The sequence below is a fragment of the Ancylomarina euxina genome (genome assembly GCF_003863355.1).
Classification (GTDB): Bacteria; Bacteroidota; Bacteroidia; order Bacteroidales; family Marinifilaceae; genus Ancylomarina; species Ancylomarina euxinus.
In genome coordinates, this window is sequence record NZ_QQWG01000022.1 from 1 (window position 1) to 57,671 (window position 57,671).

At 35.5% G+C, this 57,671-nt stretch carries 45 protein-coding genes; 32 read left to right on the top strand and 13 right to left on the bottom strand.

Going from position 1 to position 57,671, the window contains the following annotated elements:
- The first annotated feature begins 748 nt into the window (after window positions 1-748).
- The 5 genes from DWB61_RS15660 (at window position 749) to DWB61_RS15680 (ending at window position 6,482) form a co-directional block, all read left to right on the top strand.
- On the top strand, window positions 749-1,495 hold the full coding sequence (locus DWB61_RS15660) for a helix-turn-helix domain-containing protein (protein ID WP_125031862.1): 747 nt from the start codon (window positions 749-751) through the stop codon (window positions 1,493-1,495).
- Between the two features lie 77 nt (window positions 1,496-1,572).
- Entirely contained in the window at window positions 1,573-2,103 is a 531-nt protein-coding gene (locus DWB61_RS15665) for a dihydrofolate reductase family protein (protein ID WP_125031863.1), read from the top strand.
- Complete coding sequence (locus DWB61_RS15670; protein ID WP_125031864.1) at window positions 2,100-4,367, top strand: ATP-binding cassette domain-containing protein; 2,268 nt, start codon at window positions 2,100-2,102, stop codon at window positions 4,365-4,367. The genes DWB61_RS15665 and DWB61_RS15670 overlap by 4 nt, the downstream gene beginning before the upstream one ends.
- 196 nt (window positions 4,368-4,563) lie before the next feature.
- Complete coding sequence (locus DWB61_RS15675) at window positions 4,564-5,271, top strand: hypothetical protein (RefSeq protein WP_125031865.1); 708 nt, start codon at window positions 4,564-4,566, stop codon at window positions 5,269-5,271.
- Between the two features lie 284 nt (window positions 5,272-5,555).
- Complete coding sequence (locus DWB61_RS15680) at window positions 5,556-6,482, top strand: DMT family transporter (protein ID WP_125031866.1); 927 nt, start codon at window positions 5,556-5,558, stop codon at window positions 6,480-6,482.
- Between the two features lie 9 nt (window positions 6,483-6,491).
- Here DWB61_RS15680 and lon read toward each other — a convergent pair whose 3' ends face one another.
- On the bottom strand, window positions 6,492-8,861 hold the full coding sequence (gene lon / locus DWB61_RS15685) for an endopeptidase La (protein WP_125031867.1): 2,370 nt from the start codon (window positions 8,859-8,861) through the stop codon (window positions 6,492-6,494).
- 236 nt (window positions 8,862-9,097) lie between these two features.
- Here lon and DWB61_RS15690 point away from each other — a divergent pair, with 236 nt between their 5' ends.
- From DWB61_RS15690 to DWB61_RS15700, 3 genes are all read left to right on the top strand, one after another.
- The gene (locus DWB61_RS15690; protein ID WP_125031868.1) at window positions 9,098-9,808 is read left to right on the top strand and encodes a DUF6567 family protein; all 711 of its coding nucleotides are present in this window, start codon (window positions 9,098-9,100) and stop codon (window positions 9,806-9,808) included.
- Window positions 9,809-10,090: 282 nt separating this feature from the next.
- Window positions 10,091-10,870 (top strand): type I methionyl aminopeptidase, encoded by a 780-nt coding sequence (gene map / locus DWB61_RS15695; RefSeq protein ID WP_125031869.1) that lies wholly within the window; start codon window positions 10,091-10,093, stop codon window positions 10,868-10,870.
- 73 nt (window positions 10,871-10,943) lie between these two features.
- The gene (locus DWB61_RS15700; protein WP_125031870.1) at window positions 10,944-11,636 is read left to right on the top strand and encodes an IspD/TarI family cytidylyltransferase; all 693 of its coding nucleotides are present in this window, start codon (window positions 10,944-10,946) and stop codon (window positions 11,634-11,636) included.
- A 76-nt stretch (window positions 11,637-11,712) separates the two neighbouring features.
- Here the strand turns inward: DWB61_RS15700 and DWB61_RS15705 are convergent, their stop codons facing one another.
- Window positions 11,713-13,269 (bottom strand): DUF4301 family protein, encoded by a 1,557-nt coding sequence (locus DWB61_RS15705; protein WP_125031871.1) that lies wholly within the window; start codon window positions 13,267-13,269, stop codon window positions 11,713-11,715.
- A 271-nt stretch (window positions 13,270-13,540) separates the two neighbouring features.
- On the opposite strand from DWB61_RS15705, the gene DWB61_RS15710 reads away from it, so the two are divergent.
- Window positions 13,541-14,491, top strand: a complete 951-nt coding sequence (locus tag DWB61_RS15710; RefSeq protein WP_125031872.1) for a TIGR01212 family radical SAM protein — start codon at window positions 13,541-13,543, stop codon at window positions 14,489-14,491.
- Window positions 14,492-14,537: 46 nt separating this feature from the next.
- On the opposite strand, the gene DWB61_RS15715 is transcribed toward DWB61_RS15710, so the two are convergent.
- On the bottom strand, window positions 14,538-15,263 hold the full coding sequence (locus DWB61_RS15715) for a tetratricopeptide repeat protein (protein ID WP_125031873.1): 726 nt from the start codon (window positions 15,261-15,263) through the stop codon (window positions 14,538-14,540).
- A gap of 96 nt (window positions 15,264-15,359) precedes the next feature.
- Entirely contained in the window at window positions 15,360-17,198 is a 1,839-nt protein-coding gene (locus tag DWB61_RS15720) for a YgiQ family radical SAM protein (RefSeq protein ID WP_125031874.1), read from the bottom strand.
- Between the two features lie 228 nt (window positions 17,199-17,426).
- Between DWB61_RS15720 and DWB61_RS15725 the strand changes: the two genes are divergently transcribed.
- The 3 genes from DWB61_RS15725 to DWB61_RS15735 all read left to right on the top strand — a co-directional run bounded on the left by DWB61_RS15725 (window position 17,427) and on the right by DWB61_RS15735 (window position 21,050).
- Window positions 17,427-18,266: a histidinol-phosphatase gene (locus DWB61_RS15725; RefSeq protein WP_125031875.1), complete on the top strand. Its 840-nt coding sequence runs from the start codon at window positions 17,427-17,429 to the stop codon at window positions 18,264-18,266.
- 228 nt (window positions 18,267-18,494) lie between these two features.
- Window positions 18,495-20,294, top strand: coding sequence for a lysophospholipid acyltransferase family protein (locus DWB61_RS15730; RefSeq protein ID WP_125031876.1), 1,800 nt, complete (start codon window positions 18,495-18,497; stop codon window positions 20,292-20,294).
- A gap of 150 nt (window positions 20,295-20,444) precedes the next feature.
- Window positions 20,445-21,050, top strand: coding sequence for a LysE family translocator (locus DWB61_RS15735; RefSeq protein ID WP_125031877.1), 606 nt, complete (start codon window positions 20,445-20,447; stop codon window positions 21,048-21,050).
- 86 nt (window positions 21,051-21,136) lie between these two features.
- Here the strand turns inward: DWB61_RS15735 and DWB61_RS15740 are convergent, their stop codons facing one another.
- Window positions 21,137-22,159 carry a DUF2027 domain-containing protein gene (locus DWB61_RS15740; protein ID WP_125031878.1) on the bottom strand — a complete coding sequence of 341 codons (1,023 nt, stop codon included), beginning with the start codon at window positions 22,157-22,159 and terminating at the stop codon, window positions 21,137-21,139.
- Between the two features lie 169 nt (window positions 22,160-22,328).
- Between DWB61_RS15740 and DWB61_RS15745 the strand changes: the two genes are divergently transcribed.
- Together DWB61_RS15745 and DWB61_RS15750 are read left to right on the top strand one after the other, a co-directional pair.
- Window positions 22,329-23,564, top strand: coding sequence for an S-adenosylmethionine:tRNA ribosyltransferase-isomerase (locus DWB61_RS15745; protein ID WP_225423408.1), 1,236 nt, complete (start codon window positions 22,329-22,331; stop codon window positions 23,562-23,564).
- Window positions 23,565-23,675: 111 nt separating this feature from the next.
- The gene (locus DWB61_RS15750) at window positions 23,676-24,302 is read left to right on the top strand and encodes a hypothetical protein (RefSeq protein WP_125031879.1); all 627 of its coding nucleotides are present in this window, start codon (window positions 23,676-23,678) and stop codon (window positions 24,300-24,302) included.
- Window positions 24,303-24,383: 81 nt separating this feature from the next.
- On the opposite strand, the gene xerD is transcribed toward DWB61_RS15750, so the two are convergent.
- Complete coding sequence (xerD, locus tag DWB61_RS15755; RefSeq protein WP_125031880.1) at window positions 24,384-25,292, bottom strand: site-specific tyrosine recombinase XerD; 909 nt, start codon at window positions 25,290-25,292, stop codon at window positions 24,384-24,386.
- Window positions 25,293-25,481: 189 nt separating this feature from the next.
- Between xerD and aroQ the strand changes: the two genes are divergently transcribed.
- Both aroQ and pyk read left to right on the top strand, forming a co-directional pair.
- Window positions 25,482-25,913, top strand: a complete 432-nt coding sequence (gene aroQ / locus DWB61_RS15760) for a type II 3-dehydroquinate dehydratase (protein WP_125031881.1) — start codon at window positions 25,482-25,484, stop codon at window positions 25,911-25,913.
- Window positions 25,914-26,517: 604 nt separating this feature from the next.
- On the top strand, window positions 26,518-27,930 hold the full coding sequence (gene pyk / locus DWB61_RS15765; protein ID WP_125031882.1) for a pyruvate kinase: 1,413 nt from the start codon (window positions 26,518-26,520) through the stop codon (window positions 27,928-27,930).
- Between the two features lie 74 nt (window positions 27,931-28,004).
- Here pyk and DWB61_RS15770 read toward each other — a convergent pair whose 3' ends face one another.
- On the bottom strand, window positions 28,005-29,831 hold the full coding sequence (locus tag DWB61_RS15770) for a peptidase U32 family protein (protein WP_125031883.1): 1,827 nt from the start codon (window positions 29,829-29,831) through the stop codon (window positions 28,005-28,007).
- A gap of 355 nt (window positions 29,832-30,186) precedes the next feature.
- Between DWB61_RS15770 and DWB61_RS15775 the strand changes: the two genes are divergently transcribed.
- The 16 genes from DWB61_RS15775 to buk all read left to right on the top strand — a co-directional run bounded on the left by DWB61_RS15775 (window position 30,187) and on the right by buk (window position 50,686).
- Window positions 30,187-30,966: an enoyl-CoA hydratase/isomerase family protein gene (locus tag DWB61_RS15775; protein ID WP_125031884.1), complete on the top strand. Its 780-nt coding sequence runs from the start codon at window positions 30,187-30,189 to the stop codon at window positions 30,964-30,966.
- Window positions 30,967-31,029: 63 nt separating this feature from the next.
- Window positions 31,030-32,361, top strand: coding sequence for a 3-hydroxyacyl-CoA dehydrogenase family protein (locus tag DWB61_RS15780; protein WP_125031885.1), 1,332 nt, complete (start codon window positions 31,030-31,032; stop codon window positions 32,359-32,361).
- A 205-nt stretch (window positions 32,362-32,566) separates the two neighbouring features.
- Window positions 32,567-34,075, top strand: a complete 1,509-nt coding sequence (locus tag DWB61_RS15785; RefSeq protein ID WP_125031886.1) for an SLC13 family permease — start codon at window positions 32,567-32,569, stop codon at window positions 34,073-34,075.
- Window positions 34,076-34,430: 355 nt separating this feature from the next.
- The gene (locus DWB61_RS15790) at window positions 34,431-35,675 is read left to right on the top strand and encodes a thiolase C-terminal domain-containing protein (RefSeq protein ID WP_125031887.1); all 1,245 of its coding nucleotides are present in this window, start codon (window positions 34,431-34,433) and stop codon (window positions 35,673-35,675) included.
- 57 nt (window positions 35,676-35,732) lie between these two features.
- Window positions 35,733-36,872 carry an acyl-CoA dehydrogenase family protein gene (locus DWB61_RS15795; RefSeq protein WP_125031888.1) on the top strand — a complete coding sequence of 380 codons (1,140 nt, stop codon included), beginning with the start codon at window positions 35,733-35,735 and terminating at the stop codon, window positions 36,870-36,872.
- Window positions 36,873-36,965: 93 nt separating this feature from the next.
- On the top strand, window positions 36,966-37,715 hold the full coding sequence (locus tag DWB61_RS15800) for an electron transfer flavoprotein subunit beta/FixA family protein (RefSeq protein ID WP_125031889.1): 750 nt from the start codon (window positions 36,966-36,968) through the stop codon (window positions 37,713-37,715).
- Between the two features lie 72 nt (window positions 37,716-37,787).
- Window positions 37,788-38,753 (top strand): electron transfer flavoprotein subunit alpha/FixB family protein, encoded by a 966-nt coding sequence (locus DWB61_RS15805; RefSeq protein WP_125031890.1) that lies wholly within the window; start codon window positions 37,788-37,790, stop codon window positions 38,751-38,753.
- 66 nt (window positions 38,754-38,819) lie between these two features.
- Window positions 38,820-40,079, top strand: a complete 1,260-nt coding sequence (locus DWB61_RS15810) for a 4Fe-4S dicluster domain-containing protein (protein ID WP_125031891.1) — start codon at window positions 38,820-38,822, stop codon at window positions 40,077-40,079.
- Between the two features lie 36 nt (window positions 40,080-40,115).
- Window positions 40,116-40,913: a (Fe-S)-binding protein gene (locus tag DWB61_RS15815; protein ID WP_125031892.1), complete on the top strand. Its 798-nt coding sequence runs from the start codon at window positions 40,116-40,118 to the stop codon at window positions 40,911-40,913.
- Between the two features lie 60 nt (window positions 40,914-40,973).
- Entirely contained in the window at window positions 40,974-41,801 is an 828-nt protein-coding gene (locus DWB61_RS15820; RefSeq protein ID WP_125031893.1) for a mechanosensitive ion channel family protein, read from the top strand.
- Window positions 41,802-42,036: 235 nt separating this feature from the next.
- Window positions 42,037-43,644, top strand: a complete 1,608-nt coding sequence (locus DWB61_RS15825; RefSeq protein ID WP_125031894.1) for a carboxyl transferase domain-containing protein — start codon at window positions 42,037-42,039, stop codon at window positions 43,642-43,644.
- Between the two features lie 22 nt (window positions 43,645-43,666).
- Window positions 43,667-44,473, top strand: a complete 807-nt coding sequence (locus DWB61_RS15830; RefSeq protein WP_191984787.1) for an enoyl-CoA hydratase-related protein — start codon at window positions 43,667-43,669, stop codon at window positions 44,471-44,473.
- A gap of 9 nt (window positions 44,474-44,482) precedes the next feature.
- The gene (locus DWB61_RS15835) at window positions 44,483-46,459 is read left to right on the top strand and encodes an acetyl/propionyl/methylcrotonyl-CoA carboxylase subunit alpha (RefSeq protein ID WP_125031895.1); all 1,977 of its coding nucleotides are present in this window, start codon (window positions 44,483-44,485) and stop codon (window positions 46,457-46,459) included.
- Between the two features lie 64 nt (window positions 46,460-46,523).
- Complete coding sequence (locus tag DWB61_RS15840) at window positions 46,524-48,320, top strand: acyclic terpene utilization AtuA family protein (protein ID WP_125031896.1); 1,797 nt, start codon at window positions 46,524-46,526, stop codon at window positions 48,318-48,320.
- A gap of 85 nt (window positions 48,321-48,405) precedes the next feature.
- On the top strand, window positions 48,406-49,551 hold the full coding sequence (locus DWB61_RS15845; protein ID WP_125031897.1) for an acyl-CoA dehydrogenase family protein: 1,146 nt from the start codon (window positions 48,406-48,408) through the stop codon (window positions 49,549-49,551).
- A 61-nt stretch (window positions 49,552-49,612) separates the two neighbouring features.
- The gene (buk, locus tag DWB61_RS15850; protein WP_125031898.1) at window positions 49,613-50,686 is read left to right on the top strand and encodes a butyrate kinase; all 1,074 of its coding nucleotides are present in this window, start codon (window positions 49,613-49,615) and stop codon (window positions 50,684-50,686) included.
- Window positions 50,687-50,743: 57 nt separating this feature from the next.
- On the opposite strand, the gene DWB61_RS15855 is transcribed toward buk, so the two are convergent.
- The 6 genes from DWB61_RS15855 to DWB61_RS15880 all read right to left on the bottom strand — a co-directional run bounded on the left by DWB61_RS15855 (window position 50,744) and on the right by DWB61_RS15880 (window position 57,627).
- Window positions 50,744-51,499: a tetratricopeptide repeat protein gene (locus DWB61_RS15855; RefSeq protein ID WP_125031914.1), complete on the bottom strand. Its 756-nt coding sequence runs from the start codon at window positions 51,497-51,499 to the stop codon at window positions 50,744-50,746.
- A gap of 2 nt (window positions 51,500-51,501) precedes the next feature.
- The gene (locus DWB61_RS15860) at window positions 51,502-53,313 is read right to left on the bottom strand and encodes a BatD family protein (protein ID WP_125031899.1); all 1,812 of its coding nucleotides are present in this window, start codon (window positions 53,311-53,313) and stop codon (window positions 51,502-51,504) included.
- Between the two features lie 205 nt (window positions 53,314-53,518).
- Window positions 53,519-54,316: a tetratricopeptide repeat protein gene (locus DWB61_RS15865; protein WP_125031900.1), complete on the bottom strand. Its 798-nt coding sequence runs from the start codon at window positions 54,314-54,316 to the stop codon at window positions 53,519-53,521.
- A 36-nt stretch (window positions 54,317-54,352) separates the two neighbouring features.
- Complete coding sequence (locus tag DWB61_RS15870) at window positions 54,353-55,384, bottom strand: vWA domain-containing protein (RefSeq protein WP_125031901.1); 1,032 nt, start codon at window positions 55,382-55,384, stop codon at window positions 54,353-54,355.
- Between the two features lie 106 nt (window positions 55,385-55,490).
- A complete protein-coding gene (locus DWB61_RS15875) occupies window positions 55,491-56,483 on the bottom strand; it encodes a vWA domain-containing protein (RefSeq protein WP_125031902.1) in 993 nt (330 codons plus the stop codon).
- 115 nt (window positions 56,484-56,598) lie between these two features.
- Complete coding sequence (locus tag DWB61_RS15880) at window positions 56,599-57,627, bottom strand: hypothetical protein (RefSeq protein ID WP_125031903.1); 1,029 nt, start codon at window positions 57,625-57,627, stop codon at window positions 56,599-56,601.
- Window positions 57,628-57,671 lie beyond the last annotated feature (44 nt).

Sequence of the window (57,671 nt, forward strand, 5' to 3'; positions counted from 1 at the left end):
GGTACAATACATGTAGAAGGCATTCTTCTTTAAATTATCTTTCGCCTTTAGAATACGGAAGGCTATTAAATAATCAAAAGAGAGCGGCATGACTTAACTTATTGTCCACATTTTTGTTGCAAGTCCAGTTGGAGAGCCACAGCTTTTTTTTTTACCCTTTATTCATGAAGTAAAACCTAAACATTCTCCTCCTTAAAAAGGAGGAGTACCCAAACTTGTTTGGGGGAGGTGGTTTGTCTGTTTGGACTTGCAACAAAAACAGGGGCAATGATAAATTGACCCTATTCCGAAAGCTTCCGGAACCCCCAAGCGGCTTAAACTATAGCTTAGGCAAAGTTCTCCTTTAGAGCTCAAAGATATGTGTCGAAATTAGGTTTTTGAGCCTGAATAAGCATCATAATTATAAAGACCTATTCTATTTTATGTATGTTAGTTGCTTTACTATGGTTTAATTTACTGTTAGCTAGTTGCTTTTTTATAGATTTGGGAAGCACAAAAATTGAGAAACTGATTTTATTGATATGTTACGACTCTTTATATACCAACTGAGTTTAATCCGATGCCATTTAAACTTATAAAAACTTGTGCATATTAATATTTTTTGCAAGAATAAAAAGGCCATTAGATACAATGCTAAGGGTTAATGCTAAGAATAATAGCAACTTAAAATAAATAACAGATAGTGGGATAAAGTGCATGGCACCTTACCGACTTGTTAGCATTCATATAAAACCACTACAGACAGACAATGGTTATAGATAAAACATATCATCCCAGTTATCCACTTAATCAATATGTTGATTTAATTTGGGTTGGTAAAGGATCTGACCTTAAAATTAGTTCTAGCCATCATGCTGCCTTATTTACAGAGTTGATTTTCAATTATGGAGATACGTTCAATATTGAAGGTCAAAATGTTGAAAATCTTGCGTCTAATATCGACCATCAAATTCTTTCTGGATTAAAAACAGAACCATTTCAAACAAAAATATCAGGAGCTTATAGTAATGTTGGGCTGATTTTAAAACCATTTTGTTATGGAATGATTTATAATAAGTTTGGGACAAAAGCAATGGAACAAATTTCTGAAATGTTATTTGAACATCTTTTCATCCCGACAAACCCTGATTTTGAAAAAGTTGAACAGTATCTCTTAAAAATATTTAATGTAAATCCTGTTGACAATGATTTAGCAAAGTTTGAAAAGTATGTTTCTTCTAATCTACTTGAAAAAGGAAGTCTAAGAGATTTTAATATGTCAATTTCAATATCACAAAAAAGCTTCATTCAAAAATTTAAGAAACATTTTCTTCTTACACCAAGTGAATATATAAAACTTAAACAGGTGAATTATGCTATTCAATTACTACAGAGCAATAACTCTAAAAAACTTATAAATATTGGATTGGATTCAGGCTTTTATGATCAATCTCACTTCATTAAGGTTTTCAAGAAATTTTGTGGAGTAACGCCTAAGCAATTTTTAAAAGGCTAAGTTGACAAGGGTAAATTCTGTACTATTTTGAATCATACTCAATATTTAATTTTGTAAATTAATTTAAAAATAAGATTATGAGGAAAATAGTATTGTATATAAGTATGAGTGTTGATGGATACCTTGCTACAAAGAATGATGACATATCGTGGTTATCGGTTGTAGAAAAGGAAGGTGAAGATTATGGATATGGAGATTTTTATAAAGACGTAGACACCTACATTGTTGGAAAAACAACTTACGACACAATTCTTGAGTTAACAGGCGGTGTATTACCTCAAGCACAAAATCTAGATTGTTACGTAATCACGAGACAGGACATAGATAACAAGGAAGGTGTTAAGTTCTATAATGGCGACTTAGAAACATTGATACATAAATTGAAATCGGAAGACGGAAAAGATATTGTTTGCGATGGCGGTGGACAAATTGTAAAAATGTTGATGGAAAAGAATTTAATTGATGAATATATTATCTCTGTAATTCCAATTTTTCTTGGAGAAGGGAAGCGTTTATTTAAGGGAGGGGTAGATACAATAAACTTAAAAGCACTTCCAAGTAAATATTTTGAAACTGGTCTTGTTCAACTTCATTATATCAAGCAATGAGAAATATTATAATAAAAGGAGCAAGGCAAAACAATTTGAAAAATTTGGATGTAGAAATTCCAAGAAATCAAATTGTGTTGTTTACAGGAGTATCTGGTTCAGGAAAATCCTCGCTTGTTTTTGAAACCATAAACTCAGAGGCACAACGGCAACTTTATGACACCTTTAGCACATTTGCAAGAAGCAGAATGCCTAAGTATGAGCAAGCTGATTATGATTTGGTTGAAAATTTATCTCCTGCAATTCTAATCGAACAAAAAAGGTTTTCAGGAAATTCAAGGTCAACAGTTGGTACAGTAACTGAGATTTTTACTTACCTGCGATTGTTATATTCCCGTATTGGTTCTGAATTTATCGGAGGTTCAAATCATTATTCCTTTAATTCCCCAGAAGGAATGTGCGAAAATTGTAGTGGAACTGGTAAAGCAACAAAAATTGAAATTGATTCTCTGATAGATTGGGATAAATCAATAAATAATGGTGGGATTTTATTTAGTGATTTCAAAATTGATTCTATTTATTGGAAACAGATTGTAATGTCTAATTTGTTCGATTGTGACAAACCTTTTAAAGATTTCTCAGAATCTGAAATAAATGACTTCTTATATGCGAAAGCCATTCGTTACAATATGGGAAGTGAAGAAGGATTTCTTAAAGGTAATTACGAAGGTATATACAGAAAAATCAATCGGTTATATTTAAATAAAGACATCGCAAGCTTATCAAAAAAGAAGCAGGATGTTTTAAAGTATTACATTCATCAAGGGACTTGTGATAAATGCAGTGGGGCACGATTAAACGAAAAAGCTCTTTCGATAAAAATAAATGAAAAGAATATTTATGAATTGTGCCAGTTGCAATTGAATGAACTGCATGATTTTATTTCACAAATTGAAAATCCACTTGCTGAAACAGTTCTTCAACAAATAAAATTACGCTTGCAATATTTAATAAATATTGGTGTCGGTTATTTAAATCTATCAAGAGAAACAAGTACATTGTCGGGAGGAGAAGCACAACGTGTTAAGCTTGCGAAACAATTAGGAAGCAGTTTAACCGAAATGCTTTACATCCTAGACGAGCCAAGTGTTGGACTGCATCCAAGAGATGTGCATTTGGTCAATGAATTGTTTAAAGAGCTAAAAGAAGCAGGGAATACTGTTTTGGTAGTAGAACACGACCCTGATGTTATAAAAATAGCAGACCACATCATTGACATTGGACCAGATGCAGGAATAAAAGGCGGAAAGATTGTTTATCAAGGAGATTTTATAGGTTTGCAAAAGTCGGATACGTTAACAGGTAAATTTTTGAATGCGCCAATAAAACGACAAAAACCGTTACGAAAATCAAACGAACATTTTCAAATTTCCAATGCAACAGCTAATAATCTTAAGAATATTTCTGTAAGTATTCCTAAGAAAATATTTGTTTGTGTAACTGGCGTTGCTGGTTCAGGAAAAAGCTCATTGATACATAAAGAATTTGTAAAGAGAAATCCTGAATCAATTGTGATAGACCAGAGTCCAGTTGGTCAATCTGAACGTTCCAATTCCGCTACTTACACAGGAGTTTTCGATTTAATTCGAAAAGAATTTGCCAAAGCCAATAAGGTAAATAGCTCTTTGTTTAGTTTCAATTCAAAAGGTGCTTGTCCAAAATGTAACGGATTAGGTTACATTACAATTGATATGGCATTTCTTGATTCAGTAAAATCAAAATGCGAGGAATGTGATGGAAAAAGATATAGCAAAGAAGTTTTAAAGTACAAGTACAAAGGGATAAACATCTTTGAAGTATTAGAACTGACGATTAATCAAGCATATGAATTCTTTGAAAACAAAGAAATCCAATCAAAGCTTAAATTACTTATTGACGTAGGATTAGGATATTTAAAACTTGGGCAACCGCTTTCAACATTATCTGGTGGAGAATGTCAACGAGTAAAACTTGCAAGCGAATTACATAAGCAAGGGAATATTTACATTATGGACGAGCCGACAACTGGTTTGCATATGTCTGACATCAAGAAGATTATTGAACTAATGAATAAACTGGTAGAAAATGGTAATTCATTAATCGTGATAGAACACAATTTAGATGTAATAAATAATTCTGACTGGATAATTGACATCGGGCTTGAAGGTGGGATAGCTGGCGGAGAATTGATTTTTGAAGGAACTCCTGAAGAGATTATTAATTGCGAAAAAAGTTATACTGGAAAATATTTGAAAGAATACAGACAAAGGAAATACGAATGCTAACAATATATAAAAATAATAGCCGAAACAGTAGTAAATTCATTGGTTGTAGCCCGCTTCAACTTTCTTGTAACTTGACAGGAAAGTGCCACGCAGTCGGCTACTATTCTTATACTCACCGTAAACAATTTAATGAAGACGCATTTATTAAAAATGATAGAATTTAAATTTAACTAACTAATACAATTATTAGCAGAGTATGAATGATAAAACAAAAAAAGAGATTAAATTTTTAAAAGTATATTCTGGATTCTTAACGGTTGTTTTATTGTCAACCATCTTTTATGTAATGAATCAAACTAAAGACAGAAACTTTAAAGAAATTAATGTTGAGAGAATTAATATTGTTGAAAGTAATGGTGATTTAAAATTAGTTATTAGTAATAGTAAAAGACAGCATCAAGGAATTATAAATGGAAAACCATTACCGAAAAGAGAAAGACAAGCAGGATTGATTTTTTTCAACTCTGTTGGAGATGAATGTGGAGGATTGATATATGATGGAAATGATAAAGAAGCAGGATTAGTTCTTTCAGTAGATAAATACAGAGATGACCAAGTAATGCAACTTCGATATGTTGAGAATACGGAAAAGGATGCTAGAACATATGGCATGCAATTTTGGGATTATCCCAAAGAAGACGGATATCAGAAAAGAAATAAAGCTTTCGAAGATTTGCAAAAGATAGAAGACAATAAGGAAAAAAGAGCTGCCTATCTAAAAATGAAGCAAGATGGTTTGTTGCCAGAAGATAGAATGTTTGTTGGTAAGAAAATGAACAAAGATGTAGGATTATTTATTAACGATAATAAAGGAAGACCAAGAATAAAAATATATATAGACAATGATAATAATCCAAAAATAGAACTTCTGAATGAGGCAGGGAATGTTTTGGTAAAAGAATAAAAGGTTTACAACAGGCGTTCATATAACATAAACGTGTAGCGAATTCTCGAAGGTTTTGCGCTTTTAATGAGCAACGGGAAACTAGCCATTTCAGAATCGTTATAGTTAAATGTAATCCTAAAATAGCGACCTTGCCTTTTTATAAAAATGAAAACATAAATCAACTAGGGCGCCTACCTTATATAGCGCTATCCGTTGGCTGCAACTTGGTAAGGTCAAGGCATATAGTGTCAATTATGTGACTTGTACAACTGTAAACTATCTCCCTATACATACAAAATACGATGATCGGTACAAAAACAAAAGGTACATTTATGATTTTGCTTTCGGCAATATTCTTTGGTCTTATGCCTTTTTTCGCTCTAAAAATATATGCGGAGGGATTCGATGTTAATAACTTACTGTTGTATCGATTTGGTTTTGCCTTTTTATGGATCGTCTTATTTTGTTTGTATAAAAGGATTGATATTAGAATTAATAAAAAACAGTTCTTTCTACTTTTATTTGTCACCATTATAGGAACCATGATGACAACATACACCCTCTTTTTATCCTATCAATATATTTCTTCGGGACTTGCAAGTACCCTGCATTTTGTATACCCTATACTAACTATTGCCCTGGCAAGTCTGATTTACAAAGAGAAGTTTACTGTTCGAAAAATGACGGCCTTATTTTTATCGATAATTGGTATTGGTCTTTTATCCATAGGCAGTGAAAGCGATTTGAATATGATTGGCATTATTTGGGCTCTGGTATCAGGCCTACTCTATGCCATTTATATTATTGGAATGGCCCATAAGGAGCTTAAAAAAATATCCCCTTTTAGTGTTGCCTTTTGGATTTTTGGGATGACCACTCTGCTCTTTTTTTGCAAATGCATTTTAACCGATCAGATCAATACCAATTTCACACCAAGTTCTTTATTTTATATTTTGAATTTAAGCGTCTGGTCGACCTTTCTTGCAGTGGTTTTGTTTTATAAAGGCATGAAATATATTGGGCCAGGTAAGGCTTCTCTTTTATCAACTTTGGAACCTCTTACAGGTGTTATTGTAGGGATATTGGTTTTTAATGAAAAAATGGACTTGAAAAGCTCTCTGGCAATTGTATTGATCTTAACATCAGTGCTCTCTGTTGTGCAAACAAAAGAAAATAAATTCCACCTCTTGTTTCATAAAATAAGGCAGAATAAATTAAAGAAAGCTTAATTCCAGATATTATGAATAAGCGATTGTTAAAACATCAGTAAAATAATCTGCAAAGTGAACTTTGACTTCGTGTTTTAAGTATTGTGGTAAATCATCAAAATCCTTCTTATTTTCTTTTGGAAAAATAAGTTCATGAATACCCACACGAATTGCAGCGATTGTTTTTTCACGAATACCTCCAATGGGGAGAATTTTCCCTGTTAAGCTTAATTCCCCTGTCATTGCAATTCCTTTTTTAATAGGCTTGCTGTTCGCAAGGGAATGCAAGGCTAAAGCCATGGTAATACCTGCCGAAGGCCCATCTTTGGGAGTGGCACCTGCTGGAACATGCAGGTGAATCAGGTGCTTGTCAAAGAACGTATTAATGCTTTCATCCTTTTCTTCACTCAATAAGGAACGAATGTATGAATAAGCTATATGGGCTGATTCCTGCATAACATTGCCGAGCTGCCCCGTTTGTTTAAAGCCTTCCGATTCATGTTTTATGGCTGACGCTTCGATATAAAGTGTCGCACCGCCATAGGCAGTCCATGCCAATCCAAGGGTAACACCAGGGATGGATTTATTATATAATTCTTCGGTTACAAATACGGCTTGCCCTAGAAAATCGATGATGTTTTTATTACTGACCGTTAGTTTTGTCGGTTTTTCTTCGGCAAGGATAAGTGTCGCTTTTCTCATTATTTTCTTGATTTGATTTTCAAGACTTCTCACCCCTGCTTCTCTGGCATACCCTTCAATAATTTTGGATAAGGCACTATGGGTAATTGTGATTTCTTTTGAAGTTAATCCATGTTCTTTTCGTTGTTTGGGAATTAAATACCGTTTAGCAATTTCAACTTTCTCTTCCAGTATGTACCCGGAAAGCTTAATGATTTCCATTCTATCCAATAAAGGTCTTGGAATTGTATCCAGCTGATTGGCTGTTGTCACAAATAAAATATTAGACAAATCGAAGTGAACATCAAGATAATGATCCAGAAAATTGGTGTTTTGTTCCGGATCCAATACTTCGAGTAAAGCTGATGCCGGGTCGCCTTGATAACTGATGCCGATTTTATCAATTTCATCCAACATGATAACGGGATTGGACGTTTTTGTTCTTTTTAAGCTTTGCGTAATTTTGCCGGGCATAGCGCCTATATAGGTTCTTCTGTGCCCTTTTATTTCAGCTTCGTCGCGCATACCACCCAGAGAAAATCGATAGAATTTGCGATTCAAAGCATCGGCGATGGACTTGCCAATGGATGTTTTGCCCACACCAGGAGGACCAACCAGGCAAATAATGGATCCTGAAACTTTTCCCCTTTTAACGATGGTACTCACAAATTCTAAAATTCGTTGTTTAACATCATCCAATCCATAGTGTTGTTCATTCAGAATCTTGCGGGCTTTTTTTATATCATAGTTGTCTTTCGAGAAAATCCCCCAGGGCATATCGGTCAGCCAATTTAAATAGGAACGTGAAACATTAAACTCAGGAGAAGCTGAATCGAGTATTCTTAATTTATCCAACTCCTCTTGAACGACAATGGCAGCTTCCTTTGAGAATTTGAGAGCCTTAATCTTTTCTTCAATTTTTTCAATTTCTGAAGTCTTGTCATCCTTTTCCAGTCCTAATTCCTTTTTTATCACTTTTAATTGTTCACGCAAAAAGAATTCACGTTGATCGCTGGATATTTTTTCGCTTATCTGCGATTGAATATCTTCTTGTAAGCGAGTGATCTCAACTTCTTCTTTGAGAAGGATCAATAGTTTTTCACTGCGTTTGTGCAAATCAAATGTTTCGAGCAATTCCTGCAACTTAAAGGGATCACTTGAGATAAATGATGAGACAATATCCATTAGAAGCCCAGGAGCCTGCATACCCACTTCTGTAACAGATAGACGTATTTGCTCCTGAAACATCGGATTAAGTTTAATCAGCTCTTTTACAGAATTGATAACGGCTAAGGTATACGCTCTTAGCTCATCGTTAATTTTTCCTCTCTCTTCAATTTGATATCTAACAGTCCAGTGTTCTTTATCGTCGCGTTTTGTTTTTCGTACGTATTCGAAACGTGTAAGTGCTCGGGCAAGAAAGTGAATCTCATCTTCAGTTTTCTCAATAACCTTAATGATTTTAACAAAAGTGCCTGTTTTGAAAAGAACCGAATTTGAAAAATCTTCTTCGTCCACTTCTTTAATAAAGGATATGCCCATAAAGCCATTATTCTTCTCCAAAGAGTAAGTAATTAAATCAACCAATTCGATTCCTGTATAGAGCAAGGGCAGGGTAATGCCAGGAAAGAGTGGTTTGTCCTCAATTGGTAAGACAATAATATTGTCAGGGTAAATGTCAGAAACCAGCACGAGATCTTTTTTGCCTATTTTACTCATAATCCTAAAAATTAGATGAAATAAGGACTCTATTAAATTTAATCAAAAATACAGATAGGAAAAATTAAATTTATTAGAAGAGTCTGCAAGTTTTTATGTCGATGGATTCTTATGTCCAAGCTTCCTAAGCATAATCTATATATTTAACATTATTTATAATTTCTTCCCGTCGCTATTTATTGTTAATTATTAAATTTGATATGAACAAAATAATATTAATTTATATAACTATCAGAATGAGAAAACTAATATTGCCTTTGATCATAGTTTTATTTTTGACATCTTGTGCCACGCATCAAGGCATGATCAGTTCGTCAGCCTTAAATCGTCCAGTGAAATATGAAGATATTGCATATGGGGTTTCTCAAACCAATCAGGTATTAGGACTTGGTGGATTATCGAAAGATGCCTTAATTCTTGAGGCTAAAAGGGAATTGATTAACAATCGACCTTTAAAACAAAATGAAACTTACGCCAATTTTACGGTTGATTTTAAACGATCATTTTTCCCATTCTACAATCAGACAAAAGCTACGATGAGCGCAGATGTAGTAAGTTTTACTAATGATCCGCTAGCTGATCCTTACACCGAAAAATACAAGCAGAAGTTAACTCGTAAAAGTTTAGCAAATGAACTGTTTGAAATTGGAGACTCGGTATATATCAATTATCACGAAAATGGGGTGATTGTTTCAATTGAAAATATTGATAAGGTGAGGGTGCTAAGTAAAACGGCTAGTGGTAACTCCAAAACAAAGTTATATTCAACCAGTAAGATTTATACGAAAAGTAAAGATTATAAAGGATATAAGGTAGGGGATATGTATATCTATTCAAGAAACATAAAGGGAAGTTTTGTTAAAACAAGTGGACGAATAATTGCCTTGGGATTGGATGAAATAATAGTAAAAACAGGTTCACGTAAGTTGAATGTATTTAACTATTGAGATTCGTTTTTAAGAGTCGAATCATATTAAAAGGCATAAAAAAAAATAGAGGGATAGTTCGAAAGAGCTGTTTCTTTTTATATACTGATGTTACATCAAGGAATAGGTTTTATTCATGATAGATTAGCTTGATAAGGGCATTGAAAATTTAGAAAGCTTTTGTTTGCATAAGAAGGAATCATTGCAGAACTTTGGGTGTTCTTTTTTTAAGGACTGTATAGGGATTTATTTGAGAACGATTCCATCAGAAAATGCGGTTCTAATCTATAGGTTTACAACTAGATGAGCGAAATTATAATTAAAAATGCAGAGCAAATTGAGGGCATCAGAAAGAGTTCTCAATTAGCTGGAAATACACTTAAATTTATTAGCGATTATGTGAAAGAAGGCGTGAATACGCTTTACCTTGATACTTTAATCGAAAAATATATACGTGACAATGGGGCAATTCCTGCACCATTGAACTATCACGGCTTTCCAAAATCATGTTGCATCTCTCTAAATGATGTAATTTGTCATGGTATACCTAATGAGAAAACGATTTTGAAAAAAGGGGATATACTGAATGTGGATGTAACCACTATTTTGGATGGCTATTATGGAGATACCAGTACGATGTTTACCATTGGCGAAGTATCTAAACAGGCTGCTAAATTAGTTGAAGATACTGAGCATGCCTTATACTTAGGTATAGAGCAGGTAAAGCCAGGCAATTACTTTGGTAACATTGGATTTGCTATTGGTCGTTTTGCTAAGGCAAAAAAATATGGTGTGGTTTACGAGTTCTGCGGTCACGGTATTGGTATGGATTTTCACGAAGAACCACAGGTTGAGCATATTGCACAACGTAACTCGGGTGAGGTGATGCAGGAAGGTATGATTTTTACAATTGAACCGATGATTAATCTGGGTAAGGCTCGTGCCAAAATAGATGAGAAAGATGGTTGGACAGCCCGTACAATCGACAAGAAACTATCGGCACAATTTGAGCACACTATTTTAGTGACCAAAGACGGGTATGAGATTTTAACCGACGTGGGTGAATACGATATCTTCAAGTAAACATTAAAGGATAAAGTGAAATTTGACTCTTTAATCTTTCAGACTCTTTGACCTTTTTAAACCTTAATTTTTTATGAAAAATGTAGCTGTTATTCTTGCGGGGGGTACTGGTAAGCGTATGGGAGCTTATCTGCCTAAGCAATTTCTGAAAATTGCAGGTAAGTCTATCATTGAGCATAGCATTGCTATCTTCGAGAAGCATACGGGTATCTCGGAGATTTGTGTGGTTATTCATTCAAACTTTGTAGCCGATGTAGAGCGCATTGTCAAGGAGGCTGGTTTTTCTAAAGTCCGTAAAATTCTTTGTGGTGGAAAGGAGAGGAGCGATTCAAGTTTAGCTGCAATTTCAGCTTACGAGAAAGAGCTAAATGTGAATTTGATTTTTCATGATGCGGTTCGTCCTTTTGTCAACCAAGGCATTATCGATGATGTGGTTTCTTGTTTGGCTGAGGGGAAATCAGTCGCTGTCGCTATTCCAAGTACGGATACCATTTTCAGGCTGAACGATGTTAAATGTATAGAATCTGTTCCGCCACGCGATTATCTTTATAGAGCACAAACGCCACAGGCCTTTTCTTGCGAAACCATTAAGAAAGCCTATCATTTAGCATTAAAGGATCCAAACTTTAAAGCCAGCGATGATTGTGGTGTGGTTTTAAAATACCTGCCTAAGGAACCGATTCATATTGTAGAAGGTGACGAGAAGAATATCAAGATTACTTTTGAACAAGATTTAGCTAAAGGTGAGAATTTGATTGATTTATAGCTTGAATTTACAAATATAAAATGCCCCTCAGAATATAGATTCTTGAGGGGCATTTCTGTATGTTGTATTTTTCTATTTAGTTTCTATGTTCTACGCGAAGCAAATCGAAAATAGTTTTAACGGGATTAAAAGTGATCGTTGGAACCTCAACAAAAATGGTATTCCAATCAGCCATTGCACCGTTCCAAAGTCCAGGGAGTTCCATAGCTTTTAGTGGTGTACCATTGTGAGCTTTCTTAGAAATAAAACCTGTTTCATGATCAACAAATTGAGTCAAATCAAACTTTTTACCCTTATAATCCTTGATGCCACAAACCAAGTCTACAGGATTGAAATGAGTTGAAGCCGCCAGAATTTTAGCTTGCTTTTTATCCTCATGGTCAATCTGAGAACTTTCAATAATATGCAGAGATGAACAATTATCTGAGTTTTTAACCCAGAATGGACCACCACCAGGCTCGCCCTCGTTCATTACCATACCACAAACACGAATGGGTCTGTTAAGCTTTTTAAGTAGATAAGCTCTAAGTTTATCTGGATTATCGGTTTTTAATGTCTTTGGTGTTTTAATACAAAGTTGCTCGACCGAGAAACTTAGCATTTCATTCAATTTTTCAACACTAAGATCAAGCTTTGGATTATCCAACTCGGCTATATAATCGAACATTTGTGCTTGATATTTTAATAAAACACCAGCCAATGCTTCTTTGTACTTATAGGTCGCTTCTTTTATTCTGTCAGGAACGACATTGTCGATATTCTTAATGAAAACCAGATCAGCTTTTAACTCATTCAGGTTTTCGATAAGAGCACCATGCCCACCAGGTCTGAAAAGTATACTTTCATCGACATCTTTGAATGGCTTGTTTTCCATATCAACAGCAATGGTATCGGTAGAGGCTTTCTGATAAGAAAAGGTCACCTTCAGTTTTCCATCGTATTTATTTTCGAAGGCAGATTTTGATTTCTTAAGTTTTCGTGCAAAAAGCTTCTTGTGTTCTTCGGATATAGTCAGATGTAACTGAGCGGTTCCCTTATAATTCTTGGCATAATGCAAAGCTTCGGCCCAATGCTCTTCGAAAGCCGTTCGGGAATAGTCCTGGTATTTGTGAAATCTTAATAAGCCCTTAGGTTTGTTGCTATAGTTTAGTCCATTTGCATAAAGTAAGGTGTTAAGAATTTCCTTGAAATTATTTTTTTCTAATAATTTCTCTATATCCATACCCTTTTTTTGCAAGGCAGCTCTTAAATCAACAAAAAAGGCAAAATCTTCGATGTTTTCAAAAAACTTAAACATCCCTTCAGGAGATTTATCTTTCATATAGGCAAGATAATCTTCTTCAGTTTCTTGATAGTTCTTGATAAAATCGTAGAGCTTTTGAAACATTCGGGTTGCAGCTCCAGATGCTGGTACAAATTTGATGACAGAAAGTTTCTTGGGACGATTGATGTAGTTATCTCTGAAAACCTTGATTTCTTCATCTTCAATTCTCATAATCCCATCGTTTATGATAGCTGGATTTACAAGATTTACTTTGGGAAAACCTGTTTCGAAGTGTTTCAATTGTTCTTCGATTGTGGTTTTGTCCATACCTCGTTTTTTAATGAGGCTTAGGTCTTTTTTTGAGAACATGATTATGCTTTTTGTAAGTTGTCTAAGGAGCAATATAAAAATTTGTTTTCAATATGAATTCTTTTTTAGTCAATATTTTGATAAGTTATATTGGGTGTTATTCTTAAGTGTCATGAAGACAATGATTTAAGTTAGGGTTTGAAATAAAAGATTTATATCAGTAAAAAAGGATGCGGCTAAATCCTGATTAAGACGAGGGAAATATGACAAGTTTCATGGTGATTGAAATATGCCCATAAGTTTGTACTTTTGCGGCAAAGTAAAAACAAATATGCAAACAAATATATACCCTTGGGGGCATAGCAAACGCTATAACGATTTTCCTGGTTTTTTTAAGAAGAAGTTTTCTGAGCGTATTCAAAAGGTAACTATTGATGCAGGTTTCACTTGCCCTAATAGAGATGGGAGCAAGGGAACTGGAGGTTGTACCTATTGCAACAACAAGAGTTTTAATCCGGCTTATTGCACACCCAAAGAATCGGTGACTGAACAGATTGAAAAGGGAATTTTATTTTTTGCAAGTAAGTATAAAACCCAAAAATATCTGGCTTATTTTCAAGCTTTCTCAAATACTTATGGAGAACTTGATCTTCTAAAACGACTCTACGAAGAAGCCTTGTCTCACGAAAAGGTTATTGGTTTGGTTATTGGTACTCGTCCCGATTGTATCTCTGAACCTCTTCTAAATTATCTTGAGAGTTTATCCAAAGATTATTATATAGCTGTAGAATATGGTGTTGAGTCTGCAAATAATCAAGCTTTAGATGCAATTAATCGGGGCCATAGCTATGAAGAAGCTGAAGCGACGATTTTAGCGACGGCTAATAGAGGCATTCATATTGGTGCACATTTGGTCAATGGTTTACCTCATGATACACCTGAGATGATGTTGGAGCATGCCATTCGTTTATCTAATCTGCCTATAGAAACACTTAAGCTACACCAGTTGCAGATTTTGAATCATACAACAATGGCTAAGGAGTATGCGGAAGATCCTAACCGTTTTCATTTATTTGGCATGGAGGAATATATTGATTTTGTAATAGATGTGATGGAGCAAATGAATCCTGAAGTGATGATGGATCGTTTCGTGAATCAGGCGCCTCCAGGTTGGTTAATTGCACCTAAGTGGGGCATCAAAAATTACCAGTTTGTAGCAAAACTGGAAAAGCGATTGGCGGAAAGAGATACCTGGCAAGGTCGTTTATACAAAAAATCCTGATCGCCTAAATAAGAGATCAGGATTAATATATAGACTGTGGTTGAATTTATTTGATCGTTTTTAGCATATCGGCTGCCTTAGGGTGGCCTAATTTTTTTGCATATTCTAAGTTTGCCTTAGCCAGTTTTGTGTTTTTTATATTAAAATAGGCAATCCCTCTGGCATATATGGCTTGGTTAAATTTGGGGTTTATTTTAATCGCTTTACTATAATTATCAATGGCTTCTTTGTATTTATTCAGGCAGTCTAAAGCAACTCCCTTATTATAATAGAGCCCCGAGACGTCTAGACCATCTTTAATAGCCTTATCGTATTCATTTATGGCAGCATTAAAATCCCCAAGATAGTATAAGGAGATACCTTTATAGTGCAAGGCCTTTAAATGATGAGGATTGGCTTCGAGAATTTGATCGTAATCCTGAATAGCCTCATTGTACAGACCTATGTTTTCGTATATAATCGCTCTATTTAAAAAGACTTCTTCTGAATAGCCCTGGACTTTAATAATATGATTAAGGTCATTCAGTGCTTTATTATTCTCCGACAAAAATGAGTTTGATATAGCACGATTAAAATATGCAGGAAGAAAATCCTTGTCTAAGCTTAATAGCTCAGAGAAAACCTGATTGGCGGCTTTGAACTTTTTCTTCTCAAATAATTCCATGCCCTTTTTATTGAGTTTGTCAATTTTCATCTGAGTACATGATGAAAAACTCATGGCAAAAAGTATGATGAAGCTTATGAATTTTAATCTCTTAATAAGAATAGACATAAAAGGCAATTGTAAATTTTAATCTAATGTAATATATATCGGCAAAACATAAAAGTCTTTTGCCGATATATATTGTAAATTAAAGAACTTCTAGGTCTAAGCACCGAAAAGCTTCTTTATTAAATCTTTCTTTCCCATGTTGATTAATTCAGCCTTTATAGCGTTTCGATATTCATTCTTATACCAGAATAAAAATTTACGCTGCGAGAGTTTATCTTGCTTTGTTTTAGGGGTGTAAACCTCTTTCTGTGTATAAGGGTGGTAGCCTGAATAATAAATAACTGTTGCAACAGTCATTGGTGTTGGTGTAAAGTCCTGAACTTGCTCAAGTTTGAAATCGAGTTCCTTTGTTTTTACAGCCAAATCAGCCATGTCAACACCTTGCGATCCAGGGTGACTAGAAATAAAGTAAGGGATCAGTTGTTGATTAAGCCCTTCTTCCTTATTTATCTTATCAAAGAGATCTTTAAGCTCATAAAACAACTTAAATGAAGGCTTACGCATAATATCTAGAACTTCATCAGAAGTATGCTCTGGGGCAACTTTTAGTCGTCCGGATACATGATTTTTAATCAGTTCTACTGCATACTCACGATTAGCTTTATTTGCTTCTTCGTCCTTGGTCTTGTGAAGCATCAAATCGTATCGAACACCACTACCAATAAATGATTTCTTAACACCAGGGATATTATCAACCGCCTTGTAGATATCAAGCATTGGCTTGTGATTGGTATTCAGATTAGGACAAACATTAGGATGAATACAAGAAGGCCGTCTACAGGTTTGACAGATGCTTTCAAAAATCCCTTTCATCTGATACATATTGGCAGAAGGACCACCTAGATCGGATAAATAGCCTTTAAAGTCATGCATTTTTGTCACGTATTCAACCTCTTTTAGAATTGATTTCTGTGATCGGTTTGCAATGAATTTACCCTGATGAGCAGATATGGTACAGAATGAGCAACCACCGAAACACCCTCTATGCATGTTGATAGAGAATTTAATCATATCATATGCGGGAATTTTCTTGTCTTTATAACGAGGGTGAGGCATACGTGTGTATGGCAAATCGAAAATAGAGTCAAGTTCCTTTTCTTTCATCACAGGGTAGGGCGGATTTACTATAATCTCAGAATCCTTATAAGCTTGAATGAGCTTTTTTGCCATCATGGAATTAGATTCCATTTCGATATGGCGAAAGTTACCTGAAAATTTCTTCTTATCCTTTAAGCATTCTTCATGTGAGTATAGTTCTTGAACTTCCCACTTTTTCTTAGTTGCATACTCATCACCTTTTTTTACAATAAATGAAGTTTGAGGAATGGTTGTTAGCGTTTCAAAAGGAACATTTCTTTTTAGTAATCGAACGATTTCTTTGAGAGGTTTCTCCCCCATACCATAAACCAACAAATCGGCCGCACTGTCGCAAAGGATACTAGGTCTTAGCTCATCTAGCCAATAATCGTAATGTGTTAAACGACGCAGAGATGCTTCGATACCTCCTAATAAAATAGGGGTGTCAGGATATAGTTTTTTTAGAATTTTAGAATAAACAATACTTGGCATATCGGGTCTTTGTCCATGTCTCCCATCTGGCGTATAAGCATCATCGTGACGCAAACGGCGGTTGGCTGTATAATGATTCACCATGGAATCCATATTACCAGCTGTAATACCGAAGAACAAGCGTGGTACGCCTAACTTCTTGAAGTCGCGTAAATCGTCTTGCCAATTGGGTTGAGGAACAATAGCAACCTTTAAGCCTTCATTTTCTAGAATTCGCCCGATAACTGCCGCACCAAAAGAGGGATGATCGACATAGGCGTCACCACTAAATAAAATAACATCCAGTTCTTCCCATCCTCTTTCTGCGACTTCTTTTGCAGAAGTCGGTAACCATTGGTTGTATAATCCTGATATATCGTCTTTCATCTTTTTTTTCTTTGACTGACCGAAATGTAAAATATTGACAGATCGTTTACTGAATCTCTGTCACGATTGACATTGAGACAGACAAAACGTATTGTTTTTGCACTTTTGACGCAAAGTTACTACTTTATTTATAAAGATTTTAAAGAAGCTTATATTTATCCTTAAGAAGAGTTGATCTATTATCTTTGGTAGTTCTGTGTTTTTTTTACAAAAATTGAAGTTTATTTCATGACATATTTTTCATATCATACTCATACAAATTATTGCGATGGCAAAGCCGAGGCTGAAGCTTTTATAAAACGAGCCATCGAACTACAGATGAAAGCTGTGGGCTTTTCTTCGCATGCACCTTTCCCTGTTGAGGTTTCCTGGAATATGGATGAGAAACGATTGATGAACTATGTGAATGAGATTAGGGCCTTATCTACTAAATATCAGGATGAAATTGATGTTTATCTTTCCTTAGAGTTGGATTATATCCCTGGGATTACTAGACCATTTGCAGAAACGAGAAAGCTGTGTGGTTTAGATTATACCATAGGATCTGTACATTTGGTTAAATCACCAGTTGAAAATGAATTTCTATTTCTGGATGGACCAGATACCAATTATTCTGATGGTTTGGAATGTTTCTATAATGGAGATGTAAAGAAAATGGTTAAGGACTATTTTTCACAAATTAACGAGATGATTCTAATTCAAAAGCCTGATATTATTGGCCATATCGATAAAATAAAGATGAATAATAAAGGTCGATACTTTTCAGAAGAGGAGAAATGGTATCAAGATTTATTGAAAGAATCTATTGCTGTTTTAAAGGAAACTGATTGTATCGTCGAAATTAATACGCGTGGGCTTTATACAAAGAAATCACCTGCCTTTTATCCTGACTTTAGTTTTGCAAAAACATGTAAAAAGCATAATATTCCTATGACCATCAGCACCGATGCTCACCATCCAGACGAATTGTTGTTATATTTTAATGATGCAGCCAAAATGCTGAAAGAATCTGGTTATGATTGCATTCGAATTTATGATAAGGGAAGATGGAAAGATATGGGCATATAAAATGTCAATAATGTTGATTAATTATGAGAATAAATACTATTTTTACTCGATTGAAAAACGGCTGAGCATACGTTTTATCTAGTAATTAGAGTTGGTCTTTATTTCTCAGCTGTTTTTAATTAAAAAAGAGTTATAGGTGGATTCATATTCTTTGGAATCATGTTTTTGATTGAAACATATGAACTTAGGTGATGTTTCATAGTCCATTTTAATATAAAATATTTATCGATGAAATTGGTTGATCCCAAAGATTTATTAAAAGCGAGCGAAAGTTTAAATTGGTTTGGAGGGGAGAGTTTTGCCAAGCTATTAATGTATATTCTGCGATTGAATAAATTGAACGATTTGTATTCTGCAAATTGTGAGAAATCAGGGGTAGAATTTATTGATGGTTTGATAGACGATTTGGGAATCAAATTTGAATTTGATGAAGAAGAGTTGAAGCGTATTCCTTTGGATGGAAGCTTTATTAGTATTTCCAATCACCCATTTGGTGGGATTGATGGCATATTACTAATTAAACTTCTTAGTGATATTCGTCCTGATTTTAAGGTCATGGCTAATTTTATTCTTCAAAAGATAGAGCCATTAAAGGATTGTTTCTTGGGTGTAAACCCTTTCGAAGACAGAAAAGCTGCAGCTTCTAGTATGGGAGGAATAAAAGAGGCCTTGCGTCACATGAGCAAGGGGGCTCCACTAGGAATTTTTCCAGCAGGAGAAGTTTCAGCTTACCAATCAGAATCTAAGAATATTACCGATAAGCAATGGCAGCCTTCTATTCTTAAATTTATTAAGAAAGCAGAAGTCCCTGTAGTGCCAATTCATTTTCAGGGAAGTAATAGTTTGATTTTTTACTTGATGGGAATGATTCATCCTGTTTTGAGAACAGTAAAACTACCATCAGAATTATTAAATAAAAAGAATAAAACCATTCGTCTACGCATTGGGAATCCTATTTCGGTTAAGGATCAAAAGGGTTTTACCGATATTAACCAGTACGGACGTTTCTTAAGAGCGAAAACTTATATGCTAGGAAGTGCTGTTGAGGTGAAAAAATTCTATGAAAATAAGTCTGCGGTAAAAAAGAAGAAGGTAGCTGATGTTATTCCTCCAGTAGATCCTAAGTTGATAGGTAAGGAAATTGCGAAGTTATCAGAGCATCTACTTTTTAAGTCGAAGAAGTTATCTGTTTATTGTGCACCTTCGGATCAGATGCCTAATATTCTTAATGAAATTGGTCGTTTAAGAGAAATTACTTTTCGTGAAGTTGGTGAAGGAACCAACCAGAGTATTGATGTTGATGAGTATGATTTATATTACCATCAACTCTTTATTTGGGATGAAGAGAACCATAAAATTGTTGGAGCATATCGTGTAGGTAAGGGGAAGGAAATTTTGAATAAGTATGGATTGAAAGGATTCTATCTGCAATCTTTATTTAAAATGAAGAAGGCTTTCGAACCGGTATTGAGTGAGTCAATCGAACTAGGTCGATCTTTCATCGTTAAAGAATATCAAAGAAAACCGATGCCCCTTTTCTTATTATGGAAAGGGATTATGTACTTCTTGCTTAAGAATCCAGATTGCCGTTATTTAATAGGTCCTGTTAGTATTAGTAATGAGTATTCTAATACATCAAAAGACCTGATAATTAAATTTATTATGCGTAACTATTTCGATTATGAGATGGGGCAGTTTATTAAATCGCGCAATAAATTTAAGGTCAAAGTGAAAGGTCTTGATATGGATATTTTACTCGAAGCTGCGAAGAGTGATATCAATAAACTTGATAAATTAATTGGTGATTTTGAAGTATCTAATGATAAGCTTCCGGTCTTACTCAAGAAGTATATCTCATTAAATGCCAAAATTGTTGGTTTTAATATCGATCCAAATTTTAACGACTGCTTGGATGGTTTAATCGTAGTTGACTTATTTGATGTTCCTGTAAATATGATTGAATCATTGACAAAGGAGATCAATAGCGAAGAGGTTTCGAGTCGTTTTATTACTCGTGAAAAGAATTAAGTAAATTATTTTATTCTTTGTTAACACAATATTTTAAAGAAGCAGAGGTGTAATTGTATATAATTACGATCTTTGCTGCTGAATTTTTTATTTGCAAAAGCCCATCACTTGGATATTCAATATATAATCAAAGGAATTTTTATCGGTCTCATGGCTTCAATACCATTGGGCCCAATTGGTGTCTTAATCATTCAGAAGACTTTGCAGAAAGGTCGACTTGCTGGTTTTATTTCTGGTTCAGGAGCTGCAGTTGCAGATACCCTATTTGCTTCAATCGCGGTATTAGGTTTGGGTTTTGTCATCAATTTTATTCAAGCTCAAGAATTTTATTTTAGATTAATTGGATCTATCTTCTTGGTGTTTGTTGGTTTAAGAATCTTCTTTACAAATACCATCAAGCAATTTAGAAAATCACAGGCACCCGGTAAAAGAGGTATGCTGGGTGATTTTCTGGCCATCTTTTTTCTAACACTTTCAAATCCAATTGCAGTCTTATTTTTTGGAGCCATGTTTGCGGGTGCATCTGTTTTTGGAGATGCGAACTCAACAAGGGTATCTATGTTCTTATTGCTAGGTGTGTTTCTAGGTGGATCACTTTGGTGGTATGGACTTTCAACCTTGGTTAATGTTTTTAGAAAAAAATTCAGATTAAAGCAAATGTTTTGGATCAATAAGATTTCAGGAATCATTATTGCTGTTTTGGGTTTTCTGGTATTTCTTACCTGTTTCGAACCCGTGAAATCATTTTTAGAATAATAGAGAATTAGATTTACCGAATATAGAAAAAGGAGATAGTAATTGATTTACTATCTCCTTTTTTGTTAGGTCTTGTTCCAGTCAGATTATTTTATTGTCACCATGGTTGCACCATAGCCATATTCTTTGAACGAGGCATCCTGTGAATTATGCTTCTTATACTTTCTTTTCAGTTCACTAAGCACTTTTTGTTTTAGTGTACCATTTCCAATCCCATGAATAAAAACGATTTTTTTTCCCTTATTATTTTCATTCTCTCGTAACACCTCATGAAATTTATCCATTTGGAAGTTCAGAATGTCAGCATTTGAGAAACCTGTAACAGAATCGATCAGTTTATTGATGTGTAAATCAACTTCTAAAATATCAGTCTTTGGATTTAGTTTTGGAACTTGAATTTTAGTTTCCGTACTTTCTTTTTCTCGAATCAACTTATTAAAGTCTTTTTGGCTCAACTCATCAAGTTTATGCTCTATGCTATCGGCTGTGAGTTGATGAAGAATGACTTGTTCATGAAAATAATCGGTTAGATGATAGGAATTCGATTTGTAAAATTTCACAGCCTGAATTTTTACGGTTTTATTAATCGGTGTTTTGGGGGTAAAGTCACCTGATTGATAATACAAAACTTGAAAATGAAATGCACTTAGTTTACCAAGATCGTTTTGATCAAACTCAGTTAGCAATATTTTTGAATTCGGATCTATATTGCCTGTTGTAATGCCTTCGAATTTCCCAGCATTCTGATTGAAAAAACTGTAAAGAAGGATTGAATTGGTATCATTTATAAGGTAGAGTTCCAGTGGACTAGAAGTAATTTCATAACCAGCTCGTGGAACAAAGGCAAAATAAACATCTTCCTTTTGAACTTTTAGCGGTTCACTTTTTGCGCTTGTTGTCACTTTTTTATTAGATGATAGACTATGGGAAGCTGAAGAATTTCCCTCAGACTGTGATTCAATGACAACCAGATCTTTTTTAAGAGTTGGAATTTCGAAATCATCTTCATCATTAAGAACCATTACGGTTTTTGCATCGATAATGCGGGTAACTCTACCGCCTCCGGTCTCGCTTAGAAATTTGACTTTATCTCCAATATTTATTTGCATGTGATATCTAGTTTATTGCCAACAGATATGAGACTTTGAAAAAAAATGATTCTATTGAGTGGAATCTGAGGCATAGTTTTATAATACGAACAAAGTTAACTATTTTTGCGCACCAATTCTATTCTCTAACAAAGGAGAGTGGTATTGTTGAGAAATATTTAGAGGAGAGATGGAAATAAGAACCGAAGAAACAGTAATGAATCAAAAGCATATTCAAATATCAGATTTTACCTACGATCTACCTGATGAAAAAATCGCCAAATATCCTTTAGGCAATCGTGAAGAGTCGAAATTATTGGTGTTTAAAAATAATGAAATTAGAGAACGAGGATTTCAAAATTTGCCCGAAGAAATAGCAGAAGGCACAACTATGGTTTTCAATAACACTAAAGTGATTCAGGCTAGGTTGATTTTTTATAAAGAAACTGGAGCTCGTATTGAAATCTTTTGTTTGGAACCCTTAAATCCTGCTGATTATAACTTAGCTTTTCAGGCAAAAGGTGTTTGTACATGGAAGTGTATAATTGGGAATTTGCGTAAATGGAAATCTGGGATTCTTAAAATGAGTTTCATGTTTGAGGGTAAGGAAGAGTTTCTTTGTGCAGAGCATATTGAGAACTTGGAGGGTGCTCATGAAATTAAATTCACGTGGGAGAATCACTCTTTAAGTTTCAGCGAAGTTCTTGAACTGACAGGTAAAATTCCAATTCCTCCTTATTTGAATCGGGATACTGAAAATTCAGACTTAGTTCGTTACCAAACCGTTTATTCTAAGCATGAAGGTTCTGTGGCTGCTCCAACAGCTGGCCTGCATTTTACCGATTCTGTATTTAGCCGATTAGATACCAATGGTGTGAAAAGGGCTGAATTAACACTTCATGTTGGCGCAGGAACTTTTAAACCAGTTAAAGTAGAACAGATTGGTGATCATGAAATGCACACCGAGCATATTCAAGTGAACATAAGTAGTTTGCAGCAGATTATTGATTCTGAAAATGATATCCTAGCAGTAGGTACCACATCTGTCCGAACCCTTGAAAGTTTGTATTGGTTAGGAGTTAAAATTCTGTCAGGAAAAGAGAACCCATATTTACTTGAACAGTGGGACGCCTATATGCTTAATGGAACTTATACTCGTGTTGAATCTTATCAAGCGATTATAGATTTTATGAGAAAGCAGAATTTATCTCTGTTTAATGCCGCAACACAAATTATAATTGCACCAGGTTATGATTTTAAAGTGATTTCAGGATTGGTGACAAATTTTCACCAACCCCAAAGCACTTTACTTTTATTAATTTCAGCTTTGGTAGGAGATCGATGGCGTGAAATTTATGATTATGCTTTGAATAATGAGTTCCGATTTTTGAGTTATGGAGATAGTTCTTTATTGATGAAGTCTTAATCGAAGATATATTAATAGATTTTATTATATTTATTACCGATAAGAGCTTTTGCTCTTATCGGTAGAGTTTATAGCTCAAGATATATCATCTAAAAAAGGAATACGTCATTTATGAGAAATCTCTTCTATATAGTAGCTTGCTTACTTATATCGATTATTGTCGGCTTACTTTCTCCTCTGATTTCACCTGAATTATTTAATTTAGTTAAACTTGATGATGATAAGGAGGTCGAATATACCGAAGTTGTTGAGATTGAACCTGAAGCGGTCATTGAGAAATCTTTAGATCCTAAGATAAATAAGGATAAGAAACTTCAGGTTGAGAAAGAGGTTAAGACTATTCCTAATGATAGTATTGACGACGATAATTATGTAGAGGAGCTACCTCCTGAAACTTTGTTTCGAATTAATAGGTATGGTAAATGGGAATTCTGGAATTATTATCGTGATGTGAGCAGGATGAAGTTCTCAAAGAAAATGAGGAATTTATATGAAGAAACTTATGGGATTAAGAATAAGAAAGATCCTAAGTTTAAATATTCAATACACGTTTTTGCAAGTGAAAAAACAATGCGTATTAGTCAGTTGAAATTAAATGGCTTGTATGAAAACTACGATAACGATGAGAATCTTTATCGATATTTTTACCGCAGTTACGATAATTATTGGGTATGTCGTAGAGAGTTAAGAGATGTTCGATCTAAAGGTTTCCCAGACGCATATATCGTTAAATTATAAATGGGTTTAAGTTCAGGATCTTAAAAAAAATAAGAGACAAAAAAAAGAGTAGCGGTTAGCTACTCTTTTTTTATTTTGTGATTATTGATCTTTAGATCTTGGATGACAATTCTTGATTGTCTCTTTTAAATAATCTCTATCTAGATGAGTGTAGATTTCAGTTGTTAAAATTGACTCATGTCCTAACATCTCCTGAACAGCTCTTAAGTCTGCTCCACCTTCTACAAGGTGAGAAGCAAATGAGTGACGGAAAGTATGAGGAGAAACATTCTTGGTCAAACCAACTTTCTTAGAAAGGTTTTTGATGATAGTGAAAATCATAACACGAGAAAGTTTGCGACCTCTACGGTTTAAGAATAAAATATCTTCGCTATCCTTATCGATGTTTAATTTACCTCTATAGCTCTTAAGGTATAACTTAATTTCCTTTTTAGCTCGTTTCCCAATTGGAATTAAACGCTCTTTGTTTCCTTTACCATGAATTTTAATAAAACCCATTCTGAAATGTAGATTCGAAACTCTAAGGTCAATTAATTCAGAAACACGTAGTCCACAAGAATAAAGAGTTTCTAGAATCGCTCTGTTTCTTTGTCCTTCAGCTTTGTTTGTATCAACAGCCTTAACTAAAACGTCAATTTCGTCAACGGTTAAAGTGTGAGGAAGTTTACGTCCAATTTTTGGAGCTTCCAATAAAGCAGTTGGATTTCTGTCAATTATTTCTTCAAGTAATAAATATTTGAAGTAAGCTTTGATACCAGAAATAACACGAGCTTGAGTTCTAGGACTTGTACCTGCATCGTTAATCCAAGTAACAAAATCCTTAAGGTCCTGTAAAACAACCTCAACAGGGGCTACAGTTCTTCCTTGCTCCTTGAAAAAAGTTGTTAATTTAGTGATGTCATTGATGTAAGCATCAATAGAATTCTTTGATAAAGACTTTTCCAACGTGAGATAAGTCTTGAAATTCTCAATTGTTGTTGTCCAATTCATTTCAATTAATTTTTAAGTATGTAGTTTAGTTGTAATTGTTAATCAAATCTATTTTACTAGTTTTGCTTTAACGATAGCAAGATACGTATTTTTATGATAATATTACAAAACATTGTATGAATTTATTACGTAAGCTTTGTCAAAATCGGATAAGAACTCTATGTTAAACTAAAGTGAAATTTTGACGAAATGAAAATTTTAATCCTAAATGGACCTAATTTGAACTTATTAGGGACAAGAGAAAAAACGATCTATGGATCGGAAAGTTTCGATCAATATTTCGAAGAATTAGTGCGTGTATTTCCTGATTTTACCTTAGAATATTTTCAATCAAATATTGAAGGTGAGATTATTAATAAAATTCATGAAGTTAGATTTACATTTGATGGGATTGTATTGAATGCTGCGGCTTATACGCATACTTCAGTTGCTATTAGAGATGCAATATCGGCTGTGGATATTCCAATTATAGAAGTCCATATTTCAAATGTACATCAAAGAGAAGCCTTTAGACATACGAGTATGATTAGTGCAAGTTGTGTGGGTGTAATTGCTGGATTCGGCTTGGATTCTTATCGATTAGGGGTAGAGGCCCTTTCAAAAATTAATCAAGATAAATAAGTTTTTTTTTGACGAATGGTAAAATTTCTTTTGATAAGAGATTTATTAGTTGCCTTTTTTTTGTATTTATCAAAATTGACGAATTAATGTTTTGAATAGATTAAAATCTAATTCAAGAAAAAAATCATTAAACAGATCTGAGTTATTTAGACTTATTCCATTTATGCGTTTCGCAAACGTTTTACAATGGCCTTCATCCTTAATATTCTGTTATACCATAGGTTTATACCTGCAAAAATTCATACTTTAGATTTTGAAGAGGAAATGAGATGCATAAAGCTATGAATTTGCTTTTAGTTTTGTGTTAATTTGGAGCATAAATCTGGGTGAATTCGATTGTATTATAAGCACGTTTTTGTGAGAATATTGACTTAGGGTTTGTCTCGTTTTTGTTAAGAATTAATGGAATTTTAGAAATTTCTTATGTGTTTATGCTAGCTTATTATAGAGTTCAAAATTTGAGCTTTGTTAATAGATTTACTTATCTTTTAAATATTGATTTAAAAATAGAAGTCAATACTTTATAAAACACTATTCTCCTTTTCATAAATTTGCTATTCATACTGTTATCAGTATACGTTCAGTTTAAAAAAAAACTTTAATTATGAAGAAAGGTACTAAAATCATTGCTACAATCTCTGATAAGAAATGTGATGTTGAATTCTTAACTGAACTCTTTGAGGAGGGTATGAATGTTGTTCGATTAAACACGGCTCATCAGTCTCATGCAGATGCACAAAAGGTGATAGATAATGTACGATTGGTTTCAGATAAAATTGCCTTATTAATTGACACTAAGGGACCTGAGATTAGGACAACTGGGATTCAAGAAGACTTCTTTCTTTCAAAGGGTGCTCATGTAAAAATTATTGGTTCTAATTCCAGTTTAGTGGAAGAAAATACTTTCGCTGTTAGCTATGAATTTTTTGTTCAGGATATTCAAGTGGGGAATAGGATCCTTATTGATGACGGTGACTTGGAACTTTTAGTTATCGATAAAACAAAAGATTACTTGCTTGTAGAGGCGCAAAATGAAGGTTACCTGAAAAATCGTAAAAGTGTTAATATTCCAGGTGTTTCAATTAATTTACCATCATTGAGTGATAAGGATAGAGAATTTATCCAGTTTGCTATCGATCAGGATATTGATTTTATTGCTCACTCTTTTGTTCGTAAAAAAGAGGATGTTATAGAGATTCAGAAGATTCTTGATGCAAGAGAATCTAAGATTAAGATTATTGCTAAGATTGAGAATCAAGAAGGTGTTGATAATATCGATGAAATTCTGGAGTATGTATATGGTGTCATGGTTGCAAGAGGTGATTTAGCGATCGAAATTCCAGCCGCGAAAATACCTGTGATCCAACGACGTATTGTTCGTAAATGTATTGATGCTAAAAAATCGGTGATTATTGCAACTCAAATGTTGCACTCAATGATAGAAAATCCTCGACCGACTCGTGCCGAGGTGAGTGATATTGCCAATGCAATTTACAACAGAACGGATGCTATTATGCTTAGTGGTGAAACGGCTTATGGTGATTATCCTGTTGAGGCTGTAAAAGTAATGACGGAAGTCGCGAAAGAAGTGGAGAAGGAATTGTTGCCAGACAAATTGAAACGAGAGCCCAGACATAAGGAGGTTACTTCAGTTTTGGCACGTTCAGCTGTAAACGCTTCACAATTTCTTCCAATAAAAGCAATTGTGACTGATACACTAACTGGGAGGACTGGACGTTACTTATCTGCCTATAGAGGAAATGTTCCTGTTTATGCTCTTTGTTACTCGAAACGTGTGATGAGAGAGTTAGCTTTATCTTATGGTGTGGAAGCAGATTACAAAGAATTGTTAGCTAGTCGTGATGAATTTGTGAAGGAAGCGATCTTAACCTTGATGGGTAAAGGATACTTTACAAGTGAAGATTCTGTGATTATTTTAGGTGGTAGTTTTGGACCTTCCAAAGGTGTTAGTTTTATGGAAGTTTCCAATGTTTATCAACTAACCCATAAAGTTTAGTCGATTTTCGAATTAGTATAAAAAACAAATGCTCATATCTGATTGGATATGAGCATTTGTTTTTTTTCATTCATCTATTTAGGCATCAAGATGACTTTCATTTCGCAGCGTTGACAGTTGAATTCTAGGCTATATTTTCTGTTATTATCTACCAAATACAGCGGTCCTGGTTTTTCGTCTATCGATTTCACTAGCTTCGGACATTTCCCAAATTCATAGCGCAGGCAATGCTTGGTTACCATAAGTGTTTTACCATCGAAATTTTTCTGAAGTTCGAAGGCTTTTTCAATATCATTAACGCCACATTTTTTGTAGAAATCTTCCGCTTTGCAGTTACTCACATTTCCCATATAAGTAATTTTGTCGGCATAGTACTTTGGATGAGAAATTAAAGGACGAGTTACCTCTTTTTCTGCTAAATCAATTCGAGCCTGACTTAATTCTTCTAGAGTTTTTCTTCGTAGCTCATTCAATAATTTAGCTTGTATGAATGGCGTTTCTTGCAGATTGAGTTGAATAGAGCCCAGTTCATAAATGGAATCGCCCAATTTAGAAAGCTGCTTTTCAATATTACTTTTTGCCATATCTTCATTCTTGGCTAGTTCGAATGACTCATTTATACTATTCGAAGCAGATATGCCATTTTCATCAGTAATGTGCAAGAATAATTGTTTTCCCAATTGTTCAAATAGAATATCTATTGAGATTTTACGAATGCTTTTGTCTTGCTTTAACTCCTTGGCAAACTCGTGATCATTATTACGATATAAAGTCGCACCATCGCAAATCATGCTCATATCATTTGGGTAAATCTTATCACCTTTAACACCATTCACTTGTATGCCTTTCAACAGTTTGCTTTTATTGAAAAAACACAAACCGTCACCGTTGTGAAGGGGTAAATTGCTTTTAACAAGGAAGTGATCTTTTCGAACAGCAATGACCTTACCGATTTCCTTACCTAACGCTTTGGGTGAGAAGAAATTTGCGATTTCAGGCACTCTTCCTTTGAAGAAATAAGAGGTGAAACCACGATTGAAAGTTCTTTCGGGGTCAGCTTTGAAGTTGACATGAATACGACCTGAAGAAGCTCTTTCGAGCGCTTTGTTCTGCTTGATAGTTTGATCTAATTTTTGACTGTAATGACTGGTTATATTTTTGATATATGAAATATCTTTTAATCGACCTTCAATCTTAAGAGAACAAATGCCCGCATTTACAATATCTGAAATCTCATTTGAAAGGTTGAGATCTTTTAACGAAAGGAGGTGTTTGTCTTTTGCCAATATATTGCCCTCTGCATCTTCCAAATTGTACTTCATACGACAAGCTTGACTACATTCTCCACGGTTGGCCGATCGACCTGTAATGGCATGCGAGAAGTAACATTGTCCACTCAGACAAACGCAAAGTGCACCGTTTACAAAGTATTCTAAATCGACATTGGTATTGGCCCGAATTTCTTTAATTTGTTCAAGAGAGAGTTCTCTGGCTAAAATAATACGCTTAAAACCAGCTTTTTCAAGAAACTGAATCCGTTCTAAATCGAAATTATGAGTTTGTGTGCTGGCATGCAATTCAATTGGAGGTAAATCCATTTCCAGAATACCCATATCCTGCACAATAAGAGCATCTGCTCCTAATTTATAAAGGTCATGTATTAAAGCTTCCGCTTCTTTTAGTTCATTGTCATATAAAATGGTATTCATTGTAATGAATACTTTGGCCCAGTATTGATGAGCAAATTTAATCAGTTCTCCAATATCTTCTAAAGTATTGCCCACAGCGGCACGTGCTCCGAATTTTGGAGCTCCTATATAAACAGCGTCTGCGCCATAGTTGATGGCTGCTATGCCTGTTTCCAGATTCTTAGCCGGAGCCAAAAGTTCGATTTTACGCATTTGATTCAATTTGATTGCGAAGATAAGCTTTTCAAGCTGATATCCTGTTTAGGAGATGGGCTACTTAAAGAAAAGATGCTCAGGATTTATCTTACTCAATTAAATTCTGTTTGCAAGCAGTTGTCTGACTCAAATATTTTGTGTCAAACATGGTTTTAATCAAAGGGTTATCGCGTTGTTATATTCTCTCACAAGATTTAATTTAAGAAGTCACTTTTTTTTATAAATTTATGATCTCTAACGCAAAGGTTTTCGATAATTTGAAAATATCATTTTATTCAACTTGAATAATCATTGCATTTGCATATAAATAAACGAATTAAATCATACCTATTACTTATACAACACACATCTTATGAATTTTTCTTATCTGATTTATGAAGAAAGGGATGAGCTTGGTATTCTGACTTTGAACCGTCCGAATGCCTTAAACGCTCTCAATAATGAAGTCTTTGATGAATTACAGTCTTTTCTTGATTCGTTTAAACAGTCAAATAATGTTAGAGTTCTTATTATAACTGGTGCAGGAAAAGCTTTTGTTGCTGGTGCTGATATTAAAGCATTCCAGGATATGACTGTTCATGAAGGCTATGATTTTTCAGAGAAAGGTAAATCTGTCTTTCGAAATATAGCTCAACTACCTATTCCTGTTATTGCTGCTATCAATGGTTTTGCTCTTGGTGGTGGTCTTGAGTTAGCTTTAGCATGTGATATCCGTGTGGCCAATAAGGATACTCGACTAGGATTGCCAGAAGCCTCTTTAGGTTTAATTCCTGGATTTAATGGAACCGTTGAAGCCTTGAAACAAGTTGGTCTGGGACATGCCATGTATCTAATGATGACTGCCGGGGGTATTAAGGCGACTGAAGCTTATGACTTGGGATTGGTTCAGCAATTGACTGAGGCTGACCAAGTTCTTGATCAAGCTATTGATATGGCCAAGAAAATAGCTAAAAATAGCCCAAATGCACTTCGTTTATTAAAGACTGTTTTGCGTGAGGGTAAAGAGATGACACGAACTGATGCTGAAGCAATGGAGTCTAGGGAGTTCGGGAATTTATTTCAAGCAGACCAAGCTGAACGAATTGAAGGCGTTAACGCTTTTATTGAGAAACGTAAACCAAATTGGAAATAATCACTGGCTTTTAGATTTGCATTTGTAAATTCAATATCTGAAAATCAAAATCAAAATAACAAAATGAACTACATTAATAAATACACAAACATAAGTTTATTAGGTGCTGCTGGTAAAATGGGTAGCGGTATTATGGCTCTTTTAGCTTTCGAAGTTGGAAAACTTAAGATCGGTGCTAAGCGCGAAGAGAATTTCGTGATTAATGCGATCGACGTTTCTCCTGAAGCTTTAGAAGGACTTTTGAAATATTTGAAATCTCAACTTTTAAAGTCAGGTGAGAAAAATATCGTTGAACTTAGAGAGTGGTATAAAGATTCTGCTGAGTTAGTAGAAAATGAGCAAGTGATTGAAGCCTATGCTAACGATGTGATGGCTATGATCAAAACAAGCACTCGTATTGAAACGGCTTACGATTCTCAGCTTGTTTTTGAAGCAATTAAAGAAGATAAAGGCTTAAAGGTGAAGTTGTTTTCACAAATTAAGCAGAATAATCCTGATACTTGGTTTTTAAGTAATACCTCTTCAATTCCTTTGGGTGAGATTGACAAGGAAGCTGGTTTGAATGGAGATATCGTTGGTTTCCATTTCTATAACCCACCAGTTATTCAGAAATTACTAGAAGTTATCCCAGTAGAAAATATCAACCCTGACTTGATTAAGTTCTCTGAAGAGTTAGCTAAATCGATGAGAAAAATTGTTGTTTATTCTAGTGATGTAGCTGGCTTTATTGGTAATGGTCACTTTATGCGTGATGCCTTATTCGCTTTGGATCAAGCTCAAGGAATGACCAATGAGATTGCTTTGGCTGATGCGATTTATCGTGTTGATACGGTGAGTCGTGATTTATTACTTCGTCCAATGGGTATCTACCAATTGATGGATTATGTGGGGGTTGATGTGATGTGCTTTATTCTTAAGAGCATGCAAGCTGCTTTCTCACAAGAAAAATTATCTCATGAAATATTGAACCAGTACATCGATCTTGGTGTAACGGGAGGTCAATATTCTGATGGTTCTCAGAAAGATGGTTTCTTCCAGTACGAGAAAGGAAAAATCGTTTCTGTATACGATATAGATGCTAACGCATATAAGGCTATTGCTGATGTGAAAACGGCTAATGAGGCTTATTTCACGCCTCAACCGTCTGAAAAATTGAATTGGAAAACTGTGATTCGTGAAAGAGAGAGAGAAGGTATTTTATCTCCATTCTTCAATGAGTTAAAAGTATTAGCTAGTCCTGCATCTAAATTGGCTGTTGCTTATGGACTAAAGTCTAAAGCTATCGGACAATTATTAGTTGAAGGTGGTGTTGCTGCTGATACAAATGCAGTAAATAAAGTAATGGAGACAGGTTTCTACCATGCTTATGGCCCTGTAAACAACTTTTTTGAATAGAAAATCGTTATTAAAATAATTCTTAAAGCTCAACTTCGGTTGGGCTTTATTTGTTATGTTTTATAAGGCTTATTGTGTTTGATAGCCTATAGTCCTTGTTGTTATATAACACAGTTGATTTCGTATGAAGATTAAATAATCTTAACTAAACTGCAATATTATTTTACTATGCTAAAGTAGAATTTCACTATTTAAAACTTAAGATATGACAGGAATTTCAAAAGGATGGAAACCTGATGATAAGATTCATCACAAGCGGGGTCGTAAGATATCAATTGATTATATAATAAAGGTCGTCTTTAATCTTCTAGGGCCTGTATTGTTTGGTTTATCAATGATTTATAGCCCTTTTGAATTTATGGATGCTCGTACTCATCAAGTTGTAGCTCTTGTTATTTGGATGTTGGTGTGGTGGATAACAGAATTTGTGCCTTTACCAGTAACGTCATTGTTACCGTTGATTATACTACCAACCTTCTCGATATTGGATATGAAATCGGTTGCAATTCCATATAGTTCATCGGTTATTTTTCTTTTTCTAGGTGGTTTTATTATCGCATTGGCTCTTGAAAAATGGACGCTTCATAGACGGATAGCTTTGTATATTCTTAAATTAATGGGATCTAGAGCAGACTCTATTGTTTTAGGTTTTGTAATTGCGAGTGCTTTTTTAAGTATGTGGATTTCCAATACAGCTACTGCCGTTATGATGTTACCAATTATACTTTCTGTAGTAGCTATGATTTCAAAAAATAGCAATGAGAACCCAAAGAATATTCGAAACCTTAAAATATCCATGTTATTAGGAATGGCTTATGGTGCTAATATCGGAGGTATGGGAACCTTAATTGGAACACCTCCCAATGCAATTCTTGCAGGATATATTCGTACAACTTATAATGTTGAAGTTGGATTTTTAGAATGGATGCTATTTGCATTGCCTATTGTTATTGCACTTATTTTTATAATGTATATTCTTATTACAAAAGTTGTTTACCCTAATAGAATGGGTCGAATTGAGAGCTTTTCTGCTATGGTAGATCGAGAATTAGAAGAAATGGGGAAAATGGGCAGAGATGAAAAATCAACATTTGCTCTTTTCATTTTGGCCGCTTTAATGTGGATTACTCGTAGTGGAATTAATAGTCTTTTTAATATAAACCTTGGAGATACTTCAATTGCGATGTTTATAAGTGTTCTCTTTTTTCTTGTTCCAACTTCTAAAGGGACAGGAGAGCGTCTTCTTGAATGGAAAGACACATCTAAATTACCTTGGGGAGTTTTAATTTTATTTGGAGGAGGCTTAAGTATCGCATCAGCTCTGGGAGATACTGGAATTTTAAGTTTTTTTGCAAATTATATTACAAGTATACAAGGAGTATCAGTAACAGTTATTTCTTTAATCTTAATGCTCATATTAGTTGTTATGACAGAGCTTATGAGTAATACTGCTTTGGCAACTATTTTCTTGCCTATTATTGCAAGTATAGGGATTTCTTATGGAATGAATCCCGTTGCTTTTGCTGCTCCAATGATACTTGCAATGAGTTGTGTTTTTTCTTTACCGATGGGAACACCTCCTAATGCTGTTATTTTTGCTAGTGGAGAATTAAAAATTAGTAATATGGTACGAGTTGGTTTTATGTTAGATCCTATTTCAGTCAGTATAATATCTCTGGCAGGATTCTTTTTAGCAAATTTATTTTTAGTTTAAAAAGTTTCAAAATACTATAAGGGACATGAATGTGTTCTATTTCTTCAATTCTCCTTTTGTCTCAATATTGAGATGAAAGGAGAATTTTTTTTTATTAACAATTTGCACTCTTTATGCTGATTTTACTAGTCATGCAGTTTGGCTTATGTTTATTTATTATAAATAAGATTCGTAATGATTCTGATTTTAAGTGAATTATTATTAAATTAAGTCACTGAAAAAATATTTTGACTTATAACTTGGGACAATAAGCCTTGTCAAATTGATATCAGATGTTATATTAGTTCTTGACGTTTTCTTTGGTTTAGGCTGCAGTTTCGTTCGAATAATATTCTAATAATAAACGCTAATCTTTATGAAATCTCCACGTCGAAAAATCTACATGCTTGCTGGTTACAATACCATATCAATGGGAACAGGTCGTTCTGAATTCAATCCTAAAAAAGGGTGTCGACCTTTGGAAAGTTACATCAAAGAAGCTGGGCAGGCAGTTTTGGAAAGGATTGGCGGTGCTGATAAAGTAGACGAAGGTGTTATAGGTAATTTTATGGCTGCTCGATTTAATAACCAGGCCAATTTACCTGCATTTTTCCCTTTAATTGATGATGGACTAAAATTTAAGCCTGCAATAAGTGTTGAAGGCGCTTGTGCTTCGGGAGGTTTGGCATTAATCTCTGCCATAAAATCTGTATTAGCTGAAACTGCAGATGTGGTTTTGGCTTTAGGTGTTGAAGTTCAGAATACAAAGAAGGCTGTTTATGGTGCTGATATACTAGCTGCAGCGGGTTGGAATCAATCTCGAAAAAATGGACATGCCTATTTTTTTCCGGGTGTATTTAGTAATAGAGCAGGGGCTTACTACGAAAAGTATGGTAAAGACCGTTCTCGATTGGCTATGAGCCAATGGTATGTCAATGCTATTGAAAATGCAAGACTTTGTTACACGGCTCAGGAAGCAGAGAATAAAAAAACAAAACTACTTGATATGGCACTTGAGATGCCGTTAAACCCTAAGAAATTTGTTGATCATTTAACGGTACTCGATTGCTCTAAAGTTTCAGATGGAGCTTCTGCTATTGCTGTTGTTTCAGAAGAGGGATTAAAACGTTTAGGGTTTAAACCAGAAGAGGCTATTGAAGTAATTGGTTTCGCTCAAATGACATCAAATATTACTCAAGATCCAACAGATCTTACTGTTTTGGAAACAACACGAAATGCCGTTAAGAAGGCTCTTGAAATGGCAGGTATTAATATTAGCCAATTGGGTACCATTGAATTACATGATTGCTTTTCGATTGCTGGTATTATGGCCATTGAAGCTATTGGTTTAGCCGAGCCTGGTAAGGGTATTGATTACGTTATTGACGGGAAAACAAAACGTGATGGAGAGATGCCAATAAATACCACAGGTGGTCTAATAGGTTGGGGGCACCCAACAGGAGCAACAGGAGTGCATCAGGCTGTTACGCTTTGGGAACAATTGACTGGGAAGGCGGGTGATGCCCAAATTGAAATATGTGCTGATAGACCATATGCTCTAAGTATTAATATGGGAGGTGATGATAAAACATTGGTTTCGATTGTCTATAAAAAAGGCTAGAATTTGAAAGAAAAATAACCACACACACTAACTATTAACCCTTAAACAAACCACACTATGAATTTTGAACTCACTGAAGAACAAGAGATGATTCGAGATGCTGCCCGTGACTTTGCTCAGCGAGAATTATTAGCTGGAGTGATTGAACGTGATGAAAATGCCACTTACCCCAAGGAACAAGTTAAGCGATTAGGCGAACTGGGATTTCTAGGAATGCTAGTTAGTCCTGAATATGATGGAGGAGGAATGGATACCGTTTCCTATGTTTTGGCTATGGAAGAAATTTCCAAAGTAGATGCATCCGTCTCAGTGATTATGTCTGTAAATAATTCTCTAGTGTGCTGGGGAGTTCAGAAATATGGAAGTGAAGCCCAAAAAGAGGAATTTCTAAAGCCAATGGCGAGAGGAGATAAGATTGGAGCGTTTTTACTTTCAGAGCCAGAGGCTGGATCGGATGCCACATCACAAAGAACGACTGCTGTTGATATGGGGGATCATTATTTGGTAAACGGAATAAAAAATTGGATTACTTCGGGAGGTACGGCTTCAGTATATTTACTCATAGCTCACACCCATCCAGAAAAAAAACATCATGGCATAAACGCTTTTCTGATTGATTCAAAATTAGAAGGTATTAGTGTAGGACCTCATGAGAATAAAATGGGCATGAGAGCTTCGGATACACACTCAGTCATGTTTAATAATGTGAAGATCCCTAAGGAAAATCGTTTAGGAGAAGATGGACAGGGTTTTACAATTGCCATGAGATCACTGGAGGGTGGGCGAATCGGAATTGCTTCACAAGCTTTAGGTTTAGCTTCAGGTGCTTATGAGTTAGCCTTACAGTATGCTCAGGAGAGAAAAACCTTTGGTAAAGAAATTTTTAAACATCAAGCCATTGCCTTTAAACTGGCAGATATGGCCGTCGAAATTGAAGCTGCTCGCTTCTTCTGTCTGAAAGCGGCCTGGCTGAAAGACCAAGGAAAACCTTATGGACAAGCAAGTGCTATGGCTAAATTATATGCTGCTGAAACAGCAATGAAAGTGACCACTGAAGCCGTTCAGATTCATGGAGGGAATGGCTATGTGAAGGAGTATCATGTTGAACGCTTGATGCGTGAAGCAAAGCTTACCCAGATCTATGAAGGCACCTCTGAGATACAAAAAATTGTGATTTCAAGGGGATTATTAGCATAGATTGATTATCTTAATTAAAGATTTATGAATATTAGAATACCTATTTCTAGTATTGAACTATAAATCAACACTAACCACAAAAATATAAACCATATGAAAATATTAGTTTGTATCAGTAATGTTCCCGATACCACTACCAAAGTAAAGTTTACCGATAATAACAAGCAGGTTGATGATGCGGGGGTTCAGTGGATTATTAACCCTTGGGACGAACTTGCTTTAACCAGAGCCATAGAATTAAAGGAAGATGGTAATAATTCAATTGACGAAGTTTGTGTTATCAATGTAGGCTTATCTAAATGTGATGCGACTTTAAGAAAAGCACTAGCCATTGGAGCTGATAAAGCCATCAGAATTGATGCTGATCCTATTGACGCTTATTATGTCGCAGCTCAAATTGCAGACTATCTTAAAAATAATCCTTTTGATATTGTACTAAGTGGTATTGAATCGAGCGATTATAATGGCTCTTCAGTAGGAGGTATGCTCAGTGAGTTTATGGACTGTCCTGCCATTTCATCGATGACTAAACTCGAGATTGAGAATGGCAATGTCACGATTCATAGAGCGATTCCAGGTGGAAAACAAATACTCGAATTGACAACTCCATTTGTAGGTATCGTTCAAAAAGGAATCACGAATGAACCCAGAATTCCAGCCATGCGCGGTATTATGATGGCAAGAAAAAAGCCTTTAGAAGTCTTATCAGCAGTTGAGATGGAATCTTTAAGTCATATTGTTGAGTTTGAATTACCAGTAGCCAAAGCGTCTTGTAAAATGATTGATGCCGAACACTTGGAGGAATTGGTCAATCTACTTAAATCAGAAGCCAAAGTTTTATAGGGCTATTATAATTGACTTCAATATGAGTGATTAGATAAATTAGAGAAGATAAATTCTAAAATATTATATGCTATGTCAGTAATCGCATTTGCAAAAAATTGGGAGGGTAAATTTAAAAAATCAACTTATGAGTTGGTTTCCTATGCTAAGGAGTTGGCCTTTCGACTTAATACACAAACTCTCGTTCTTTCGATTGGAGAGGTTGAAGAATCAGAATTGGAAAAATTGGTTCAGTATGGAGCTGATAAAATTATTTCTGTTGATGATTCCCGTTTAAATATTCTTAGTAGCCGTATTTATGCTGAAGTTATTAGCCAAGTTGTGAACAAGGAAGATGCTTCTTATGTGATCTTGAGCGATAATAATTCGGGAAAGGCTATTTCACCACGTTTATCAGTTAAGCTGAAAGCTGGTTTGGCAGCAGGTGTTTTAGATGTGCCAAAATCTTTAGATCCTTTTGTTATAAAGAAGCAAGTCTTCACAGGTAAGGCTTTTGCTTACGTTCAAATTGACTCTGAAAAAAAGATATTGACATTATCGAAGAATTCTTTTGGTATAGTCGAAAATCCAACGAGTTTAAACCTCGTGAAGTTTACACCTGAACTAAGTGATGATCTCTTCAAGATTAAAGTAAAATCTGTAGAGAGTTCTGATAATAAAATTATTTTGGCTGATGCTGATATTGTGGTATCTGCTGGTAGAGGTATGAAATCGGCTGATAATTGGCAGCCCGTTGAAGATTTAGCATCTGTAATGGGTGCAGCCACAGCATGTTCACGTCCAGTATCTGATGATGGGTGGCGTGGTCACGAAGAGCACGTAGGACAAACAGGGAAGGTCATTGCTCCGAATTTGTATTTCGCAATAGGTATTTCAGGCGCTATTCAGCATGTGGCTGGAGTTAGTCGTTCCAAATGTATAGTTGCTATCAATACCGACCCGGAGGCCCCTATTTTTTCTGTAGCTGATTATGGTGTTGTTGGTGATGCTATGATAGTGCTCCCAGAATTAACTGAGATTATTCGTAATGGAGAGTAATATAAATTGAGTCAGCTCTTGTAGCTGACTCATTATTTTCAAATATATAAGCTAACCCTAATCATCATGATAAAGCAAACTCTATTTACTGTTGTTCTCCTTATTACACTGGGTGTTTTTGTTTGGTCGGTATTTCGTTTAAGAGCTTTCTTTAAACTGACAAAACCTGCATACCCCATTAAGAATATATCAGCACGAATAACACGTACATTAAACGTCGCGTTTGGGCAGAGTAAAATTTTTAGAAAACCCGTTATTGGGTTCATGCATGCTCTGGTTTTTTGGGGGTTTCTGGTGATCACTTTAGGGAGTATTGAGATGGTTTTTGATGGGCTTGTAGGCTCTGATCGATCTTTTGCATTTATGGGTATTTTTTACGATGTGATTATGGCATCAGGCGATGTGTTTGCTTTTATTATTCTGGTTTTCATTATTCTCTTCATCATTAGAAGAAGTTTTATGAATATCTCTCGTTTTAAAGGTGTTGAAGTTACGCCTAAAACAAATTTAGATGCTCAATTGTCGCTTTATTTTATTGGTTTCCTAATGCTATCCCTATTGGTTTTTAATTTGGGGTATATCAGTAACCATTCCAATGAGGTGTTGGGTGTTTATCCGGTCTCTTCTAAAATTATCCAATGGACTTCCATGGATTTTGGAGCTTTGCAAGAATCGGGTTGGTGGGTTCACATCCTATTGATATTTGTTTTTGCGAATTACCTGCCTTACTCTAAGCATTTCCATGTATTCTTATCCATACCCAATGTTTTTCTATCTAATCTTGAGCCATTAACCAAATATCCTAACCTTGAGTCGATAACCAGAGAGGTTAAATTGATGTTAGATCCTGAAGCAGCTTACGATGAAAGTGAGGAGGTCACCCGTTTTGGTGTTAAAGATATTGAGGATGTAACCTGGCGAAATTATATGGACTCATTAGCTTGTACTCAGTGTGGACGTTGCACTGATGTTTGTCCTGCAAACATTACTGGTAAACGTTTATCGCCACGTAAAATATTTGTTGATTTACGACATCGAATGAATGAAAAGGGAACTCTGATATTGAAAGGGGAAGATGATACCAAGAGTTTAATTAGAGATTATATTAGTGAAGAAGAGATATGGGCTTGTACATCCTGTAATGCATGTGCACAAGAGTGCCCGATAGAAATAAGCCATCCAAATTTGATTATGGATATGCGACGGTATTTAGTGATGGAAGAAGCTTCTGCTCCAGCAGGATTGAATGCCATGTTTGCAAATATTGAAAATAATGGAGCCCCCTGGCAATATTCTCCTGAGGATAGAATGAAGTGGGCAGAATAATTGATCTTAAAAATTGAAAAATCATATCTAATTTATATGAATAAAGACACGAAAATAGATATTCCAATAATGGCTGATGTTGCTGCAAAAGGCGAACAAGTTGAGTATTTATACTGGGTAGGATGTGCAGGAGCTTTTGATCTTCGTTATCAGAAAGTTGCTCGCTCATTTGCAAAAATATTGAATCACCTTGAATTACGTTATGCTGTTTTAGGCACCGAAGAAAGTTGTACCGGTGATGCAGCAAAACGTGCCGGTAATGAGATGCTATTCCAGATGCAAGCCATGCAGAATATTGAAATTTTGAATGGCTACAATATTAAAAAAATCATTTGTACTTGCCCTCATTGTTATAATACCCTTAAGAATGAATATCCGGATTTAGGAGGTCATTACGAAGTGATTAATTATACTGAGTTTTTAGATGATCAAATCAAAAAGGGAAACTTAAATTTGGACAAGAATCCTTTTGAGAATCTATCCATCACTTATCATGATCCTTGCTATTTAGGTAGAGGGAATAAGATCTATGATGCACCTAGAAATATTGTAAAGGCTGTTTATGGTGAAGTTAAAGAGATGAAACGAAGTAAAAGTTCGGCTCTTTGTTGTGGTGCTGGTGGTGCCCAAATGTTTAAGGAAGCTGAAAAGGGGGATAAAGAGGTCTTTATTGAACGCACCGAAGATGTGCTTGAGCAAAAAGTGGATAAAGTGGCTACTGCCTGTCCTTTTTGCATGACCATGTTAACTGATGGGATTAAGTTTAAGAATAAGGAAACCGAAGTTGAGAATCTCGATATAGCCGAGATTGTTTCTCAGGCCTTGGATTTATAGAATATGATTAAGCTTCGCTACTAATAAGGGAGCTGTGTTTTTTTTGAAACAAATTAATAAATGGGAATAGGAGAATTTTTGAATTACAGTTTGATAACGTCTAAGAACTTTAGTCTGACTGTGTATGGTGTTTTAATCGTTATTGGTGTCCTTATTGCAACCATCATTGCTTTAAGAATAATAAAGCGTGTTTTTAAACGTTTTATTGCCAAACGCGAGAGTGATCAAGGTGTCTATTGGTCCGTTTTTTTATTTGTTAAATATCTAACCTGGGTCATTGTTGTTATTGCATTACTCGATACGGTAGGCGTCCAGATTTCAGTTCTGCTTGCTAGTATTGCAGCTCTTTTGGTTGGAGTTGGTTTGGGTATTCAACAACTGTTTAATGATATAGCTTCAGGACTGGTACTAATTGTAGAAAGGAATTTACGGATTAATGATGTCATTCAATTAGATGACGATACGGTTGGTAGGGTGATTGAAATAGGTTTGAGAACTTCTAAAATAAAAACCAGAGATGATATTGTGATGATCGTTCCGAATTCAAAATTTGTTAATGATAGAATTATTAATTGGAGTCATATTGATTTTAAAACACGATTTTTTGTAGAAGTTGGGGTGGCTTATGGTTCTGATGTTAAATTGGTAGGAGACTTGTTAAAAGCTTGTGCCATGGGGCATAATAAGATCGCCAATAAACCAGAAGCCTTTGTTCGTTTCAATAATTTTGGAGAATCCTCGCTCGACTTTCAATTGTATTTCTGGGTGAAGGAGACATTCTTAGTTGAAAATATAAAAAGTGATTTAAGATTCGCGATTGATGAGGCTTTCAGAAAGAATGGAGTCACAATTCCATTTCCTCAAAGAGATGTGCATTTGATGAAATAAAATATTTGTTTTTGATAATGAGGGGCTAAAGGGTTTGATTGTAGAGAAGGAATCTTAATGATCATTTATAAGCTTTGATAATTCGTTTTTCTTAAAGGAATATTTTAATTAAGAAAAACGGATCTGCTAGTATTTTGTTTAAATTTGATTTATATTCAAGTATTATTTGAATATGATGACTTGATGAATATAATGAACAAGCTCTGTTCAGTTGTCTCACGAAAAATCAAAAACATTGTACCGCTTAAAATCAAAAATAGATACTCAATCTGAAGAATTTATTTCGAACAAAGCAGCTTATGCAGCTTTGGTCGAAGACTATCGTCAAAAACTGAAATCGGTTATTGAGGATGCTGACCCCAAAGCAAGAGAAAAACACCTCTCCAGAGGAAAGCTTCTGGTACGCGATAGAATAGAACTTCTATTGGATAAAAATACCCCATTTCTAGAACTTTCACCTCTTGCTGCCTATAATCAGTACGATAATAAATTCCCATCAGCTGGTATAGTCACCGGAATTGGGCTTGTACAAGGACGAGAATGTGTCATCATTGCTAATGATGCGACAGTGAAAGGTGGAACCTACAATCAGTCAACAATTAAAAAGCATATTCGAGCTCAAGAGATTGCTATGGAGAATCACTTGGCTTGTATTTATATGGTCGATTCTGGAGGTGCTTTTCTTCCTGAGCAGGCTAATGTATTTCCTGATAAGTTAGATTTTGGTCGATTCTTTTTCAATCAGGCTCAAATGTCAGCCAAAGGTATACCCCAAATTGCTATGGTTATGGGCTCATGTACCGCTGGTGGGGCTTATGTGCCTGCCATGAGTGATGAGACCATTATTGTCAGGGGACAAGGCACCATCTTTATTGGTGGACCTCCTTTGGTTAAGGCTGCAACGGGTGAGGAAGTTACAGCAGAAGAACTTGGTGGTGCTGAGGTGCATACCTCGAGGTCGGGTGTAGCCGATTATTTGGCTGAAAACGATAGACATGCCATTCAAATCTGTCGTAATATTTTTGAATCAATTCCAATTCCAAAAAAACAAACTCTCGATAAGATAAAGGCTGTAGAACCAGCTTATGATCCTACAGAATTGTATGGACTAGCACCTTTAGATCTTAAAAAGCCTTTGGATGCTCGTGAGCTGATCATGAGAATTGTAGATGGGAGTTCTTTTAATGAATTTAAAGAGCGATATGCTCCAACCATTGTAACAGGTTTTGCCAGAATAATGGGCTATCCGGTGGGTATTATTGCCAATAACGGTATTATTTTCTCCGAAACCTCTCTTAAAGCCGCTCATTTTATTGAGTTGTGCTGTCAGCGCAAAATACCTTTGGTATTCCTTCAAAATATTACTGGTTTTATGGTGGGGAAAGAATACGAACATCAAGGCATTGCCCGTGATGGCGCCAAGATGGTTCACGCTGTGGCTAATGCACAGGTACCCAAATTTACAGTTATTGTAGGTGGTTCATTTGGAGCTGGAAATTATGCTATGGCAGGACGAGCCTATGAGCCCCGTTTGTTACTCATGTGGCCTAATGCCAGAATATCGGTTATGGGTGGTGAACAAGCTGCAGGTGTTTTGGTTCAAGTGAAAGAACAACAGTTAAAATCGCGAGGCCAGGAGTTTGATGAGGCTGAAAAGAAAAAGCTTCGAGATAATATTTTACAGAAGTTCGAAGAAGAAGGCTCTCCGTATTATAGCACATCACGTATGTGGGATGATGGGATTATAGATCCATTGGAAACTAGACAAGTCCTCGCTCTAGGAATTGCAGCTTCTCAAAATAAAGAGTACGGTGAACCTAAGTTTGGCGTATTCCGAATGTAATCCTAAGTGTTTTTTTGAAAAAATGAATGAAACAGAGATCATGTATAAAACAATAGAATTTAAGATAGAGAATCAGATGGGTTACGTTTTTTTGAATCGACCTGAGATACACAATGCTTTTAATGAAGAAATGATATCTGAATTGATTCATTGCTTTGGTGAGCTCGAAACAATGGATAATACTGAGATTCGTACACTTATCATAGAAGGTAGAGGGCCTTCATTTTGTGCAGGCGCAGATTTAAAATGGATGAAGTCTGTCGTTGATTATTCGCATGAGGAGAATTATCAGGAGAGTTTTAAGTTGTCGCAGTGTTTCAATGCCATCTACTCTTGTAAGTTTCCAACAATAGCCATGGTGCATGGGGCAGCTATAGGTGGCGCGAATGGTTTATTAGCGGCTTGCGATTTTGTATTGGCTGATAAAAAAGCTGTTTTCTCACTTAGTGAAGTTAAAATTGGGATTGTTCCAGCTTGTATTTCGCCCTATGTGATGAAAAGAGTTGGTGAATACAAATCGAAAGAACTGATGCTTACCGGTATTCGTTTTTCGGGAAAAGAAGCTGAAAAATATGGCCTTGTAAATTGGTCATTGGGGCAGAAGAGAAGAAAAGCGAAACTAGAAGAATTGATTCATAATCTTGGCACAAGTGGACCTATTGCAGTTTCACAGTGCAAGCAGTTACTCTATGATATGAGTAATCGACTAAGTCATGAAGAAGCTATGACTTATACAGCTAAAATGATTGCTGATTTGAGAAAATCAGATGAAGGACAAGAGGGCATGAATTCCTTTCTTGAAAAAAGAAAACCGAATTGGGTGAAATAATAGATACAGATGTATTATAAACGACTACTAATAGCAAACAGAGGTGAAATTGCCGTTCGAATCATTCGAACCGCTCATAAATTGGGTATTTCGACCTTGGTTATTTATTCTGATAAAGATAAGGAGGCTGATCATGTTCGCTTAGCTGATGAGGCTTACCCTCTTAAAGGAGATGATTTGTTATCAACTTATTTGGATAAGCAACAAATTATCAAAATTGCTGTTGAAAATAAGGCTGATGCCATTCATCCAGGTTATGGATTTCTTGCTGAGAATCCTGAATTTGCAAAAGCATGTTCAGAGGCTAATATTGATTTTGTCGGGCCCGATGCAAAATCTATCGAATTGATGGGCAATAAGGTTAATGCTCGTGAATTTGCTGTTTTACAGAATTTGCCTGTTTTAGAGGGTATTATTGGCGATAAGGCAACTTTATTGAAGAATTCTTCTCAATTGCAATTTCCTATTTTGGTGAAGGCGGCTGCAGGAGGTGGTGGTAAAGGCATGCGCATTGTCAGAGCAGAGTCAGATTTGGAATCAGCGATTTTGGCAACCTCTCGTGAGGCTGAAAAATACTTTGGTGATGGTGAAGTGCTATTGGAACGTTATATTGAAAATCCACGTCATATCGAAGTTCAGGTTTTGGCAGATAAACATGGGAATGCCATTCACTTATTTGAGAGAGAATGTTCGATACAGCGTCGTTTTCAGAAAATTATTGAAGAAGCTCCATCAGCAAGTGTAAGCCCTGAACTTAGACAAAGAATGGGGAATGCTGCCGTTCGTTTAACTCAAGCTTTAGGCTATTCTAATGCGGGTACAATTGAGTTCTTGATGGATGAGAACAATGCGTTCTACTTCCTGGAGATGAATACGAGAATTCAAGTTGAACATCCCGTTACAGAAATGATTACAGGTATCGATTTGGTTGAAGAGCAGCTTGCGATTGCATCAGGTAAGAAACTTAGATATAAGCAAGGGGATATTGTTTTGAATGGTCATGCCATTGAAGCCAGAATCTATGCCGAAGATCCTGAACAAGATTTTATTCCTGCTCCAGGATATGTTGAGTTTTATAGGGAACCAGTTGTAACAAACACGAAACTTCGTGTGGATTCCTCATTGTCTGATGCTAGTATGATTTACCCGGATTTTGATCCTATGATTTCGAAATTGATTGTTTGGGATGAGTCACGAGATCTGGCCATTGAGGGTTTGAAACAAGCCTTGTCAGATTATCACATTCATGGAATAAAGAATAATATCCATTTTCTTAAGAATTTGATTGGGACAGATGAGTATAATCAAAATCAGATATCAACTCATTTCTGCAAGGATAACGAGAAAGAACTTTTAGTTCGGATGAATCAAGATCAGCAATCTATTGATCATGCTTTATTCTATGCTGCCTTCTCACATTTTGACTTGCAGATAGATCAGGCTAAGAATATTTGGGAGGAGATTGGTTATTGGCGCAATGCAAGAAAAGCATTTAAGTTAACTCACGATGATAAAACGATTGAAGTTATTTCAAGGGATAAAATGACTTACGAGATAGATAGTAAGCCTTATCGTTTTGAAAAGTTAGAGTTAAATAATAATTGTATAAACCTGATTCACAAAGGTAAGATTTATTCATTCTATATTTCAAAGGATGAGCGTAATGAGGCACATATTTCTTGTAAAGGGATACTTGTGAGTTTGCGACGTTGGTCTGATTCTGTTAATGAACTTTTCAATGAGAGCTTTGAAGAAGTTGGTAAGTCTGGAGATCGGATTCTTGCACCTCTTCCTGGTAAAGTTGTTAAGATTAATGTGAAGCTTGGAGAGAAAATTCAAAAATCAGATGTTTTACTTATTCTGGAATCCATGAAAATGGAAAATAGCATATTGGCACCTTTCGATGCGGTAGTTTCTGAAATCGTGATTAAGGAAGGTGAACAGGTAAAAAGTCAAATGGAACTTATAAAATTGATTGAGGCGTAGGGTAAATTATGAACTTATACGATTGGAATTGAGTATTCTCAATTGTTAATTAAAAGATAGACAGATGAAAGATAAAATTCGAATAGCAAATGCCGGTGGTTTTTGGGGTGATGATCTCGGGGTTTTAAGACGTCAGTTAGAAGGGGGAGAAGTAGATTATATTTCTTCAGACTTTTTGGCTGAGGTTACCATGAGTATCCTTCGAAAACAGCAGTTGAAGAATGAATCCATGGGCTATGTGGGTGATTTTGTCGATCAAATTGTTGATGTGGCTGAGTTGATGAAAGCAAAAAAGGTGAGAATGCTAACCAATGCAGGTGGTATTAATCCTTTAGCTTGTGCAAGAAAAATTTTAGAAGAGCTGAAAGTTAAAGGCGTTGACTTGAAAATTGCAGTTGTCATTGGGGATAATATTATTGAGCGAATTGATGAATTTTATCCTGATAAGGCCATGTTTACGGATATGGAGACGGGTGATGACTTTGCTTATATAAAGGATAACATTCAATCTGCAAATGTCTATCTGGGTGTGCCTCCTTTATTAAAAGCACTCGAAAGTGGTGCCGATTTAATTCTGGCTGGAAGAGTGACTGATACATCAATAACCATGGCACCTTTTATCTATGAACTCGGTTGGGATCTGGATGATTGGGATAAACTAGCTGCCGGCTTGGTGGCTGGTCATATTATTGAGTGTGGTGCACAAGCCAGCGGCGGTAATTTTACAGATTGGCATAAGGTTGAAAAGTGGGATAATATGGGTTATCCGATTGTTGAAATGAATCGTGATGGCAGCTTTGAGGTTTATAAACATCCCAATACAGGTGGACTAGTCAGTTGTGATACCATTCGTGAACAGTTGGTTTATGAAATGGGTGATCCAAAGCATTATATTAGTCCTGATGTGGTTGCAGATTTTAGTCAATTGGAGTTGACTGATGTATCTCGTGATAGAGTTTTAGTGAAAAATGCTAAAGGTCATCCTTCTACCCATTTTTTGAAAGTGTCTATGGCCTATGAGGACGGTTATAAGGCGGTTAGTTCTATTGTGATTTCAGGAGGACATGTTTTAAATAAAGCTCGTGAGTTTGAAAAAATATTCTGGCAAAGGCTGAACATTGATTATAAGAAAACCAATACAGAATACGTTGGCTATAACGCTTGCCATCAGGATTTGGTTGAAGAAATCGATCCCAATGAAATTCTACTGCGCTTTTCTGTTTACGATGATGATTTAGATAAAATTAAAGCCTTTTCGACAAGCATTGCGCCATTGATATTGAGTGGGCCTCCGGGCGTAGCTGTGATTGGAGGAAGATCTCGTGGTCAGCAGGTTATGACTTATTGGCCGACACTTGTTCCGAAAACTTTGATTCAAACAACAGTACATGTTTTAGATTCAAAGGGCGACATACAAGAAACCTATGAAATTGACTCTGTTTTGGGAAATGAAGCTGATTTTAATGTGGAAAAATCAAAATCTCAGTCGGCTTCCAGTGATAAATATACTCATATGGAGATGGAACATGTGCCTCTTAGAACAGTTTGTATGGCGCGTTCTGGAGATAAGGGTGATACCTTTAATATAGGTGTTTTAGCCCGATCAGAATCGATTTATAATTATCTGAAATCAAGCTTAAGCTCTGAGGTCGTGAAAACGATGTTTAAAGGTATTTGCAAGGGGAAGGTGAAGCGATATGAACTGGATAACTTATTGGCTTTGAATTTCCTCTTAGAAGAGTCCTTAGATGGTGGTGGAACAAAATCACTGATGATTGATGCACAAGGTAAAACAATGGCTTCGGCATTATTAAATCAAACATTTCCTATTCCAAAGGTCTACCTGAAAGAGATCAAGTGAAAATAGTTTGAATTATTAATTGAATTGATTGAAGTTGAGTCTTGAAATAATTCTTAACTTATAACAAGAAGAAAATACACAGCATATGGATCCTTTTTTAAACGAAGAACATTATATAATAAGGAAGGCGGTTCGCGATTTTGCTGAAAGAGAGATTAAACCTCTCGCTGCTGAATTAGATGAGAAAGAAGAATTCTCTCCTGAGTTGACAAAGAAAATGGGAGAGATGGGACTTTTCGGCATGTTTTTACCCGAGAAGTATGGTGGACATGGAAGCGATTATCTTTCCTACATTATTGCAGTTGAAGAAGTGGCTCGAGTTGACGGATCGCATGCAGCAACTTTAGCCGCACACAACTCATTGGGAATTGGTCCAATCTATAATTTTGGAACCGAGGAGCAAAAATTAAAATATTTACCTGGACTTTGTTCCGGAAATGAGCTTTGGGCTTTTGGATTAACCGAAGCTGAGGCTGGATCTGATTCTAGAGGAACCAAGACTTTTGTAAAGGATCTTGGTGCCATGTGGGAGATTAATGGATCCAAAATATTTATTACGAATGGATCAAATATACAAACCTCAGGTGTTACAGTTCAAACCATATCAGCAATAAATGGAGAGGAAAAAGAATTCACCTGTGTATTAGTTGAAAAAGGTACCACAGGGTGGAAAAGTCAGCCAATGCATGGTAAACTTATGTGGCGTGCTTCTGACACTTCTCAAATGTTTTTCGATAATTGCAGAGTACCCAAAGAAAATATTCTTGGAGAACGTGGAATGGGATCTAAAATCATGTTGAAGACTCTTGATTCGGGACGCTTGTCGATTGCTGCAATGGGACTTGGTTTAGCACAGGGTGCTTTTGAAATGGCTCTGGAATATGCAAAGGCACGTAAGCAATTTGGGAAACCAATCTCAAAATTCCAAATCAACAGCTTTAAATTGGCTGATATGGCAACGAAGATTGAATTAGCCAGGAACCTTTTGTATAAAGCTTGTTGGTTGAAGGATAATGGCCAGCCATTTGAAAAGGAAGCGGCTATGTCGAAATTATATTGCTCTGAAATAGCAAAACAAGTTGCTGATGAGGGGGTTCAAATTCATGGTGGATATGGTCTGATGAAAGAGTATCCTATTGAGCGATTTTATCGGGATCAGCGTTTGCTACAGATTGGAGAAGGGACTTCGGAAATTCAACGCTTAGTTATATCAAGATATATTGGATGTTAAACGTCAAAAGAATATGAAATAGGAGATTTTAATCAAAATACGAACAATAAACACGAATAATATGAGAGATCTAGTTTTAGCACTTAATCCACGAACCTACTTCACAAGAGTGGCTGTATATCAGGGGAATTCGACTTTGTTTTTCAAGAAAATTAATCATCACAACTTAGAAAAGGGTATTAACCCTTCCTTTAACGATCAGGTCGAATATCGCACTTCTGTGATATTGAAAGAACTTGAAGAGAATGATATTGAGATCAAACACATTAAGGTTGTTATTGGTCGTGGTGGTTTGATTAAGCCAGTTGAGTCTGGAGTTTATCGTGTAAACGAAGAAATGGTTCAAGATCTTAGATCTGCTGAATTTGGTGAAGATGTTGTTAATCTGGGAGGTTTATTGGCTGATGGAATTGCAAAAGCCATTAAAGGAGCACATGCTTATATTGCTGATCCTGTTGTAGTAGATGAACTTCAGGATATCGCTCGTTTTACTGGACGACCAGAGTTTAAGCGACGCTCAATTTTCCATGCTCTCAATCATAAAATATCTGCACGAAAGTATGCTAAGATCAAGTATGCAGAGTATGAGGATATGAATTTGATCGTGGCACATCTTGGTGGTGGAATTAGTATTGGAGCTCATAAAAAAGGCCGAGTGATTGATGCGAATCAAGCTTATGATGGCGATGGTCCATTCTCTCCAATTCGTAGTGGTTCTTTACCAATGGGTGATGTGATAAAAATGTGTTATTCTGGAAAATATACCAAAGAAGAAATGTTGAAAATGCAGACAGGCGAAGGGGGCTTGTATGCTTATTTTAAAACATATAGCGCTTATGATGTTTGCCAGCTAAGAGATGCTGGAGATGAGAAAGCCGAAGAGGTTTTGTCTGCTATGGCTTATCAGGTATCTAAATACATATCATCCTTATATGTTTGCTTTGAAGGGGAAGCTGTTGATGGAGTCATACTAACTGGAGGTTTAGCAAAGGACGATAAGTTTGTTCGTGAAATTCGTAATAGAGTTGAGGTTATTGCTCCTGTATATGTTATTCCTGGGGCAGAAGTATTGGGAGCCTTATCTTATTATGGACAAATGATTCTTAGAGGTGAAACTGAAATCAAGAACTATTAAGTCTGTTAGGCTTAAAAAAAGGCAACTATTCAGTTGCCTTTTATTTTGATTCATAATCTAGATGATCTCAATATCTTCTTTTTTTATCCAGCCTTGGTTGCCATCGCTTATTTTAATGTTGCGCCAGTCGCCAAGTGCTTCAATAACTTTTACTTTGGTGCCTTCGTGCAATAAGAAAAGTTGTGTGCCACTTTCGTCAGGAGAGCCCTTAACTGTAACACTAGGATTAAAAATGATCGCATATTGACGAAGCGTTAATTGCTCGTTCATTTTTGAAGCAAAATTGTAGAATACCAGACTTGAAAGTAAACACAGAATTGATAGGAAGAAGCCCAGTTTTTTTATTCGACTTAGCTTGCTATATAAATACAAGCTCATTAAAGCTAAGAAGAAGAAAAAGAATCCTATTGATAACCAAGACCAAGCATTGGCTGATAAACTGTTCCATAAGCCAGAAACCCATGAGCTCACAAAGAATTCAGGAAGAACTTCTAACTTGTCAGTCACATTTTTCTGAGCTAACTCTAAATTGTATTTGATATCCTCATCCTCAGGAGATAGAAGAAGAGCTCTTTCGTAATTCAGAATAGCTGGGGCTATTTTGCCGGTTTTGTAATAGGCATTAGCAAGATTGAAATAGATTTCTGGAGCTTCAATACGAGTCTCCAATACAGATTCGTATGATTTTACAGCTTCTTCATATTCGCCTTTCTGATAAAGGTCATTAGCTTCTTGAATTGGATTTGCTTGAATTTGAGCAAAAAGCTGAATAGATAAAGCTAAGGCTATAAGGGTGTAAATGAACTTTTGCATAATTACTTGATGTTTTTTTCAAGTTTGGTAATAGTATCTATGGTTTTCTGATAAAGACTGTCCATTTCGGATGAGCCACTTGATGGAGCATAACGTGCAAACTCGCAAGTATCTAGAATAGCCATGAAATCGGTAATGATCTCCTTTTCAATTTCTTTCTCGACAAGAATACCATTGATATTGTCCTTACTCAAATCGGATAAGGGTAAGTTGAACTTATCTGAGATATAGTCCCATAGAGCTTTCAATATCTCATCATAGAAAGCTTCTTTTTTATTTGCTTTTAGGCTTATTGATGCTGCTTTTAAACGTTTCATAGCAACTCGATTTGCACGCTTATTTTTCATCTTAGCCACATCTGCATTTTGTTTGATTCGCTTACGATTGAATACAAATGCCATTAAGAAAATGAAAAGAGGTAAGATGTAAGCCAAATAGAAATTAAGCGTTCCAAAGAAGATTTCACCTTTGTAAATGGGTTCAAAAATATTGGTCTTAATAAAGCGAATGTCTTTTCCAATAAACTTCACATCTTCCTTCGTGAAAGAGCTAATGGTAGTATTTGAAATGCCACCTTCACCTTTTTCAACATAAATTTTAAACTCAGGACTTAGTTTGGTTATATAACGTTTTGCATTTGGATCGAAATAGGTAAACTCGTTAGCAGGAATCGTAAAATCACCTGCGTGGCGAGGAATAATTAAATATTCAAATGTCGTTGAACCCGTCATGCCCTTAGCTGAACTCTGTAAATTTTGATTGGTTTTTGGATCATAAACCTCAAAGTCTGCAGGGAAATCAAATTTTAATGGATTGATAAGTTTCATGTTTCCATTACCCGAGATCGTCACTTTCATGGTGATGGCATCGTCAACTTTAACCGAATCTTGGTTGATGGTCGTATTCATCTTAAACTGACCAACAGCACCATCGAAACTTTTAGGTGCATTATTCGGTACTGGTTTAACCTTAATTTTAACAGGCTCTGATTTACGAGGAACACGTACATTCTTATAGTTATTAAAGAAATCGTCGAAGAAGCCTCTTGAGCGGGCCTGAGCAGTTAATTGCACAATACAACTCAACTCCATAGGATCAATAATAATTTCTCCATCATGCTGAGGGAATAGTAAAATCTCCTTAATTGTATAAGTGTAGAATATTTCACCATTTATATTTTCTCCTTGAAATGCATTAGAATTAGATCCTTCAATATTCTGAGTTAAGAACCCTTGGTAGGAAGGTTCTTTAAATTGCTCAAAGTTGACAACTTTAACATCTTTAGTATAAATTTTCAAACTTGCTTTTACAGGCTCACCCATAAAAACAGATTTTCTATCGACATTAACCTTGAGATATAAATTGTCTTTGGTTATATTTTGCGCTTGGGCTGATGTACTTTGATGTGTTCCTTGTTGTTTATTCTTAGTGCTTGAACGAACTACTTCAATGGTATGGCTATTCGATTTAACTAGTTTGCCATCAACCGTAATTTCAGCAGGCTCAAATGTGAATTTGCCTTCTGTTTCGGCAAGTAATACATAGGTGTATGTATAAGACGAACTAGAAGTCATCTTTCCATTGATATACTGTGTGCTCATGTTGGTTGAAGTAGAAGGGCCTAAAAGAACTCTAAAGCCTTTTATTACTGGAAGTTTCAGTCCTTCCCCCTTTTCATTCAAACTATAGGATAAACGAAATTGTTCTCCAAGAGCCACAACATTGGGAGCTGTAGCTGTAAATTTAGTTTTATCGGCAAAGGCCGAAGTACTAATAAATAGACATGTAAGTAATAAGAAAAATAGTCTCTTCATCAATCTATATTTATTTTTCTAAGGGTTAAAATTTATGCAAAACCAAAATTACTGATAATTTTGCAGAATAGGGGCTAAGCACTCAATAAGTCTAATGTTAATTTAGAAATTCAATTAGCACTATAATTATGAGTTATAAATTATGAATTGAAATTAAGTAATTAGCTTTTATAATAATTCTAAAATCATAATTCATCATTGTACTCTACCAGTCCTTTTTAATTTTTTGTTTCTTTTTTTCTTGTGCTTTTGCCTTAGCTTTCTGAACTTTCTGTTGCACTTTTTTCTCGTCGTTTTCTAGAGCTTTCAGCAAGCGTTGTGCATCTTCCTTAGAAATTTTACCTTCTTTAGGTTCTTGTTTTTTATCCTTGTCACCTTCATCTGGCTTTTGCTGCTCTTTATCTTTTTGATCTTCCTTTTTATCCTGATCTTTTTTCTGGTCGTCTTGCTTTTTATTTTGATCGTCTTTATTCTGCTGATCCTTTTTGTCCTGATCTTTATTCTTGTCTTTATTATCCTTATTATCCTGGTTCTGTTGATCCTTGTTTTGTTTTTTCTCTTGTTCTTCTTTTTCCTTCATTTTACGAGCATATTCCAAATTGTATTTGGTTTCTTTCGAATTAGGAAAATGGCGAAGCGATTGTTTGTAGGCTTCAATACTCTCGTCAATCTTTTTATTAACGAGTAGGGTGTTACCAATATTGTGGTGTAAAAGACCTAAACGTTGAGGATCGGTTTCTTTTGAAGCCAATGCTTGAAATTGTTCCAAAGCTTCGTCATATTTCTTTTGCTTGTAAAGGGCATCACCCAAGTTGAAGGCAGCCTCAAAAGATGCGATATCCTTATCAAGAGCCTTGCGATATTCTACTTCAGAATTCTCAAAGTTCTTGTTTTCGAAAAGACCATTTCCTTTTCTGATAAATTTTCTCTCTTTCTGAGCGTTTGCTTCAAAACAAGCAAGGCTGAGCAGAGCTATAATGAATAGGCTAATTCTTATCTTCATGCTAATCTTTTTTTAATCAATCCTGATCTTAATATTTTACTTACTGAATAGATGAATATCTTTAAAATGACGATTCTTTCTGTCTAGAATTAGGTATTCAATCAGAATAAGCAAAAGGACAAAGGCAATAAAGTATTGAAATTTCTCATCGTAATCCGAATAGATTCTTTGTTCTAATTCGGTTTTCTCCATCTTATTAATTTCTTTGAAAAGCGCTTTTAATCCCGTTGTGGTATTGTTGGCTTTAATCATATTTCCACCACCAGCTTCAGCAATCTCAGCTAGCATTTTCTCATCTAGTTTAGAGATAACCACATTGCCTTCTTCATTTTGTCTAAACTGACCAGATTTCCCTTTTATTGGAATAGGAGCACCTTTAGGTAATCCCATAGCAATAGTATGAACAACAATGCCTTGTTCAAGAGCGGCTTTTGCAGCAGCGGTTGCATCATCTTCATGGTTTTCACCATCGGTAATGACAATAATGGCTTTGCTTGCTTCACTATCTGGAGTAAAACTCTTACTTGCTAAATTAATGGCCGATCCTATTGCAGTTCCCTGAACAGGAACAATATCTGTATTGATAGTCGATAAAAACAGCTTTGCTGAAGAATAATCAGTTGTAATTGGTAACTGTGTGTAAGCCTCACCAGCAAACACAATTAATCCAATCTTGTCGTTATTCAAATTATCAACCATTTGGGAAATCGCACGTTTTGCACTCTCTAAACGATTGGGTTTAATATCCTGTGCCAGCATTGAGTTAGATACATCTAAGGCAATAACAATCTCAACACCCTTGCGCTTGATTTTTCTCAGCTTGGAGCCAAACTGTGGACCAGCTATGGCAATAATAAGAAAACTGAAAGCCAAAAGCATGATAGCGAATTTATAGACAGGTCGTGTGAATGATGCGAAAGGCATCAATTGCGAAATGATAGACATATCGCCATATTCCTTTAGTGCTTTTTTCTTCATTCTGTAGCTGATGTAGTATAGCACAACAAGAGCTGGAATAATGAAGAATAAGTAGAGATATTCTGGATGTTCAAAACGAAACTGGTTCATTTTCAAATATTATTAGATGAGTACCGATTTGTTCGGTTTGTGATAATTCACACCTCAATGGTTATTTATTTTAATCTTAAATCAATAATCCTCAATCATAAATTTATTAAGGAATGTTTCTAAGAATACTGTTACGGAATGCAATTTCAAGTAAAAGGAATAAAGCAGCCCAAAGTGCATAGCTTTTGTATGCTTCACTCTTTGTACTAAACTGTTTCACTTCTATCTTTCTTTTTTCCATCTGATCAATTTCTTCGTAGATGGCTTTTAGCTTATTGTTATCCGTTGCCCTAAAGTATTTCCCACCTGTAAGCTCAGCGATATCTGTTAAAGTAGCCTCATCAATTTCTACGGGCATATCCTGCATTTGAATGCCAAAAGGCGTTCTGAAAGGGTAGGGTGCGGTACCTTGAGTTCCAATACCCACTGTATAAACACGAATGCCATAGGTTTTAGCAAGTTCCGCAGCGGTAATAGGTGCAATTTCACCTTGGTTGTTTACCCCATCGGTCAGTAGAATAACCACTCTCGATTTGGCTTCACTATCTTTCAAACGATTCACAGCATTTGCCAAACCCAAACCAATAGCCGTTCCATCTTCAATCATTCCTGATTTGATATCGCTGAAAAGGTTGATTAATACGGCGTGATCAGTCGTTAGTGGACATTGTGTAAAACTCTCTCCACTAAAAATGACCAAGCCAATTTTATCTTGCTGACGTCCCGTTATAAATTGGGTTGCCACATCTTTAGCAGCTTCTAAACGGTTAGGTTCGAAATCTTGAGCTAACATACTACTTGAAATATCCAGTGACATAACGATGTCGATACCTTCTGAACTTACATTTTTCCAATCGTTACTCGATTGTGGACGAGCCAAGGCAATCACCAAAAAAGCAATCGCTAGAACTCTTAAAAGAATAAGCGCATGTCGGAAATAATATTTATATGTTTTAGGTGCCTTGGACAGACTCTTTAATGTAGAGACCTGGATGCTGGCATGTGCCTTCTTATCGCGCCAAAAGTACCATGCAATAACAGGAACAATTAGCAGCAGTAAGTATAGGTATTCAGGATTTGCAAAATCTAGATTATTCATATTTTAAGTACCAAGTGTAAAGGTTAATAAGGATAAAGGTTAAAAAGGATAAAGGTTAAAGTGTCTTATTGCTAAAATGATAACAGACAAACTCTAACTTCTAATCTATTGCTCATTACACGCTCTTGTCAACTTCTTGACCATTTGTTGGTTCAATCTGGTTTGTCTCTTCCGTTTCTTCTTTTACTGTTTCTTTTATTAGTGTTTTTTCGACAATGCGATAAGCATACTTCAAACTCAATTGGTTTTCATCTGGAAGAGGTTGAAATTTGGCAAACTTTGCTAAATCAGCTCTTTCCAAAATAACTTTCAAGTCAGAAATCAGATCCTTATGCATGATGTCTTCAGAAATAGCATCCAGAGTCTCATCAGTCGTCGATTCCAGAGTTGCCAAACCAAAACGTTTGTCAAGATAGTTACGAACCGCATCGGTAAGATCCGAATGATATTGCTTAATATGTCCGCTCTGCCAGAGCTTTTGATTGTCAATTTCTTCAAGTTTTCTGAGTGCGATAACATGAGCAGGTTCAGCAGGAACTACAGATTTGAATAAGGGCTGATTGCTCTTGTATCTGCGATAGAAATAATAAGCAGCAAAAAGAATGGCAATAAGTATTAAACCACCACCAGCCCAAGGCGCAACTTCAGCAAATGATACTGGCGTATGAATAGGCATGGCAATATCGAAATTGGCTTTTGTGGTATCAATTTCAAAACTACGCACGCCCAATTGCATGGTATCGGTACGAATAATGTTATTGATATTTTCCCCATTCAATTTAAATACGAAAGGAGGAATCTTATGAACGCCACCATCAAAGGAAGTAATTAGGAATCTCTTATTAATCTTCAGACTACCATCTTTTTTCTTTGTGGTATCTGAGGCCCACTGACGAACAATTTCAATATTTTTTGTAATACTATCTGTGAAAACAGGGAATCCAATTGTAATACCTTTAGGCTGATCAACAGAAAGTTTCAAGTTGATCTGATCGCCAATGGCAATTACATTGGTATCCAAAGCAACACTAACTTTAAAGTCATCTTCACTTTCTTGTGCCATCGCTGGATTTAGGAGCAAGGCAAAACTCAGAAGTAAGAAGCTTCTTTGGAATTGTTTTTTTATTGTTTGTAATCCTATCATCTTATTAAATTTCGGATGAGTAAGTTATGTTAAGATTTTAAAAG

Bases quoted from the DNA above. Each gene is read 5' to 3' on its own strand.
- DWB61_RS15775 (WP_125031884.1), top strand. From the start codon at position 30,187: ATGAATTTTTCTTATCTGATTTATGAAGAAAGGGATGAGCTTGGTATT.
- DWB61_RS15770 (WP_125031883.1), bottom strand. From the start codon at position 29,831: ATGCGTAAAATCGAACTTTTGGCTCCGGCTAAGAATCTGGAAACAGGC.
- DWB61_RS15690 (WP_125031868.1), top strand. From the start codon at position 9,098: ATGAGAAAACTAATATTGCCTTTGATCATAGTTTTATTTTTGACATCT.
- DWB61_RS15815 (WP_125031892.1), top strand. From the start codon at position 40,116: ATGAATAAAGACACGAAAATAGATATTCCAATAATGGCTGATGTTGCT.
- DWB61_RS15790 (WP_125031887.1), top strand. From the start codon at position 34,431: ATGAAATCTCCACGTCGAAAAATCTACATGCTTGCTGGTTACAATACC.
- DWB61_RS15870 (WP_125031901.1), bottom strand. From the start codon at position 55,384: ATGAACCAGTTTCGTTTTGAACATCCAGAATATCTCTACTTATTCTTC.
- DWB61_RS15795 (WP_125031888.1), top strand. From the start codon at position 35,733: ATGAATTTTGAACTCACTGAAGAACAAGAGATGATTCGAGATGCTGCC.
- DWB61_RS15880 (WP_125031903.1), bottom strand. From the start codon at position 57,627: ATGATAGGATTACAAACAATAAAAAAACAATTCCAAAGAAGCTTCTTA.
- DWB61_RS15845 (WP_125031897.1), top strand. From the start codon at position 48,406: ATGGATCCTTTTTTAAACGAAGAACATTATATAATAAGGAAGGCGGTT.
- DWB61_RS15745 (WP_225423408.1), top strand. From the start codon at position 22,329: ATGGAAATAAGAACCGAAGAAACAGTAATGAATCAAAAGCATATTCAA.
- map (WP_125031869.1), top strand. From the start codon at position 10,091: ATGAGCGAAATTATAATTAAAAATGCAGAGCAAATTGAGGGCATCAGA.
- DWB61_RS15665 (WP_125031863.1), top strand. From the start codon at position 1,573: ATGAGGAAAATAGTATTGTATATAAGTATGAGTGTTGATGGATACCTT.
- DWB61_RS15730 (WP_125031876.1), top strand. From the start codon at position 18,495: ATGAAATTGGTTGATCCCAAAGATTTATTAAAAGCGAGCGAAAGTTTA.
- buk (WP_125031898.1), top strand. From the start codon at position 49,613: ATGAGAGATCTAGTTTTAGCACTTAATCCACGAACCTACTTCACAAGA.
- DWB61_RS15865 (WP_125031900.1), bottom strand. From the start codon at position 54,316: ATGAAGATAAGAATTAGCCTATTCATTATAGCTCTGCTCAGCCTTGCT.
- DWB61_RS15725 (WP_125031875.1), top strand. From the start codon at position 17,427: ATGACATATTTTTCATATCATACTCATACAAATTATTGCGATGGCAAA.
- lon (WP_125031867.1), bottom strand. From the start codon at position 8,861: ATGAGTAAAATAGGCAAAAAAGATCTCGTGCTGGTTTCTGACATTTAC.
- DWB61_RS15840 (WP_125031896.1), top strand. From the start codon at position 46,524: ATGAAAGATAAAATTCGAATAGCAAATGCCGGTGGTTTTTGGGGTGAT.
- DWB61_RS15670 (WP_125031864.1), top strand. From the start codon at position 2,100: ATGAGAAATATTATAATAAAAGGAGCAAGGCAAAACAATTTGAAAAAT.
- DWB61_RS15750 (WP_125031879.1), top strand. From the start codon at position 23,676: ATGAGAAATCTCTTCTATATAGTAGCTTGCTTACTTATATCGATTATT.
- DWB61_RS15875 (WP_125031902.1), bottom strand. From the start codon at position 56,483: ATGAATAATCTAGATTTTGCAAATCCTGAATACCTATACTTACTGCTG.
- DWB61_RS15675 (WP_125031865.1), top strand. From the start codon at position 4,564: ATGAATGATAAAACAAAAAAAGAGATTAAATTTTTAAAAGTATATTCT.
- DWB61_RS15855 (WP_125031914.1), bottom strand. From the start codon at position 51,499: ATGCAAAAGTTCATTTACACCCTTATAGCCTTAGCTTTATCTATTCAG.
- DWB61_RS15740 (WP_125031878.1), bottom strand. From the start codon at position 22,159: ATGCAAATAAATATTGGAGATAAAGTCAAATTTCTAAGCGAGACCGGA.
- DWB61_RS15810 (WP_125031891.1), top strand. From the start codon at position 38,820: ATGATAAAGCAAACTCTATTTACTGTTGTTCTCCTTATTACACTGGGT.
- DWB61_RS15715 (WP_125031873.1), bottom strand. From the start codon at position 15,263: ATGTCTATTCTTATTAAGAGATTAAAATTCATAAGCTTCATCATACTT.
- DWB61_RS15830 (WP_191984787.1), top strand. From the start codon at position 43,667: ATGAATGAAACAGAGATCATGTATAAAACAATAGAATTTAAGATAGAG.
- DWB61_RS15820 (WP_125031893.1), top strand. From the start codon at position 40,974: ATGGGAATAGGAGAATTTTTGAATTACAGTTTGATAACGTCTAAGAAC.
- DWB61_RS15700 (WP_125031870.1), top strand. From the start codon at position 10,944: ATGAAAAATGTAGCTGTTATTCTTGCGGGGGGTACTGGTAAGCGTATG.
- aroQ (WP_125031881.1), top strand. From the start codon at position 25,482: ATGAAAATTTTAATCCTAAATGGACCTAATTTGAACTTATTAGGGACA.
- xerD (WP_125031880.1), bottom strand. From the start codon at position 25,292: ATGAATTGGACAACAACAATTGAGAATTTCAAGACTTATCTCACGTTG.
- DWB61_RS15800 (WP_125031889.1), top strand. From the start codon at position 36,966: ATGAAAATATTAGTTTGTATCAGTAATGTTCCCGATACCACTACCAAA.
- DWB61_RS15705 (WP_125031871.1), bottom strand. From the start codon at position 13,269: ATGTTCTCAAAAAAAGACCTAAGCCTCATTAAAAAACGAGGTATGGAC.
- DWB61_RS15720 (WP_125031874.1), bottom strand. From the start codon at position 17,198: ATGAAAGACGATATATCAGGATTATACAACCAATGGTTACCGACTTCT.
- DWB61_RS15780 (WP_125031885.1), top strand. From the start codon at position 31,030: ATGAACTACATTAATAAATACACAAACATAAGTTTATTAGGTGCTGCT.
- DWB61_RS15710 (WP_125031872.1), top strand. From the start codon at position 13,541: ATGCAAACAAATATATACCCTTGGGGGCATAGCAAACGCTATAACGAT.
- DWB61_RS15805 (WP_125031890.1), top strand. From the start codon at position 37,788: ATGTCAGTAATCGCATTTGCAAAAAATTGGGAGGGTAAATTTAAAAAA.
- DWB61_RS15835 (WP_125031895.1), top strand. From the start codon at position 44,483: ATGTATTATAAACGACTACTAATAGCAAACAGAGGTGAAATTGCCGTT.
- DWB61_RS15785 (WP_125031886.1), top strand. From the start codon at position 32,567: ATGACAGGAATTTCAAAAGGATGGAAACCTGATGATAAGATTCATCAC.
- DWB61_RS15660 (WP_125031862.1), top strand. From the start codon at position 749: ATGGTTATAGATAAAACATATCATCCCAGTTATCCACTTAATCAATAT.
- DWB61_RS15860 (WP_125031899.1), bottom strand. From the start codon at position 53,313: ATGAAGAGACTATTTTTCTTATTACTTACATGTCTATTTATTAGTACT.
- DWB61_RS15680 (WP_125031866.1), top strand. From the start codon at position 5,556: ATGATCGGTACAAAAACAAAAGGTACATTTATGATTTTGCTTTCGGCA.
- pyk (WP_125031882.1), top strand. From the start codon at position 26,518: ATGAAGAAAGGTACTAAAATCATTGCTACAATCTCTGATAAGAAATGT.
- DWB61_RS15735 (WP_125031877.1), top strand. From the start codon at position 20,445: ATGGCTTCAATACCATTGGGCCCAATTGGTGTCTTAATCATTCAGAAG.